This window comes from Loktanella sp. SALINAS62 (assembly GCF_018263905.1).
Lineage (GTDB): Bacteria > Pseudomonadota > Alphaproteobacteria > Rhodobacterales > Rhodobacteraceae > Loktanella.
Genome location: NZ_JAAFZU010000055.1, coordinates 429,818 through 485,787, shown reverse-complemented (window position 1 = coordinate 485,787; position 55,970 = coordinate 429,818). Strand labels below are relative to the sequence as shown.

Sequence of the window (55,970 nt, the reverse complement as noted above, 5' to 3'; positions counted from 1 at the left end):
AATGGTGGCCAGGATGCCGCCCCAGACGGCGGCGCGTGTAAGGCCCAGTCCTTCGACCTCTTGGATCAGGGCGGGCATGACCGGCAGGATCAACCCGATCCCCATCGCGTCGATCATGATGGTGATCAGGATGAACAGGACCGGCAGGCGCATGTCAAAGCGTGCCGGTGCGGGTCAGGAAATCGGTCAACAGTCTTGCGTAGTCTGCCGGCTGTTCCACACAGGGCAGATGGCCCGCACGGCGGATGACGTGGAAATCCGAACCGGGGATCAGACCCACGGTTTCGCGCACCAGATCGGCGGGTGTCGAGCCGTCATCGGATCCTGCAATCCCCAGTGTCGGCAGGCGCAGGCCGCTGGTGGGCGTCATGAAATCGGTGCCGGAAATGGCGGCGCAGACGCCTGCGTAGCCTTCGGGGTTTTGGTCCAGCAACATCTGCCGCCAAGGTGCGACGGCGGGAGAGTTGCAAAAGGCGGGCGCGAACCAACGCTGCATGATGCCATCGGCCAAGGCTGCCATACCCTGCGCCCGCACGGCGGCAATCCGGTCGTTCCACAGTTTTGGGGTGCCCAGTTTTGCGCCCGTGTTCGACAGCACCAGCGCGCGCACCACGTCCAGCCGCTTGACCGCAAGGCCTTGGGCGATCATCCCGCCGACGGACAGGCCGACGAACACGCAGTCCCGCACAGACAGCGCGTCACAGATGGCTTCGGCATCGCTGATCAAGGCACCCATGCTGTAGGGTGCTGGTGGCACGTCGGACTGACCGTGGCCGCGTTTATCCCACCGGATGTAGCGCGGGCCTTTGGGCAGCAGGTCCATGATCGGGTCCCACAGGTGCAGATCGGTGCCCAGCGAATTGGCAAAAACGATTGTCGGCGCGGATGCGTCCTGCCTGCCATCGACCTGAACGTGCAACTGCACACCATTGTTTTCAATGAACATCACATTTCCCCCAACGCGCGTGTGAACATGGTTTGATCGACATTGCCGCCGGTGGCGATGGCGATGACGGTGTCGGCCTGCGACTGGTAGAGTGCCGCGGCCAACGCGGCAGCGCCCCCCGGTTCGACCACGATCCGCAGCCGTTGAAACGCTTCTGCCATGGCGCGCAGGCAGTCGGTATCGCTGACCGTATAGCCTGAACCGCACAGCCTTTTCAGGATCGGAAAGGTCAGATCACCCGGTTGCGGTGTGACGATGGCGTCGCAGATCGACCCCGTCTGGCTGGGGTTCGATTGAATTTCGCCTGCGGCCAGACTGCGCGCCACATCGTCGAAACCTTCGGGTTCGCAGGGGTGGACACGCATGTCGGGTGCCTCTGCTTCCAGTGCGAGGGCGACGCCGGATGTCAGACCGCCCCCGCCGCAACACACCAGCACCTCTGCCTGTGTCACACCGATGGCGCGCGCCTGTGCCGCGATTTCCAGTCCTGTCGTGCCTTGGCCCGCGATGACTTGGCCGTCGTCATAGGGCCGGATCAGGGTCAGTCCGCGATCCTTTGCGAGTGTGGCGCCAATCTCTTCTCTGCTTTCAGTTTTGCGGTCATACAGCACCACCTCGCCACCCAAGGCGCGGGTGTTGGCGATTTTGATCGCAGGGGCGTTCGACGGCATGATGATGACCGCAGGTGCGCCGTGCATCCGGGCGGCCAGCGCCACGCCTTGCGCGTGATTGCCGGATGAAAACGCGATCACCCCGGATTTGCGTTGCTCATCGTCCAGCGCGGACACAGCCGACCATGCGCCGCGAAACTTGAAACTGCCAGTGTGTTGCAGGCATTCCGCCTTGACCAGAATACGGCGTCCGGTCAGTTCGTCCAGAAATGGCGAGCTGAGCAACGGGGTTTCACGCACATACCCGCGAAGCCGCGTTGCGGCGGCGCGGATCATGTCGATGTTCATCGCATATCCCCCAGCCAGCGGTGCAGGGCGTCCAGCGATTCCGGTTCATCCAGAAACGGCACATGGGCGCGGTCGGGCACCGTGGTGACGATGGCGTCGGGGCGGCGGCGCTGCATTTCGGCCAGCGTGTCGGGCGTCAGCAGATCGGAATTCGCACCCCGGATCACGGCCAGCGGCAGGCCGGCCATCGCATCGAATAGCGGCCAAAGATCTGGCGCGGGCGCTGATCCATCGCCCAACGTGCCTGCCAGCGCGGGATCATAGCGCAGGGTCAATCCATCGGGACCTTCGGCGTAGTGCTGCGCGACTTCTGCCAGCCATCGGTCCATTGGCACGCCCGCGAATCCCGGCAAATGGGCGGCGCGGGCGGCGGCGGCTTCGGCATAGGTTTTCTGCGCCGGGCGCTTGCCGACGTAGGCGCGGATCAGGTTCAGGCCGTCCTCTGCGATGTCGGGGCCGATGTCGTTCAGCGCGACGCCCAGCAAACGATCCTTGGCCGTGGCGGCCAGAAACATTGCGATCATGCCGCCGCGCGACGTGCCCAGCACGGCGGCCTGCGGCAGGTCCAGATGATCCATCAGGGCCAGCACATCGGCGGCTTCGACGGGCACGGTATAGGTGTCGGGTGCGGCCCAGTCGGACTGGCCGCGCCCGCGATAATCCACCCGGATCAGGCGGCAATTCAGATGCGGGGCAACGTGGTCAAAATCCGTTGTGTTGCGCGTCAGGCCGGGCAGGGCCAGCACAGGAAGGCCGGAACCTTCTTCGTGGAAATAGAGTTCGGTTCCATCGGCAGTGGCGAAACGGGGCATCCAGCGGTCCTTGAAAATACGTATGTCACAGGACTGTGCCACGGCGGCGGGGCCAAGGGAAAGCGGTTTGCATCCTATGGCCAGCTTCGATAACCACGATGAAATTTCAAACTGAAAGGCAAGACATGACACAAGCGAAACAAGGCGACACAGTCAAAATTCACTACACCGGCACCCTGTCCGACGGCACGGTCTTTGACAGCTCCGAAGGCCGCGATCCGCTGGAATTCGCTGTCGGTTCCGGTCAGATCATCCCCGGTCTGGACGCGGCCATCACAGGCATGACACCCGGCGACGAAAAGAAGGTCGAGATCCCAGCAGATCAGGCCTACGGCCAAGTCAACGAAGAAGCGCGTCAGGACGTGCCGCGCGCCGATATTCCGGCCGAAATCCCGCTGGAAGAAGGCCTGCAACTGCAAATGCAGACACCACAAGGTCAGGCCGTTCCTGTCACAGTCGTCGGTCTGACCGATGACACGGTGACGCTGGATGCCAACCACCCGCTGGCTGGCAAGGACCTGACATTCGACGTCAAACTGGTCGAAGTCAACGCCGCCTAAGCAGGCTGCGCGTCGACGGCCACGGGGTTCATCCAGAAGGGTTCGAACACGTGGCCGTCGGGGTCGCTGAAACTGCGGCCATACATGAAATCGGGCATATCCTGTGTGGTGCCGTTATCGGTGCCACCATGGGCGGTGGCTGCATTCGTCATTGCCTCAACCTCTGCCCGGCTGTCACACGACAGCGCCACCAGTGATGCGGTCTGCGCGTGGCTGTCAGCGATGGGGCGGGGCGAAAACGCCGCGAATTTTGCATGCGTCAGGATCATCAGGCAGATCGTGTCGGACACCACCACGCAATTTCCGGTTTTATCGGAAAACTGCGGGTTGATGGTGAACCCCAAAGCTTCGTAAAACGCGCGGCTGCGGTTCAGGTCGGTGACGGGCAGGTTCACGAAAATCTGGCGCATGGCGATGTCCCGTCTGGATGTGATCGAGCAGGATTAGCACGGTTTGCCATTCCGGCGATTGACAATCGTCGACTGCGTCCGCCTACAGATTTTCCGCCTGCGGCATCCCCAGCACGTGATACCCGCCATCCACGCGAATGATCTCTCCGGTTGTGCAGGCGCCAGCGTCGGACGCCAGATAGACTGCTGTGCCACCCACCGCTTCCAGTGTGGCGTTGTCGCGCAGGGGGGCGTTTTCGCCGGTATGCTTGAACGTCTTGCGCGCGCCTGCGATGGCGCTGCCCGCCAGCGTTTTCATCGGGCCGGGGCTGATCGCGTTGACCCGGATGCCCTGCGGCCCCAGATCATTCGCAAGATAGCGCACGGACGATTCCAGCGCCGCCTTGGCCACGCCCATGACGTTGTAGTTCGGCGTCACCGCATTGCTGCCCTGATAGGTCAGTGTCAGCAGGGTGCCGCCATCGGGCATCAATTCGGATGCGCGGCGCGCCACGTCGATAAACGAATAGCACGATATCGTCAGCGAGTTCTTGAAGTTGGCGCGGCTGGTGTTGATGATCCGGCCCGTCAGTTCGGATTTGTCCGAATAGGCGATCGCGTGCACCACGAAATCCAGATGGCCCCAGCGGTCGCGGATCATCTGGAATGCGGCGTCCATGCTGTCTTCGTTCGTGACGTCGACATCGACCATCAGATCCGACCCGACGCTGGCGGCCAATGGTTCCAGCCGCTTGCCGAACGCTTCGCCCTGATAGGTGAATGCCAGTTCCGCGCCTGCGTCGGCCATCGCCTTGGCGATGCCCCACGCGATGGACCGTTCATTGGCCACACCCATCACCAGCCCGCGTTTGCCCTGCATCGTGATCATGGCGTCAATCCTTCAACTTTGACAGCAGCATCGACCCGTTGGTGCCGCCGAACCCGAACGAGTTCGTCATCACCGTGTCCAGCGCCGCGTTGTCCACGCGGGTTGTCGCGATTTCTTCGGGCTTCAGCGCAGGGTCCAGATTTTCGACATTGATCGACGGCGCGATAAAGTCGTTTTTCAGCATCAGCAAGCAATAGACGGCTTCCTGAGCGCCGGTCGCGCCCTGGCTGTGGCCGGTCATGGATTTGGTAGAGCTGACGGGCGGTGTCGATCCGTCACCGAACACGCGGCGCACGGCCTCGATCTCTCCGACGTCACCGACGGGTGTGCTGGTGCCATGGGCATTGATATAGCTGATCTTGCGACCGTCTGGCAGGGTTTTCAGCGCACCGCGCATGGCACGTTCGCCGCCTTCGCCGGATGGTGCGACCATGTCGGCACCGTCGGATGTTGCGGCGAAACCGGTGACTTCGGCGTAGATATGCGCGCCGCGCGCCTGTGCGGATTCCAGCGTTTCCAGCACGACCATGGCCCCGCCACCGGCGATGACGAACCCGTCGCGGCCAGCGTCAAAGGCGCGGGATGCCTTGGTCGGGGTGTCGTTATATTTGGACGACATCGCCCCCATGGCGTCGAACAGGCAGGACAGCGTCCAGTCCAGTTCTTCGCCGCCGCCCGCGAACATGATGTCCTGCGTGCCCAGTGCGACCTGCTGGGCCGCCATGCCGATGCAATGCAGCGACGTGGAACACGCACTGGTGATGGAAAAGTTCATGCCCTTGATCTGGTAGGCCGTCGCAAGGTTGGCGCTGACGGTCGAGGACATGGTTTTCGGCACCGCGAACGGCCCGATCCGTTTGGTCGCACCGGTGTTCAGCACGGTCTGGTGGGCGGTCAGCATCGCGGATGTGGACGGACCGCCAGACCCCGCGATCACGCCGGTCATCGGGTTGACGATCTGGTCGTCGGTCAGACCCGCGTCCTTTATCGCCTGTGACATTGCGATGTGGGCATAGGCGGCACCCGGTCCCATGAACCGCAGGGTGCGTTTGTCCACATGGTCGGCCACGTCGAGTTTCAGCGTCCCCGCGATCTGGCTGCGAAACCCGTGTTCGGCCATGTCGGGGCTGGCTTCGATGCCGGACCGTCCGGCCATCAGGCTGTCCAGCACTTCGTCCGCATTGTTTCCGATCGGTGAGACGATGCCCAACCCTGTAATGACGACACGACGCATGGACGTTCCTTCCGGTGATATCGGTTCTGTTTAGAAGACGGGCGGTCACAGGGGCAACCCTGAACCCGCATCATTTAGCTTGCTGCACAACATGCCAAGGGGACGCAGGGGTGCCGCCGTCAGATCAGCTTTCGCTGAGTGCGACCTTCATGTCCTTGACGATGTAAATCACCTCGCCGTCGGCTTCGACGATCCCGTCAGCCACACCCATCGTCAGGCGACGGGTCTGGATCGCCTTGGTGAAATCGATCTTGTAGGTCAGCATCTTGCGATCCGGGCGGACCATGCCGGTCAGTTTGACCTCTCCGACGCCCAAGGCGTAGCCACGCCCCTGCCAGCCGCGCCAGCCCAGATTGAAGCCGGTCAGCTGCCACAAACCATCAAGCCCCAGACAGCCGGGCATGATCGGGTTGCCGGGAAAGTGGCAGTCAAAAAACCACAGGTCCGGTGTGATATCGAATTCCGCAACGACGTGACCTTTGCCATGCGCGCCGCCATCACCGGAGATATCCGTGATCCGGTCCATCATCAGCATCGGTGGCGCGGGCAATTGTGCGTTGCCGGGGCCGAACAGTTCGCCACGTGCACATTTCAGCAGCTCGTCGCGGTCGAAGGATGATGGAAAATCGGCCATGGGCGTCCTTTGCAGGGTGATGTTGTCAATTCTGCGCTATGCCTACCACTTGGTCGCCAGCCCGTGCAAGGCGACCGCGAGGTCGAAAAGTCATTGAACAGACCCGCCCGCATCCCATATGTTGATAATATGAAAGACGTTTCAACGATAACACCAACGCATGTCGACCGTGCAACCGAATGGTTGTCGCGGTCCAGTGTCCGTCCCACGCGCCAGCGTGTGACCTTGGCTGCGCTGTTGATGGGTGATGGCCGTGATCGTCATGTAACCGCTGAAAGCCTGTTCGACGCCGCCAGTGCATCCGACGGCAAGGTGTCGCTGGCCACGGTTTACAACACGCTGCGCGCGTTTTGCGATGCGGGTCTGCTCCGTGAAATCGTTGTGGACGGCGCGAAAAGCTATTTCGACACCGACCTGTGCGACCATCCCCATTTCTATTGGGAAGACACCGCAGAGCTGACGGACGCGCCGCGCGAATCGCTGGATATCCGCAATCTGCCCGCCGCACCCGCAGGCACGCAGGTCGTCGCGGTGGACGTGGTCCTGCGGCTGCGGCGCACCTGACAGACGGTATCAGTCGCGGATATCGCTTTCGTGGATGTACCAATCGTCGAATTTCGACAGTTCCGGCAGACGGCGCACGTAACCTTTTGCCGTCATCAGTTCGAGGATGTGGTCGCGCCGTTCTTCGTGGTTGTGTTCGATGGCGAACAGCCGCACGTGACGCGGGCCGAAATCGAATTTTGCCATGATGTCCATTTCCGACCCTTCGGTGTCGATGGAAATGAAATCGATGACATCGGGCGCGTCGAATTCATCCAGCAGGTCATTCAGGGTGATCGTGTCCACCTTGATCCGTTCCTCAACGCCGCCTTCTTCGAATTCCAGCCCGTCGGATGCGGCGGCAAGCCGGGAAAACATCGGGCGGGCCGCCATCAGGAATTCCATCGTATCCCCGGTCGACGAGTGGACGCATTTATGACTGATATGGCAATTGCGGGCGCGCGCCAAATTTTCGTGAAAACTGGGATTTGGTTCGGCCACGATGCCCGTCCAGTCAAAGTTTCGTTCTAGGATCAGCGAATTGCTCATCGTCGTGCCGTTGGTGGCGCCGAAATCGACAAAATAGCCTTCGCGTTTGCCGTCAAGTTCATACAGGCACCACAGGTCCTGCATCACCTGGCCCTGATAAATCGCGGTATAGGGCAGGGCGAAATCGCGGAAACGCTGCAACGTTTTTCCCGGCTTGCCGGCGTCGGTGCAGACGTAATATTCTAACCCGTCGTCAAATGTGACGGTTTCAGGATCCAGTCTTTCCTTGCGGATGGTGTCACGGCGGTTCTTGAACAGTTTCATCAGATGATTTGCATCGTGTCGTTGCGGCATTTTAAATGGATTGTCCGATTTGTAACGTGTCTTGCTGGGAAGCGTGCCGGGCTTTTGTGCGGTTGCTTCAGCTTCTTTCAATTTTGTTTCTGCCATGTTTGCCTCTGTAGCGTTATTAACAGACCTGCGGTTGCGGGACTCTTTTTTCAGAATCCTCGCAACTGTTGCTGATCAAATCAAGGCAAAACTGATTTCGTTTTGTGGACAATCAGCTTGTGCCGTCGATCCGTGCGGCCATGATGGCAATCGCCTTTTGATAAACGCCCGCAGCGTTCCACTGCTGGATCACCGCAAAGTTGCGCTGCCCTTCCTGATAGCCCTGACCGGCCTGCCAGCCCTTTTGGCGCAGGAAATTGCCCGTGGAATACAGGGCATCGGTCTGGTTGGTCAGATCGACCACGCCGTTGCCGTCGGCATCGACGCCGTAACGGATGACATTGGCGGGCAGGAACTGGGTATGCCCCAATTCCCCGTGCATCGCGCCGACGGTGTTGCCGCTGATCGCACCGCTATCGACCAGTTGCAGGGCTGCCAGCGCGTGCGGGGTAAAGAAATCCGAACGGCGGCAGTCATAGGCCAGCGTGGTGATCGCGCTAAGCACGTTGCTGTCGCCCATGAAATTACCGAACGCCGTTTCCATGCCGTGGATCGCCACAATGACGCTGGCGGGAACGCCGTATTGCGCTTCGAGGTTGGCATAGAATGTCGGGTTGTTCGCGATCTTCTGGCGACCCTGTGCGACGATGGTATCGGCCCCGCGAATCCGCATGAATTCATCCAGACTGTAGCTGAATGATTTCTGGTTGCGGTCGGCGTTGATGGTGCGCTGGGCATAGGATGTGTTGGCCAATGCCGCCAGTCCGCGTTGGCCGATACCAGCCGCTGCCGCTTCTTGGGCGAACTGCTGTTTCCAGGTATTAAATCCGCTGCCGTCGTTGCCGCAGGTGGCTGCGGCAACCGATGTGCCTGCCAGTGCAAAAGAGGTGATGAATGCGAATAGGCGCATGTGAAGGGTCCGATCTGATTAACGTTGTCGAAATACCTAGCACAAAGTCCCTGTTATCCAATATCGGTCCCTTTGACGGCCCTAAGTACGCGTGCCTACAAACTTTTCCGACCACTCCTGACGCTGTTCGTCGGTGATTTTCGTGAACAGGTTTTCGGGCACCGTGAACGCCTGACCGGCGGGCAGTGCGGTCAGTGCTGCGGCGGCATCTGCGGGCCAGTCGGTGTCGGTGACATTCATCGCCTCGGCCATGATCCGAGCCATGTCGGGAATGAACGGGGCGGACAGGATCGCATACAACCGGATCAGGTTCAGACCGTGGCGCACCTGACAGGCTGCCTGATCGGGATCGGTTTTGAACGTGGTCCAGGGCGCGGTGGATTGCAGATATTCATTGCCCGCGACCCAGATCGCGCGCAGCTCTGCCGCCGCCTTGCGGACCTCGATCGCATCCATGTGACGGACATAGGCGTCCATCCGGGTTTGTAATTCGCGGGTCAGCGCCACCTCTGCCGGGCCGGGGGTGCCGCCGGCAGGCACGCTTTCATCGAATTTCGATCGGCAGAATTTGGTGATACGGCTGACAAAGTTGCCTAGCACGTCGGCCAGATCCTTGTTCACGTCCTGCTGGAACGATTCCCACGTGAATTCCGCGTCAGACGATTCAGGCGCATGGGACAACAGCCACCAGCGCCAGACGTCGCCGGGCAGGATATCCAGCGCCTGATCCATGAACACGCCGCGCCCGCGGGAAGTGCTGAACTGGCCGCCGTCGTAATTCAGATAGTTGAACGATTTGATGTAATCGACCAGCTTCCAGTTGTCGTCCGCACCCATGATCGTGGCTGGAAAAGACAGGGTGTGGAACGGCACGTTGTCTTTGCCCATGAACTGGGTATAGCGCACGTCGTCAGCACCTTTGTCGGTGCGCCACCACGATTCCCAGTCGCTGCCTTTGCCTGCGTCGACCCATTCCTGCGCGCAGGCGATGTATTCGATGGGCGCATCGAACCAGACGTAGAACACCTTGCCTTCCATGCCGGGCCAGTCGTCGGCGCCGCGCCGCACGGGAATGCCCCAGTCCAGATCGCGGGTGATGCCCCGGTCCTGCAAGCCGTCGCCGTCGTTCAGCCATTTCTTGGCGATGGATGTCGTCAGCACAGGCCAGTCGGTCTTGCTGTCGATCCAGTCGGCCAGTTTGCCCTTCAGCTTGGATTGTTCCAGATACAGATGTTTTGTCGTCCGCACCTCTAGATCCGTGGCGCCGGAAATGGTTGATCGCGGATTGATCAGATCGGTCGGGTCCAATTGCTTTGTGCAATTATCGCACTGGTCGCCGCGCGCGTCTTCGAACCCGCAGTTGGGGCAGGTGCCTTCGATGTAGCGATCGGGCAGGAAACGCCCGTCGGTCACGGAATAAACCTGTTCTTCGGTGACTTCACGGATCAGGCCCTGATCCGCCAGCCGCCCGGCAAAGCCCTGCGTCAGCGCGTGGTTCTGGGGGCTGGACGACCGTCCGAAATGATCAAAGGACAGGCCAAAACCATCCGCGATCCGCGCCTGCACGTCGTGCATTTCGGCGCAATATTCTGCAACGGGCTTGCCCGCTTTTGCTGCGGCCAGTTCTGCCGGTGTGCCGTGTTCGTCGGTGGCGCATAAAAACAGCACCTCGTGACCGCGCGCGCGCTGGTAGCGGGCAAACAGGTCGGCGGGCAGCTGGCTGCCGACAAGGTTCCCCAGATGCTTGATCCCGTTGATATAGGGAATGGCAGAGGTAATCAGGTGGCGGGCCATGTCACGGGATCCTTGCTTGCGTGTTCCCGCGACTTACCCAGACGGCGGCCCGCTGGCAAGGCGTGGCGCTAGCGGCGTCGGTCCGGCAGCTTGCGGTCGCGGGCCCGGCGCAACAGCCGCCCGATCAGGAATGTGGTGCGTGGGGTGAAAACATACGGCGTGCGCGTGGACGGCGTCGTGCGCCGCCGCATCCGCGCCAGACCGAATACCACCAGCAACAGATGCGCTATGGCAATGGCGGCGAACAGGGCCGCCGGGCCAAATCCCGCGATCAGGGCCGACGCGGTATAGGGTGCGGCGATGGCCCCCACAGCGTAGAAAAACATCAATGCAGCCGACAATTCGACGCGTTGGTCGTCGGTTGCAAAATCATGGGCATGCGCGGCACTGACCGAATAGATCGGAAATGACGTCAGCCCGAACAGGAACGCGCTGGCCATCACGGCCTGCGTCCCGCTTGCTGCCGACAGCACCGTCACAAGACAAGACAGCGCAGACGCCACCGACAGGCCGATCAGCACCCAGCGCCGGTCGTAACGATCGGCCAGCCAACCTGCAGGCCATTGCGCCAGCGCACCACCTGCCACAAAGGCGGCAAGGAATACGCCGATCTGGCGCGCCTCCAACCCGACCTCTTGCCCATAGATCGGGCCGACCATGCGGAACGATGCGCTGGACACCGCCGCCGCCAGCACCCCCGCCACGGCGAGTGGAGAGCAAGCCCAAGCCATCATGGGCCGCAGGCGCGTCGCCTCTGGCGTGTCAGGCGCGCGGGCACGGGTCAGCGCCAGCGGCAACAGCGACGCACAACAGATGATCGTCAGCAGGTTATAGGCGACATAGGTTTCCAGATTGGCCAGTGCGCCGACCATGAACTGCGCAACCAGAGAGGATGAAATATCGACGACGCGGTAGCTGCCCATCGCGCGTCCGCGCGTTTCGTTCGTGACCTTGGCCTGCAACCACGCCTCGATCACCGTGTAGCAGCCCGCGATGCAAAGCCCGGACGCGACCCGAAACAATGCCCACCAATAGGGATTCGTGGTGACAACATGCGCCGCCAGTCCGATCGCCCCCAACGCGGTAAAGATAGCATAGGCGCGGTTGTGCCCGACGCCGCCCATCAGGCGCGGCGCCCACCAGCAGCCGATAAAGAACCCCGCGAAATGTGCTGACCCCAGAAAGCCCACCATTTCCTGTGAAAAGCCCAGCCGCAGGCCTGCCAGCGCATCCAGTGGCCCGACGCCGCCAGAAGAGAACTGCAACAGGCCTGCCGACAAAAACAGGGCCGCAAAGGAAATCAGCATTCGCATGGATCAAGTGATGACCCCGGCGTGGCGTCAGTGCCAGCGCTAATTCTGCCGCGCTTGCGGTCGCGGTGATGAAGGCTAGTGTGCCCGCAATCGCATGGGGAAAGACACGATGGAAAAACTGAACCTTGGCCGCAGTGGGATCACAGTCACCGACTGGTGTTTGGGCACCATGACCTTTGGCACGCACACGCCCGTTGCTGACGCGCACCGCCAGATGGACATGGCGCTGGACGCGGGCATCAACTTTTTGGATTGTGCGGAAATGTATCCGGTCAATCCCGTGGCCAAGGAAACGGTCGGCCAGTCCGAACAGGTGTTGGGCGAATGGTTCGCGCGCACCGGACGGCGCGACGACTGGATCGTTGCGACCAAGATTTCGGGACCCAACGGCGGTTTCGTGCGCGACGGTGCGGGCTATGCCCCCGACAACATCATGGACGGGATCGATGCGTCGTTGCGGCGGCTGCAAACGGATGTGATCGACCTGTATCAGCTGCACTGGCCCGATCGCGGGTCGTATATGTTCCGGCAGAACTGGACCTATGATCCGTCGGGGCAGGACCGCGCCCGGACGCTGGATCACATGCACGGCGTGCTGCGCGCGCTGGGCAACGCAGTGCAGGCGGGCAAGATTCGCGCCATCGGCATGAGCAACGAAAGCGCGTGGGGCATGACCAAATGGTGCGATCTGGCCGAACAGCACGGTTTGCCGCGTATGGCATCCGTGCAGAACGAATATTCCCTGCTGTGTCGCCTGTTCGATACCGACAGCGCCGAAATGGCCGTGAACGAGGACGTGACGCTTTTGTCATTCTCGCCGCTGGCCTGTGGGTTGCTGACAGGCAAATATCAGGGCGGTGCGCGACCGGATGGCAGCCGCATGGCGATCAACGGTGATCTGGGCGGGCGCGATACGCCGCGTGTCTATGACGCGACGCAGGCCTATCTGGACATCGCGGCCCGCCACGATCTGGACCCGGTTCATCTGGCGCTGGCGTGGCAGCGCACACGTCCCTTTGCGATCTCTGCCATCTTCGGTGCGACGACGGCGGACCAACTGGAACGCACGCTGGCGGGACGCGACGTGGTGCTGTCTGACGACGTGCTGGCCGAGATCGACACCGCACATCGCGCCCATCCGATGCCGTATTGATGCGCCCGCCCGTCACCCGCCGCAGCGGACCCCACAGGAGACCGCGATGAAAAGACTGGCCTTGCCACTTCTGGTGCTGGTGGCGTGCGGTGGGTCACCGGACGCGCCTGACGATGCACCGCCTTTGTCATTTCGTGATCGCACGGTGCCCATCGCGTCGGCGGCGCTGTTCCAGACCGAACGTTATCAGGGGACATGGTATGCGGTCGCGGGATTTCCCGGCGTGATCCCCGATGGCTGTCAGGGCCTGACGGCGACCTATGGCGCGGTGCCGGGCGGTGACGGTCTGTCGGTGCAGCACCGCTGCCGGGTGGCCGATGGCGCGGTCGAGGCCCGCGTCACGGGACGGGCGGATGTCGTCGGACCGGGGCGGCTGATTTTGGACGCAGAGGATCTGGGATTTGTGCGCGGCGACTATTGGGTGTTATGGGTTGACGAAGGCTATCGCACGGCGGTGGTCGGTGCGCCTGATGGCCGATCGGGTTGGATTCTGGATCGGTCGCCCGACATTCCCGCCGACCGGCTGGCCGCCGCGCGCGAAGTACTGGATTTCAATGGCTACGATCTGGCCAGACTGACGGAGATGCCGCAATGACGAAATTGATGACCTTGGGCGCGATGGCGCTGTTGGCTGGCTGTGCGGCTGGCGGGATGGGTGGCAGCGGGGCCGGTGGATCGGTGCCGCGCGAATTTCTAGTCATTGGATCGTCGATGTCGTTTGAACAATGTCGTGCGGCTGGTGGCCTGATTATCCGCGATGCAGGCAGCCCGATGACCGCCTGCGATCCATCGGTCAAACGCAATCCGGTCCCGGCAGAGGCATTGAACGATCCGATCAATGATACCGATATGAACGCCGCACTGGAAATGCAGGATCTGGCGCAGGCCCAGTGATGGCGCAACAGGCGGCCGTTCTGGGCGGCGACGCGATCAGCGATAGCTGGGTTGCGCGCTTTGTGCTGATGGGCTGGGATGTTGTGGTCTGTGATCCGGACCCGCAGGCGTCACGGCGTATCGCTGCTGTGATCGACCGCGCCGCGCGGGCGCTTCCCGCGCTCAGTGATGTGGCCATGCCGCGCACCGGGCGCCTGACTATCCATGCCGATCCCGACCGTGCGGTGAGAGGGGCCGATTGGATCGTGGACCAGACGGCAGGCGATCTGCCGACCCGACAGGCGATGCTGGCCCGTGTTCAGTCGCTTTGCCGGCCTGCGGCGATTATCGCGTGTGGCGTGCACGGTTGTACCCTGGCGCAGTTGCAAACGGGCGCGATGCGCCCCGGACAGATTGTGGTGGTGCGGGCCTGCGACCCTGTGTATCTGTTGGCGGTGGTGGAACTGTCCGGTTCTGCTGCGAACAGTTCCGCGACGCTGGACCGCGCGACCAACGATCTGATTGCGTTGGGCATGGCACCGATCCTGACGGCAGACGGGGCTGTGCCCATTGCCGACCACCTGCGCGCCGCCCTGTGGGACAGGGCGCAGGCGCTGGTGCGCGATGGCGCAGCAACCCCGGACCAAATCGACGCCGTCGTCCGCGATGGCCTTGGTCTGGGGTGGGCGCAGGCGGGTCCGTTCGCAGCGGCCCGGACCGCTGAAAATCAGGATGCCGCGCTGCTGCGATTGCGCGACGATGCGCTTGTGACGATGCTGCGCGGGCTCAAAGCGTGCGATCACGGGGCGGGTGTGGCGTTGAACGACCGGGACCGTAGGGTGGATGTGGTGCCGCGCAGCCTTGATCAGGTCGCGGATCTGGCGCAGCCGGTGTTGACGCAATCGCGGGCGGTGCCGCTCGACTGGACAGATTACAACGGCCATATGACCGAAGCGCGTTATCTGCATGCCTTTGGGGATGCGACCGACCGGATGATGCACCTTGTCGGTTGCGATGCCGATTACGTGGCCAGCGGTTACAGCTTTTTCACCGCCGAAACCCATATCCGCCATCTGGACGAGGTGGTCGCGGGCACCGCCATTCACATCGACACGCAAGTACTGGCGGGGGCAGGCAAAAAGATGCACCTGTTCCATCGTATGTGGGCGGGGTCACGTTTGCTGGCCACGGGCGAGCATCTGCTGATCCATGTCAGCCTGACGACGCGACGGGCCTGCGCCCCTGACGCCCGCGTGGCGGGGCCGTTGGACCGGATCGCGGTGGCCCATGCCGATCTGCCCCTGCCCGAAGGCGCTGGCCGGTCTGTCGGACGCAAATAATCCGTCAGTCTGGTTCGATTTAGGGGTCTGCTTTGTGCAGACGGCATCAGTTTTTGGTCGCACAGAACTTTTGGTCGCACAGAACAAAGCGGGGCAGCCGTAGCCGCCCCCGACTGCTTGTGAAAATCGGCGCCCCTGCGGGTGTCAGCGCAGATCAGGCGGCGTGGCGTCCGCGACGAGTGACGCGATGATATCGTCCAGCGCCACCACCTGTGTCTGTTTTTCACCCAGACGCCGCACGGTGACGGTGCGTTCTTCAACCTCGCGCGCGCCCAGGGCCAGAATGACCGGCACCTTGGCGACGGAATGTTCGCGCACCTTATAGTTGATCTTTTCGTTGCGGGTGTCGGCGCGGGCGCGGATGCCAGCCTTGCGCAATGCCGCCACAATGCCGTCGGCGTAATCGTCCGCATCCGACACGATGGTCGCCACGACCACCTGTTGTGGGGCCAGCCAGAACGGCAGTTTGCCCGCGTGGCTTTCGATCAGGATGCCGATGAACCGTTCAAACGATCCCAGCACAGCGCGGTGCAGCATGACGGGGCGATGTTTATCGCCGTCGGGCGCGACATAGGACGCATCCAACCGGTCGGGCAGGTTGGGGTCCACCTGTAGCGTGCCGCACTGCCATTCCCGACCAATCGCATCGGTCAGGGTGAATTCCAGCTTTGGCCCGTAAAACGCGCCTTCGCCCGGAAGGAGTTCGAAATCATAGCCAGCGGCTTTGCAGGCGTCGCCAAGTGCTGCTTCGACCCGGTCCCAGCTTTCGTCGCTGCCAATCCGCTTTTCAGGGCGGGTGGACAGTTTGATGGTCCAGTTGTCGAAACCGAGGTCGGCATAGACCGATGCGAGCAATTTGATGAATTTTTCCGTTTCCGCGATGATCTGGTCGTCGGTGCAGAAGATATGCGCGTCGTCCTGCGTGAACCCGCGTACCCGCATGATCCCGTGCAGCGCACCGGACGGTTCGTATCGGTTGCACGACCCGAATTCGGCCATCCGCAACGGCAGGTCGCGGTAGGATTTCAGCCCTTGGTTAAAAATCTGCACGTGGCAGGGGCAGTTCATCGGTTTCAGCGCATTGACCGTTTTTTCGCGGGCGTGTTCTTCGTCAACCTCGACGATGAACATATGGTCCTGATAATTGTCCCAGTGGCCGGAATCTTCCCACAGCTTGCGGTTCACGACCTGCGGGGTGTTCACTTCGACATAGCCGTCGGCGCGCTGCTTGCGGCGCATGTAATCCTGCAACGCGGTGTAGATCGTCCAGCCGTTGGGATGCCAGAAGATCTGTCCGGGCGCTTCTTCCTGCATGTGGAACAGGTCCATTTCGCGGCCCAGACGACGGTGGTCACGCTTGGCCGCTTCTTCCAGCATTGTCAGGTGGGATTTCAGGTCTTCCTTGTTGGTAAAGGCCACGCCGTAGATGCGTTGCAGCATCGCGCGGCTGCTGTCGCCGCGCCAATAGGCACCCGCGATGGACATCAACCGCCACGAATCGCCCGGCACCTGACCGGTGTTCTGCAGATGCGGCCCGCGGCACAGGTCCTGCCAGTCGCCGTGCCAATACATCCGCAGCGGTTCATCGCCGGGGATGCTTTCGATCAGTTCGACCTTATAGGGTTCGCCTTTGTCCTTGTAATGCTGGATCGCGCGGTCGCGGTCCCACACCTCTGTCCGGACATCGTCGCGGGCGTTGATGATCTGTTTCATCCGCGCTTCGATGGTGGCCAGATCGTCAGGGGTAAACGGTTCCGCGCGGTCGAAATCGTAATACCAGCCGTCCTTGATCACCGGACCGATGGTGACCTGCGTCTCCGGCCAGATTTCCTGCACGGCGCGGGCCATGATATGTGCAAGGTCGTGGCGCACCAGTTCCAGTGCGGGTGCGCGGTCCTTCGTTGTATGGATGTCGATGGTGGCATCACTGTCGATTGGCCACCGCAGATCGTAGTGCTGGCCGTTGACCGTGGCGCTGATCGCTTTTTTGCCCAGACTGCTGGAAATATCGGCGGCCACGTCGCCTGCGGTGATGCCGGCGTCGTACTGGCGTGCATTGCCGTCGGGAAGTGTCAGGGTGATCTGGGCCATGTGCGGCTCCTCGTCTGTTTGGCGCCCACGAGTGCGCCCGGTTGCGGGATATGTTCGCGCCTTGAATGGCCGTGCTGTGCGGGCGTGTCAACCAGCGCAACCGTGCTAGATCGCATGAAAACAGATCAAGAAAGACGCCGATGCCCCAAGACATGACAGACGAGTTGTTCGAATACCTAGTAGATGATCCCGACCGCCCCGGTGGCCTGTCAGAGACCGCGCAGGGTCACGAGCCAGGCAGTTTCCTGCGCCATGTGGTTTCGTTGTCCGGGTCCAAGATCGCGGACGGGTTGATCGATCCAAAACTGGTTTTGTCATGGCTGCTGACGTCCTTGGGGGCGGGGGCGTTCTGGACCGGGTTGCTGGTGCCGGTGCGTGAAAGTCTGGCGCTGCTGCCCCAGCTCTTTACCTCTCCGGTCATTACGGGACAGGCGGTGCGCAAATGGTTCTGGGCCGGTGGGGCCGTGATGCAGGGAATCTGCGCGATTCTGATCGGCATCGCGGGTCTGACGCTGGACGGGGCGACGGCAGGGGCGGTTATCGTCGGTCTGCTGGCAGTGCTGGCGCTGGCCCGGTCGGTCTGTTCGGCCAGTTACAAGGACATTCTGGGCAAGACGGTGGGATCGTCGCGGCGCGGCACGGCGACGGGCACAGCAAGTTCGGCGGCCAGCGTTGCGGTCATCGCTTTTGCGTTGTTGTTGCTGTTCGACATCGGCGACCGCATGACGCTGGTGATCGGCGCGCTTTTTCTGGCGGGCGGGTTCTGGATCGCATCGGGCGCGCTGTTCGCGACGTTGAAAGAGCAATCATCGACCGGCGATGGCAAACGCGCCATCGGCTTGGATCAGTTTGCACTGTTGCGGCAGGACCCGCAGCTAGTGCGCTTTATCGCGGTGCGCAGCTTGCTGGTGGGCACGGCACTTGCGCCGCCGTACTTTGTGGTGCTGGCCCCCGATAGCGGTTTCAGCACGCTGGGCGCGCTGGTGCTGGCAAGCGCTGTGGCAGCTTTGCTGTCATCCTACGTCTGGGGGCGGTTGTCGGACCGGTCGTCGCGCCGGGTGTTGATCTATGCGGGCGTGGCGGGGGGGGCCGTGCTGTCGGTCGTGGCGGTGCTGGGCTCGATCGGCGGGATCGGCGTGCCGCTGGTTTTGCCTGCGGTGTTGTTCGTGCTGATGATCGCCTATCACGGGGTCCGTCAGGGGCGGTCTACCCATCTGGTGGATATGGCCGATGAACATGACCGGACGCCCTATACCGCCCTGTCCAATACGATTGTCGGGGTGGTCCTGTTCGTGGCGGGTGCTGTGTTTGCCGCGATTGCGGCGTGGTCGGTCACGCTTGTCATTGCCCTGTTTGCCGTGATGTGTTGGGCGGCGGCGGCCCTCGCATTGGGTCTGAAAGAGGTGCAGAATGACGCATAAGACACTGACAACGCCACAAGGCCGGACGCTGGCCTATCACCTGACGGACGGCAGCGGGCCGACCGTGGTGTTTCTGGGCGGGTTCAAATCCGACATGGGCGGGACCAAGGCGGTCCATTTAGAAGACTGGTGCAAATCGCAGGGACGCGCGTTCTTGCGGTTCGATTATTCCGGTCATGGCGACAGTTCTGGCGCGTTTACGGATGGCAGCATCGGCGACTGGTTTGACGACGCACAGGCCGCTGTTGCAATGATCGACGGGCCGCTGGTGCTGGTGGGGTCATCCATGGGGGGATGGATATCGCTGTTGCTGGCGCGTGCGATCCCTGACCGCATCGCAGGACTGGTGACAATCGCGGCGGCCCCGGATTTTACCGAAGACAGCATGTGGGCCAATGCGACGACCGCGCAGCGCATGGCACTGGATACCGATGGGCAGATCGCATTGCCGTCGGACTACGGCGATCCCTATATCATCACCCAGCGTCTGATTACGGATGGCCGCACCCGGCTGGTGCTGCGCGACCCGCTGCATCTGCCGTTTCCGACGCGGTTCCTGCAAGGCACCGCCGACCGCGACGTCGATCAATCCGTGGCGCTGCGCCTGTTGGGACACGCGACCGGCGACGACATGCACCTGACGCTGGTCAAAGGCGCGGATCACCGATTTTCAGACCCGCAGTGTCTGTCACTGATCGAAACAGCGATCCTGCAGGTGCTGGACGCCGCAACGTCACGTCCCATCTAGGCTGATGCACCGATTGCGCCTAGCGTCACCCCAGCTTGGGAGGGCGCGCAATGGGGTTGAGCATCGGGCAAAAGGCAGGCTGGGGGCTTGCCGACATGGGCGTGAACGTCTTTGTCGTGGTCAAGCAACTGCTGGTGTTCACCTTTCTGACGACCTTGCTGGGGGTGCCGCCGGGCATCGCCGGGGTCGTGACCTTTGCCGTGCTGGGGTTCGATGTGCTGACCGATCCCGTGGTCGGTTACCTGTCGGACCGCAGCACATCGCGCTGGGGCAGGCGGGTGCCGTGGATCGCTGTGGGCGCGCTGGTGCTGGGTGCCGGGATCGTCGCCATGTTTGCGGTGCCGCAGGGCATGAGCTGGCAGGCGAACGCGCTGTGGGTCACGGTGTTTTTCGCCATCGCGTCGATCGGATTCACCTGTGTCACGATCCCCTACGGTGCCATGGCCGGAGAGATGACGCAGGACCCGCGCGAACGGTCCGCGATGATGGCGTTCCGCATGACATTCGCCTCGCTGGGGTTGCTGACGGCGGGGGCGCTGGTGCCTGCTATCGCGGGGAATACGCGCGACGGCTATGCCTTTGCCGCCATGCTGATGGCCCCGGTGATCGTGCTGACGATCTGGGGAATGCTGGTCGCGGCCCGCCGTGCGCCCACCATTGACCGGCCCGCGACCGAAGGGTTTGGCACCGTGCTGCGGCTGGTGCTGTCCAATCGGCCCTTTGCCATTCTGACCCTGATTTACGGTGTGCTGACGCTGGGTGTCGCACTGATTGCCGCCGGGTTGCAGTTGTCGGCGCTGTATCTGGTGATGGACGATGGCGGCAGTCTGCTGTCAGGGGCCGCCCGCGCGCTGGGCATCTTTGCGACGCTGTTTGCGCTGTTCATCGTGGGGTCCGTGCTGTCGCAGCCGATCTGGGTGCTGTTGTCGGCCCGACTGGGCAAGACCAGCGCGTTGGTCTTGGGGATGGTGGCGTATATCATCGTGCTGATGGGGATCGGTGCGCTGCTGCCTGCCGCATCGCTGTGGCCACTTGGTGGTTTGTTCTTGTTGGCTGGGATGACCAACGGGGCTTATCAGCAGATCCCCTGGGCGATGTATCCCGACCTGATGGATGTGACCCGACGCGCATCGGGCCACGCAATAGAGGGCGCATTCAGCGCCGTCTGGCTGTTTGGGCAAAAGGTCGCCAACGCGCTGGCGCCGTTGCTTTTGGGGCTGATCCTACAGACCGCGGGCTGGCGCGCATCCGACAGCGGCGTGGTCGACCAGACGCCGGGCGCACTTGCGACGTTGGAAACCGCGCTGACACTTGCACCCGGCGTGATCTTTGCGATCGGGATGTGGCACTTTGGACTCTGTATCGGCCCTGCGTGCGTGAACTGGGGTCGCATCGTTAGGCCGGGGTTGCGAAAGCCTGTCGCGCTTTGACATGGTAGGAAAAAAGAACAGGCCACCAACCAATGCCGGACCCGATTGTTTTTCTGCCACCGATGTTATGCGATGCGCGCGTGTTCCGCCCGCAGATTGCCGCGTTTTCCGCGACGTCCCCGATTATCTGCATCCCGACCGGCACAGCCGACAGCATGGAACAGATCGCACGCCATGTGCTGGCCATCGCGCCGCCGCGGTTCGCGTTGGTGGGTCTTTCGATGGGTGGCTTTGTAGCACTGGAGGTCGTGCGGCAGGACCCGGCCCGCGTGACGCGGCTGGCCCTGATCAACAGCTCTGCCCAGTCGGAACTGCCGGAAATCGCCGCCGGACGTGAACCGCGTATCGTGGCCGCGCGGTCGGGCCGGTTTTGTGATGTGGCGCTGGATGAACTGCCCGCCACGTCGATCGCACAGGGACCACATCGGTCCGACGTCCTGTCGTTGCTGGCCGATATGGCCCGCGATGTCGGGCCGGATGCCTATGTCGCGCAGGCCCGTGCGATGCAGCGCAGGCCGGATCAGACGCCGATCATCCGCAAGATGCGCCAGCCAACGCTGATCCTGAGTGGCGAACATGACACCGTTTATCCGCTGCGGCGCCAACAATTCATGGCCGACCTCATCCCCTATGCGCAGCACAAGATCATCGAAGATGCAGGCCACCTGCCAACGCTCGAACAGCCCGTGCAGACCAACGCAGCGTTGCGCACATGGATGGATCAGCCGCTGGTTTTGCGCTGACGTCAGACGTCAGAACCAAGACGTCTGACTAGCACATTAGACCGGCACATTCGCGGGTTCAGTATCTTCGGACTTGGATGTTTGACTGGATTTGCGGCTGGTTTTTTTGCGGCTGGTAGCAGCCTTTTCGGAATGTGCGTCGATGAATTCCAGCACCAGCGGGCGGATGTTCTTGCGCCATTTGCCACCGGCGAAAATACCGTAGTGCCCCGCACCGGGTTCAAGGTGCGCGAACTTCTTGTCATCGGGCAGGCCCGTCAGCAGATCAAGCGCCGCAAGGCATTGACCGGGCGCTGAAATGTCGTCTTTTTCGCCTTCGACAATATTGACGGCAACGGTCGAGATCTTGCCGATATCCACCATTTTACCTGCCACGCTGAAATCGTTGCGCGCGATATCGCGGTTCTTGAACACGCGTTCCACCGTCGACAGATAGAATTCGGCGGGCATGTCCATGACGGCCAAATATTCGTCGTAAAATTCGTTGTGCTTGTCGTGATCGGACGCTTCGCCCTTGGCCGTGGCGATAATCTGATCGCGGAACGCCGCGGCGTGCAATTCGCCGTTCATCGAAATAAACGATGATAGCTGCAGCAGGCCCGGATACACCTTGCGGCCGACGCCCTTGTACTTGAACCCGACCCGCTGGATCATGGATTCTTCCAACTGGCCCATCGTGACCGAATGACCGAAATCGGTGACGGCTGTGGGGTTGGCGTCAGGGTCGATCGGCCCGCCGATCAGTGTCATTGTGCGGGGCTGCGCGCTGGGGTCTTCTTCGGCCAGATAGGCGACGGCGGCCAGGGTCAGCGGGGCAGGCTGACAGACCGCGATCACATGCAGGTCGCTGCCCAGTTCACGCATGAAATCGACCAGATACAGCGTCGAATCTTCGATATCGAATTTCCCGGCGCTGACAGGAATCTCGCGCGCATTGTGCCAGTCTGTCACATAGACGTCGCAATCGGGCAGCAGGCTGACAACTGTCTTGCGCACCAATGTTGCGTAATGACCCGACATCGGCGCGACCAGAAGAACGCGTCGGGTGCGATCGGGGCGGTTGCCGACGCGAAAGCGGATCAGGTCGGCGAATGGCTTTTCGACCACGATTTCCGTGGTTACGACCATATCGGTGCCGTCGTCGTTGGGCAGGGCTGGAATGTTCCAGTCGGGTTTGACCACCATGCGTTCGAATGTGCGCTCGGTAACTTCGCCCCATGCGCGCAGCCAATCCATCGCGGGGTTGGCTGTCATCGCCATGGCCGGGTAGCTTGCGAATGCGCGGGCAGTCGCCCCCATCCACTGGTTTGTGTTTCGCATGCTTTCCATCATGTCGTAGGTCATCATATACTTCATGCGAAGACTCCTTGCAGTGGCAGCTTAATGCTGCACCTGCAAAGCTATGTCGGGGGGGCAGCTATGACAACCAAAGATACGCCGGACGGTGAACACAGCGGTGCGAGTCTGGAAAACCTGCAACAGAATCTTGCGCGCGTGGACGATCTGACGAAACGTTTGATGGCGGCCATGCAATCTGCCAGACCTGTGCCGCCTGCCTTGCAAGGGCCGTCCCATGATCTGTACCTCAAGGCTGCGGGTGCCTACTGGACCGAGATGGTCAACAATCCTGCCAAGCTGATCGAACACCAGCTGTCATTCTGGAGCAAATCCGTCACGCATTTCGTCGAGGCGCAGCACCTTTTGGCCGAAGGCAGGATCGAAGCACCGCAGGACGATGGCCCCGATGATCGCAGGTTCAGCCATGCCCTGTGGAAAACAAACCCGTACTTTAACTTCGTCAAACGGCAGTACCAGCACAACGCCGAAGCGATCACCCAAGCTGTAGAAGACATCACTGACCTTGATCCGCAGGAAAAGAAGCGACTGCGCTTCTTTTCCGACCAGATCGTCAACCTGTTTTCGCCCACCAACTTTCTGGCAACCAACCCCGAAGCGCTGTCGCTGGCGGTCGAGACCGAAGGTGAAAGCCTTGTGCGTGGATTGGAAAACCTTGTCCGCGATCTGGAAGCAAATAACGGCGATCTGGTCATCACACTGGCCGACAAGGACGCGTTCAGGGTCGGTGAAAATCTGGCGACAACACCGGGAGAAGTGGTGTTCCGCAACCCGATGTTCGAATTGATCCAATATGCGCCGACGACGGATGATGTTCACGACATCCCGCTGATCATCTTTCCGCCGTGGATCAACAAATTCTATATTTTGGACCTGAAGCCGGAAAACAGCTTTATCAAATGGGCGGTGGCGCAGGGGTATACGGTGTTCGTCGTGTCCTGGGTCAATCCCGATGCATCCTATGCGTCGACGCGGATGGCCGATTACATCACCGACGGGTTCTTGCGTGCCATTCAGGCCGTGCAGGAAATCTGCGCCGTGCCAAAGGTCAACACGATCGGTTACTGTATCGCGGGCACTACCTTGTCGCTGACATTGTCGATCCTGAAACAGCGCGGGCTGGATTACGTCAATTCCGCCACGCTGTTCACCGCGTTGACCGATTTTTCCGACCGAGGCGAAGTCGGTGTTTTCCTTGAAGACGACTTTGTCGACGGTCTCGAAAAAGAGGCAGCCGCCCGTGGCGTGCTTGATTCCTACTATATGTCGCGGACGTTTTCCTACCTGCGGTCCAATGATCTGATCTACGGTCCGGCGATCAAAAGTTACATGATGGGACAGGCGCCACCCGCGTTCGATCTGCTTTACTGGAACGGCGATGCAACGAATCTGCCCGGCGCAATGGCCACTGAATACCTGCGCGGGCTGTGTCAGGGCGACAGTTTCGCGACCCACGGATTCGATGTGGCGGGGCACACCGCGCGTATTTCCGATGTGGATGTGCCGCTGTGCGCGATCGCCTGCGAAACCGACCACATCGCCGCATGGAAAAGCAGTTATCGCGGCGTGCAGAAAATGGGATCGACGGACAGGACGTTCATCCTGTCGGGGTCCGGTCACATTGCAGGGATCGTCAATCCACCGCACAAAAACAAATACGGATATTGGACCAACGCAGACCTTTCGCTGTCACCCGATGACTGGAAAGATCAGGCCCAGCAGCACAGTGGAAGTTGGTGGCAATCATGGTCTGACTGGCTGGCGCCCCGGTCTGGTCAAAAGGTGCCGCAACGGCAACCTGGATCAAAAGATTACCCCCCTTTGTCACCCGCGCCTGGCACTTATGTCACGTCATGATGGCGGAAAATCGTTTAATGACAACGCAATAAGCCAATTTGCGTGCGCGTATAAATTTTTACGCTGCACTGCAGAAACATCTTGAAATGCTGCAGTGCAGCATCTAACTAGGGTGCACAGACAGACGCCACGGCAGCAGCCCTGGCTTTAACCGGAAGGACGCACCAATGGCTAACAATCAAGATTTCACCGCAGTGTTCAAAGACATGATGAACGCATTCCCCGTCGACACCAAAGCGATGGAAGACGCCTACAAATCCCAGACATCGCTGGCCGAAAAGCTGTCGACCGTGTCGCTTTCCGCAGCACAGGAATCCGCGCAGCTGTCCGCCAAGTGGGCAGAAGAAACGCTGAAGAAAATGCAGGACCTGACCAAAGCCAAGGCAGAACCCGCAGATTACGCCAAGTCGATGACTGACTTTGCATCCGCCAACGCCGAATCCGCAGCAGAGCATATGGCCGCTTTTGCAGAGATCGCGAAAAAGGTGCAGACCCAGACGCTGGAACTGATGATGGCAGCTGGCAAGGACATGTCCGAGGACATGACCAAAGCCGCGAAAAAAGCATCGTCAGAGATGACCGACGCCACGAAAAAAGCGACCGCTGCTTCAAAGTAAGCAAAGCCGCCTGAAGTATTCAAAGACGCGTCCTGTTCCGGGGCGCGTCTTTTTCGTTGGGTCATGCGGCCAATGCTTTCTTTTTATGCAGATGCGGCATAGCATCATCGAACCGCCCCCAGCCCCAGAGGTTCGATTGTGGCCAATACTGATAAACCACTGCTTATCAAACGCTACGCCAGCCGCCGTTTATACAACACCGAAACCAGCGATTACGTGACACTGGACGACATCGCGTCGTTTATTCGCGATGGCCGCGAAGTGCAGATTGTCGACCTGAAATCGGGTGACGACCTGACCCGGCAATACCTGCTGCAAATTATCGCGGAACACGAAAGCCACGGCGAAGCCGTGCTGGGTGTCGATTTGCTGACCGATCTGGTGCGGGGTTACACAACACAGGCCACGTCTGTGGTCCCGCAATTTCTGACCGCCAGTTTTGAAATGCTGCGCAACGGGCAAAGCAAGGCGATGGAAAACATGACCAGTATGAACCCGATGGCCAACATGCCGGGGTTCGATGCCATGCGCGCGCAGCAAGAGGCGTTTTTCAAGGCGATGTCAGGCGGCATTGCCGGAGCTTCATCGCGAAGCGAAACGGAAACACCCCCGAAAAAAGATACTGCCAGCAACGATGATCTGGACGTGATCAAGGCTCAACTGGCCGAAATGCAAGAAAAGCTGTCTAAGCTCAGCAAGTGACGCCTATTTCAGTTGGCTGTCCTTTGATCCGCGGCGGTTGATCCCGCCGCTGCGCATCCGGTTGCGCCCGTCCCGGTCTTGCTGGCATTCCACACACAGGGTCACCCCGGGGATCGCGTCGCGTCGCCGTTCGGGAATCGGTTCTTCGCAATCCACGCAATGCGTGCGGCTTTCACCGCGCGCACCCTGACGCGCCTTCAGGCGTGCCAGTTCATCTTGGATCGACGCTTCGATCTGTTCGTTTACCGCGCCGTCGCGGGTCCATCCACCGGCCATGGGCTTACTCCTGTCTGGTCACCCTGACATAGGAATGATCGGTCAGATTCCCAACCGGTCGCGTAGACCATACCACGTCATCGCCAGCCCCAGCAGGGGGGCGCGCAGCGCTGTGCCGCCCGGAAAGTTCGGGACAGGCAGTTTGGCCATCACATCGAAACGGTCGGTCTGGCCGATAACCGCCTCTGCCATGACGCGGCCTGCGAAACCGGACAAGGCGACGCCGTGGCCGGAAAATCCGGCACCGGACAGGACGTTCGGTGCGACCCGCTGCAACGCGGGCAGGCGGGTCATGGTGATCCCCAGTGTGCCGCCCCAGACGTAATCCATTGCCACGCCGTCCAGTTGCGGGAACAACGACAACATGCGTGCGACCAGCGCCGACTTGATGTCGCGCGGGTACCCGATGGAATAACTTTCGCGCCCACCAAACAGCAGGCGGCGGTCTTCTGACAGGCGGAAATAATTCACGACGAACTTTTCATCCGCCACGGCGATGTCGCGGGTCAGGATGTCGTCCGCAAGATCGCCAAGCGGTGCGGTGGCCCCGATGAACGAATTGATCGGCATGACCTTGGCTGCGACCGCGGGCGAAATCCCCGGCAGATAACCGTTGCCCGCCAATATGACATGATCGGCAAGCACATGCCCGCGTCCGGTCTGCACCTTTGCCGGTGTCCCTTGAACGACGCGGTGCACTTCGGATGCTTCGTAGATGATGACGCCAGCCGATTCTGCCGCACGGGCAAGGCCAAGGACATAGCGCAGTGGATGCACGTGGCCCGCGCCCATATCCAACACGCCACCGGCATAGGGTTTTGCCCGCACGATGGCCTGAAAAGCGTCGCGGTCCAGATGTTCGGTCTGATAGCCGTAGGTCTGGGCCAGATAATCCGCCTCTGCGTGGACCTTGGCTCGGGCGCGGTCCGAATAGACGCCATAGGCGACGCCGGGGATGTAGCGGGCATCGGGCGCATGGGTCGCCACAGCGTCGCGCAGATCGGATTTCGCCTGTTCGGACGCGTCCCACAGCGCGCGCGCGGGGCCGTCGCCCAGTTTGGCGGCCAGTTCTTTTTGCCCCCAGTTGAACCCGGACGACACTTGCCCGCCATTGCGCCCGGATGCACCAAATCCCGCACGATGCGCGTCCAGCACCACGACCTTGCGCCCGGCTTGTGCCAGCCGCAATGCCGCCGTCAGCCCGGTATAGCCGGCGCCCACAATCGCCACGTCGGCGCGCACGGTGCCGTGCAGCGCAGGTCGTTGTGGCGGGATGTCGGACGTGGCGGCATACCAGCTTTCGGGAAAGACCCCCGGACTGTCGTTGCGATAAAGCGGGTTCATGGCATCATTCCCAGTGTCTTGGCCGCAGCCATGGCAAGCGCGAACAGGCAAAACGCAAAGCCCAGCAGCATCAGTGCATTGCGTTTCATACGTTCAGCAGCAGATGTTCGCGTTCCCACGGGCTGATGACCTGCAGGAATTCGGAATATTCCGCGTGTTTGACGATGGAATAGACGCGCGCGAATTCTTCGCCCAGCACAGCCTGGATCTGCGGCGCGCCATCGAACAGTTCCAGTGCTGCATACAGACCCTGTGGTATTTCGTCTTCGGATTTATAGGCGTCCCCGGCAAAGCGTTTATCGGGCCAGATTTCGTTTTTCATACCCAGATAGCCACAAGCAAGCGATGCTGCGATGCACAGGTAGGGGTTGCAATCCATGCCTGCCAGCCGGTTTTCCACGCGCCGCGCCTCTGGCGGGCTGATCGGTACACGGATGCCCGTGGTGCGGTTGTCGCGGCCCCATTCCAGATTGATCGGTGCGGCGTGGTCGCGGACATAGCGCCGGAAAGAATTCACATAAGGGGCCATGACCGCGATGACCGATGGCATATGTTCCTGCAATCCGCCGATGAAGTGGAAAAAGTCATCGGTTTCCCCACCCTGCGGGCCTGTAAATAGGTTGCGGCCCTTGGCATCCAGCACCGAATGATGGACGTGCATGGCGCTGCCCGGCTCGCCTTCGATCGGTTTGGCCATGAAGGTGGCAAAACAATCATGCTTCAACGCGGCTTCGCGCAACAGGCGCTTGAAGAAAAACACCTCATCCGCGAGCTTGACCGGATCGCCGTGACGCAGGTTGATTTCCAGCTGACCCGATCCGCCTTCTTGCGTGATGCCGTCGATTTCGATGCCCTGAATTTCGGCATATTCATAAATGTCGTCGATCACCGGGCCGTAATCGTCCACCGCCGTCATCGAATAGGCTTGCCGCCCTGCGGCGGGACGCCCCGTGCGGCCCATCATCGGTTCGATCGCCTTGGCGGGGTCGATGTTGCGACCGACAAGGTAGAATTCCATTTCCGGCGCCACGACGGGCGTCCAGCCTTCGGCGTGGTACAGATCGCAGACCCGTTTCAGCACATTGCGCGGGGCGCAGGGCACAGGTCTGCCCTTTTGGTCATAGGCGTCGTGGATCACTTGCAGCGTTCCGTCCTTGGCCCAGGGGGCGGCGGTCGCGGTGCTCATGTCGGGGCGCAGGATCATGTCGGGTTCCAGAAAGCCGTCCGGCCCCGCCGCTTCGCCCCATTCGCCCGTGATCGTCTGAAAGAAGATGCTGTTGGGCAGGTGGAAATGAACCTGCTTTTCCCATTTGGTCGCCGGCACCGCCTTGCCCCGCGCGATGCCGGGCAGATCCGCGATGATACATTCGACCTCGTCCAGCCGGTTGGTTTCCAGATACAGGCGTGCCGCTTCCGGGATTTGGTCCATCCAGCTCATGTGGGGTTCCTTTTTAGAAAATCGGCCATCTGCTGCGCGACCGCTTTGTTGTCGATCGGATGGGCCGCCGCAGTGCGTGCCCCCGCGATCAACGGGTCCGGCACGACGCCTTCGCCGCGGACCTCTGCCAATTTCAGAGTGAAATCGGTTTCAAATTCTGGGTGGGCCTGCACGGTCAGGATGCGATCGTCGTAAACCAGTGCGGCGTTGGCGCAAAAATCGTTGCTGGCCACCACCCGCGCACCTTCGGGACGGGTGATGACCTGATCCTGATGCCATGCGTTCAGCGCGACGGTCTTGCCCTGCCAGTCATAGGTCTGCCGCCCGACAGCCCAGCCACCTGCATATTTTTCGACCGTGCCACCCAGCGCCTGCGCGATGATCTGATGGCCGAAACAGATGCCCACCATCGGCACCCGTGCCGCGTAGGCGTCGCGGATAAAGGTTTCCAGCGGCGCGATAAACGCGTGGTCTTCATAGGCGCCATGCTTGCTGCCGGTCAGCAGCCAGCCGTCACAATCGCGCACGCTGTCCGGAAACCGCATGTCCACGACGTCATAGGTAACAAAGTCAAACCCCTGTCCGTCCAGCAAGCGCTGGAACAGATCGGCATAATCGCCAGTGTCTGGGCGCATCGCATCGGGCGCATGGCCGGTTTGCAGGATACCGATTTTCATGAAAACTGCCTTGTCCGTATTTTGGCCGACTCTATCAGCGCGCTATACGGTGTCCAGATACAGCTCTAATTGTTCTTCGGCTGTCAGTTCCGCGAAATAGCGGGCTTCCTGACGTTTGGTCAGCACCAGATTATCCACCAGAAGATCGGGAAAGATCCGCCGCGCGATGGGCGATGTATCAAACCGGTCGATCGCGGCTTCCCATGTGTCGGGGATCTGCGGCAGGTCCAGATCATAGGCATTGCCGCTGATCGGCGGTCCGGGGTTCAGGTCGTCCTCGATCCCGATCAAGGCAGAACCTAGCACGGCCGCAAGAAACAGATACGGGTTCACATCACCGCCCGCGACCCGGTGTTCGACACGCCGCGCGTTGTAGCTGCCGCCGGGCACTCGGATCGATGCGGTGCGGTTGTCATAGGCCCAGCACACGCCGGTCGGCGCATGGCTGTCGGGCACCAGCCGGTCATAGCTGTTGCCATGCGGCGCAAAGACGAGCGCCAGATCGGGGATTGCTTTCATGCAGCCCGCGATGGCGTTGTGCAGCAGCGGTGTGCCTTCGAACGTGTCGTTGGCCATAAGGTTCTGACCGTCCTTGTCGATCACACTGAAATGGGTATGCAGCCCGCTGCCGGCGTATTCTTCGTAGGGACGCGCCATGAAACTGGCGGCCATGCCGTGATTACGGGCAAGCCCGCGCACCAGCATCTTGAACAGCCATGCATTGTCGGCGGCCTTCAGCGCGTCGGGAACGTGTTCGATATTGATTTCGAACTGACCCATCCCGACTTCGGAAATTGCGGCCTCTGCCGGAATGTCCATTTCGTCGCAGGCATCATACAGATCATTGAAAAAGTTGTCGAAAGCATCCAGCGCCCGCAGGCTCAGGATTTCGGCACCGGGACGCCGCTTGCCGGATCGCGGGCTTTTGGGCTGGCGGATGCCGTCGCCGCTGTCGTCGACCAGATAAAATTCCATTTCCGTGGCGACCACGGGGGTCAGGCCACGGGCGGTATAGCGTTCCAGCACGGCGCGCAGCGCGTGGCGCGGGTCACCGGGGAACGGGGTGCCGTCCTCATAGCTCATCCACAGGGGCAGCAGGGCGCTGGGGGTCTGCAACCACGGCATCGGCACATAGCCACGTTCGGTCGGCAGCAGCACGCCGTCGGGATCGCCGGTTTCGAAAACCAACGGGCTGTCTTCGACGTCTTCGCCCCAGATATCCAGGTTCAGCACCGACAATGGAAACCGGGTGCCTTCGACTTCAAGTTTCTTTGCGAAACGGATGGGCACCCGTTTGCCGCGCGCCTGACCGTTCAGGTCAGCGGCGCCGCACCGCACGTTGCGGACTTCGGGGTGGTCGTCAAGCCAACTCATGGCGCATGCTCCTTGGGCGATCGTGTAGCCTTACGCTGCGCGGGGTGAACTGACAATCTGTGTCAACGCAGAACCTGCGGGCGGTATCTGACCCGCGTGCGCCGGTCGGATGGCAGGTGCCGGTTCAGCCGCCCGTTGAACCAGCCGAACAGACCGATGATGCACAGGGTCAGGATGATGAAATAACCTGCAAGGATCGGGTAGGGGACAAAGGGGTTGAACGTCTTGTCCGCGAAATAGCTGGCGTAATACAGCGCGTCGCCGCGCTGCTGAATCGCCGGAAATCCGCTGAAGAACACCAGCGTGGTGGCGTGGAACAGGAAAATGGCCTCGTTCGTGTAGGCAGGCCAGGCCAGTCGCAGCATCGTCGGCCAGATCACCCGCCTGAACCGCGTCCAGCCCGACAGGCCGTACGCGTCCGCGGCTTCGGTATCGCCCTTGGGAATGGACTGCAGCGCGCCAAAGAAAATCTCTGCCGAATAGGCCGAGGTGTTGAAAAACAGCACAACCAACGCCCCCAGCCAGGCAGAGGTGAAGCCTGAAAAGAACGGGTATTGTGACGACAGCGACTGAAACAAAAAGTAGGCAAAAAAGAACTGGATAAACAAAGGCGAGCCGCGAAACAGAAAGATGAACCATTCCGACGGTTTGCGCAGTGCCTTGACGGTCGATGCCTTGCCCAGTGCCAGTGCGGTCGCCAGCACGAACCCACATCCAAGGGCAATGATGCCGAAATAGATGTTCCAGATCATGCCCGACCCGATCAGCGTGAACTGTTGGCACAGGGTAAAATCGGTCCGGGGTAACAGACGTTCGCCATATCCCAACGACCGGAATGCGTAATCTGTGACCGTCTGCCAGCAGCTCATGCGGCTTTCCTTTGCGCTTCGCCGCCTGATGTGGCCTGCCCGCGTGTCAGGCGGGCCATCACGCGCGACAGCACAACCTCTGACACCTTGGTAAAGGCCAGATAGAACACCAGCAGAAAGGCAAAGTAATAGACCCGCCAATCACCGTGCGGGTAATCTGTGAAACGGGCCGTTTTCGTGCCACCCAATTCCCGCGCCCAATAGACGATATCTTCGACGCCAAGCAGGAACAGCAGCGGCGTGGCCTTGATCAGGACCATCCACAGGTTCGACAAACCGGGCAAGGCGTAGACCCACATCTGTGGCACCAGCACGCGGCGCGTCACCTGCCGCCGGGTCATGCCGTAGGCTTCTGCCGTTTCCAGCTGCGCGCGCGGCACGGCACGCATGGCGCCGAACAGCACGTTTGCGGCAAATGCACCGAATACGATGGCGAATGTCAGGACAGCCAGACCTGCGCCATAGACCTCGTGCAGCCATTGCGGCGCATTGCCCAGCGGCATCTTGGCGGCCGTACAGACCACGAAATCGTTGCCCTGCCGGACAGATTGGCCCCAGTCGGGGCAAAGCGTGACGTGACGCAGGTATTCGATGCCCTGATCCAGCGCGATGACGAAGAACAGGAAAAACGCGATGTCCGGCACGCCCCGCACAATCGCCATATAAGTTTTGCCGAACCAGCGGATCGGGGCGACCCGGCTGCGCGCCGCGCTGGCCCCGCCATAGCCAAACAGCAACGCTGTCGGCGCTGTGATCGCCAGTAGCAACAGCACCGTGCCGAACGACCAGTAAAAACCGATATGTTTGCCAGTCGTCAGATAGCACGACAGCCACGCCAGCCCGTCCAAGGTGTCGGGATCGGTGCAGTAACTGAAAATGGCACCGTCCCCCTATTGTGCGGCTGGCGGCAGCATAGCTGGTTTAAGTGGCTTTGCCAGTATTGCGAAACGACCGTTGATGCCGTTGTGGCGCGGGGTGTGCCTGCGATGCAACCGATCATCGGTCACATGGCACAACGAAAAAGCCGCGCCCCGGTGTGGGGGCGCGGCTGATTGTCGGTCTGTCAAAGCTTGACTTAGAACGTCGCCGAACCGGGCAGCCATTCTTCGATCAGAGTATTCAGCGTGCCGTCATCTTTCATCGACTGGATCGCGGTATCGAACTTTGCCTTCAGTTCGCCGTCGCTTTCGCGGATGCCCAGACCGATGCCGCCACCGATCAGGATATCTTCACCGGTAAAGGACAGCTCGCCTTCTTCCGCGATGGGTTCCAGAAACGCCTTGTCGGCCAGCACGGCGTCGGCTTCACCGTTACGGACGGCGGACACGGCTTCTTCTGGCGTGGCGAATTCCAGCAGTGTCGCGTCGGGCATTTCAGATGCGACATAAGCTGCCTGAATGGTCCCGGATTGTGCCGCGATCACGCCATCGGCCAGATCAACATCCGTCTGCGCGATAAAGGCAGAGGGGTCGGGCTGCGTGTAGGGATCGGAAAAGTCGATAACCTCGTCGCGTTCGTCCGTGATCGACATGCCTGCCATGATGACATCATAGTTGCCGGACACGAGGTTCGGAATGATGCTGTCCCAATCGTTCGTAACCCATTCGCAGGTCAGTTCAGCACGCGTGCACAGTTCATCCCCCAAAGCGCGCTCAAAGCCGTCGACTTCGCCCGCGTCATTCAAAAAGTTGTACGGAGGGTAGGCGCCTTCGGTGCCCAGACGCACGGTGTCGGAATGGGCTTCGGCAAACGACATGGTGCCGGTCAGCGCCAGTGCGCCAGCGGCGAGGATAATGGATTTCATGGGTAACTCCTGTTGATGGCGACTCTGATGGTCGCATGACGAAACGAAGGTATGCAAAACAGGCGCAAACGCAAGAGGTGCGCTGCGTCAGGCGGGCATGGTCGCTGACAGGAACCCGCGCAGCCGGTCGGTCTGCGGATTGCTGAACAGCTCTGCGGGGGCGCCTTGTTCTTCGATCCGGCCCTGATGCAGGAACACGACATGGTCGCTGACGTCGTGGGCCATGCGCATATCGTGGGTTACGATGATCATGGTGCGGCCTTCTTCGGCCAGCGCCTTGATGACCTTGACGACCTCTTGTTCCAGTTCGGGGTCCAGTGCGCTGGTCGGTTCGTCGAACAGCAGGGCGCGCGGTTCCATGCACAGCGCGCGCGCGATGGCGGCACGCTGCTGCTGGCCACCGGACAATTGCGCGGGATAGGCGTCCGCCTTGTCAGCGATGCCGACCTTGTCCAGATAACCGCGTGCCGCGTCTTCGACCTGCGCGCGGTCGCGTTTCAGGACGGTCAGGGGTGCTTCCATCACGTTTTGCAGAATCGTCATGTGCGCCCACAGGTTGAACTGTTGGAACACCATCGACAGGTTGGTGCGGATGCGGATGATCTGTTTGTGGTCCGCAGGCTTGCGCCGTGCGCCACTGCCTTTCCACAGCACGGGTTCGCCGTTGAACACGATGTCACCCTGCTGGCTGTCTTCCAGCAGGTTGGCACAGCGAAGCAACGTCGATTTACCCGACCCGGACGACCCGATCAGCGATACCACATGCCCTGCGTGTGCGGTGATATCGACGCCTTTGAGCACTTCGAGCGTGCCATAGGATTTGTGCAGGTCGCGGATCGCGATGACGGGGGGCGTTTGTTCTGTCATGGGCGGTATTAAGCGCGGAATGGCTGCGCAAATGCAAGCCTGTCAGGGCCTTGACGTCAGGCCGCTGCACAAACCGCATAGGCTTGCGACGCAAGTGTCACAATTCCGCGCAAACCCAACGTGTCGCGGTGCGCGTCAGGCAAGGCTGCGATGGCCTGCGTGATGGCAGCAAGGTAAGGTGCCGGATCGCGCCCTGCGCCTGTCACGAATGTCTGGCCGGGGGCGGCGGGACTGTATCCCGCGACCCTGACGGTGCTGGCTTGGGGCATGTCACGTTGCTGCATCGTCCATGTCTGCTGGTCGATGGCAGCCAGATCCGCGCGCCCCTCGGCCACGGCGATCAGGCTGGCGTCATGGCTGCCGGTAAAAAGCGTGGACGTGCCGACCCGGCCCAACGCCGTCAGCGCACCAAAGCCGGAGTGCGAATCAGGGGAATTGGCAGCCAGCCGCAGCGTCGGTGCGGGCTGGCGGGTGTCATCGGCGCGCATGATGTAGGCAGACCGGTAATAGCCCGGCGCGCAACCGGCCAGACCGTAATCCGACGCGCCAATCACCGTGACACTGCGATGAAAGTACAGATTGAACGGGCGGACGCAAATATGTGAAAGCACCAGATCGTCGTGCGACCATGCGGCATGATAGGCGATGCCACGGCTGAGATGGTCAGGGGCCGCGATCCCTGTGTCGCGCAGCGCGTCACGGATCAGCGCCCACACTGCATCATGCGCGGCCCGGTTCGCGGGCCGTTCATACATCGGCAGCGTCGCGATCATTGGCGTGCTTCGATCCTGCGACGTGCGGCATTGCTGTCCTGATCGGCAACACCCAGCATCGGTGCGACCATCCGCATCAGGCTGTTTTCGTCGTCATCGCGGTGGCCGTCGGCTAGCACGATATCCCACATCGCTTCGATCACGGACAAACGGTCCTCGTAGGGAACGGCATCCTTGATTGCGCGGGTGAACCGGACCGTGTCGGGGGCTTCTTGTTCCAATGCTTCACATTCGGCCAGCAGGGCCGTGCCGTCCGACAGGCCGTAACGGCGTTCAAGGATCGTTTTGATCCGGACCTGTTCGATGGCGGCGTAATCGTCATCGGCCCGCGCCAGGCGCACAAGCAACGCCCCCAGCGCAAGCCGGGCATCGGCGTCAGAGGCGGGGGCCGGGTCAGTGGCGGTGAGGCGGGCAATCAAATCAGCAAACATGGGCGTGATATAGCGCGCCGGGACCGGGTCGGAAAGTCACGGTTGCGCGCAAAGCGTCGCAAAACGGTCCGAAAGCCAGTTCGCCTGATCCACGAAACCGTAGGGCGGGTTGATCACGAACAGTCCTGATCCTGTCATGCCATGGCCGGGGCGGGCAGGGGGAAACGCCACGGTATGCGACAGCGCATCGGGGAACATTCGGTGCAGACGCCGTACCATCGGGCGATGCGGCGCGGTGTCCAGCACCGGATACCACAGGGCCAACACGCCGACGGGCCATTTGCGGTGCAGCTTTGCCAGCACGTCGGGCACGGTGTCATAGTCGGTTTTCACCTCCCACGACGGGTCGCACAGCAACAGGCCACGGCGCGGATCGGGGGGGCAGCGCGACAGGGCGGCTGCAAATCCGTCGGTCTGCGTCACGCTCACGCCGGGCAGGGCCGCGCGCAGGGCGGCTGCTTCTGCGGGGTGCAGTTCCGACAGGATCAGCGTATCTTCGAACCGCAAAAGATCCATCGCGATCTGCGGACTGCCGGGATAGGCCTGCGGCCCATGGCGGTCGCGGGTCGCGGCCAGCGCGCGGGCATAGGGATGATCGGGGGTGAACCAATCGGCGGCGATGGCGATGCCGCGGGCGGCTTCGCCGGTCTTGGCGGCCTCCGGCCCCGTCAGATCATAAAGCGCGCGGCCTGCGTGGGTTTCCAGATAGCTGATCGGTTTGGGCTTTTGGGTCATGTAGTCCAGCATCCACGCCAGCAGCGCATGTTTGTGGACGTCGGCCATGTTCCCGGCGTGATAACTATGTTGATAGGACAGCATCGAACCCTCGCTTTTGGCCGCCTAAGCGCTGTGTTGGACATTTGCAAGGCTGTCGCCGTGCGCTAGACTGTAACACAATCCGTTTCCCTGTTTTCAAAGGCCTGTCCCCATGTCCCATTGCACGCGTATCACAGCCGGTCTTGCGCTGGCCGTTTTAGCGACCGCCGCCACGGCACAAAACACCGTGACCGTCGGTATCGGTCCGCAAAGCGCGCCAGCCTATTTTGGCAGCGACGAAACCGAAATCGGCGTGACTGGCAGCTTTTCGGTGCAAGAGCTGAATTTCGGCCCGCTGCGGTCCGGTGGCAGCACGGGTGGCACGGCCGAAGGGTTCGGCTATGGCGGTTCGTTCCGCTATATCGGAGAACGCAGCGCTGACGACTACAGCGAATTGACCGGCTTGACTGATTTGGACGCCGTGTTGGAACTGGGTGCGCAGGTCAGCTATACGACCGCTTTTGCAGAAGCTTTTGCGCAATTGCGATACGGCGTGGTCGGCCATTCATCGCTGGTTGGTGAACTGGGCGCAGATCTGATCGCGCGGCCGACCGACCGGATCACGCTTAAGGCTGGGCCGCGCCTGTTCTTTGCCGATAGTGATTATGCCGACCGCTATTTCGGCGTGTCCGCGTCAGAAGCTGCGGCAAACGCCGCCGCTGGTGGCACGCTTGACGCCTATGCCGCCGATGGTGGCCTGTTGTCGCGCGGGATCGAGGCAAGTGCCGCCTATGCCTTTAGCCGGGATTGGGGCGTGACCGGTACGGTGCGCTACGACGAATATGTCGGGGACGCAGGTGACAGCCCGATTGTGCTGCAGGGCAGCGATACGGCGACGACGGCCAGCGTCGTGCTGACACGGCGCATCAGTTTCTAGGATTGTTGTGGGTGGGGCGGTGTCGGCCAAAGCGGTTGATGCGCCCCGCCCGCTGCCATGTGGGCGGCCCCCTGCGGTCTACAAAGGCGTAATTGCAGAATCTCAGGTCGCCGGTGAAGGAAAGCCCGCATACCAATCGGCATGGCTGCCATCGTGGTTATCCATGCCGGGTTTGGTCAGGCATCCTTTTGGTGAAATATAGCTGTCGATCCGGCGTGTGGGCCGTTCGTGCCACGTCAGATTGAAGGCCGCATATTTGGGAAAGAAAAACATCTCTGAATATGGCAGGTGGTCATGTATCCACCACGCCAACGACCGCCAATCGGCCCCGTTTTCGAACCGATCCGCAAACCACGGGATCACGATGCTGGCCGTAGCCCCGGCGTGACCATTCGCATCGCGTCTGTCCCAGATATGGCCCGCATAATTTGCTTCGTTCGCAGCACAACTATAGCCTGATTTTCCTGCCTTTTGCTGCGCGTTGCAGAACGCGTTGACCGCGCAGGACCGAAATGCGGACCGGACGATAACCCTGCCAAAGGTGCGGTGCAAAGGTTCCAGCAGGTCATGGCACAGGCGCGTGCCGACCATGATGGCAAGGTCTGGATCATCGGGAATATTCGACATTCCATGGAAATTCGCCACTTCGGAATACAGAAATTCCCGCATCATGAAATGCGGTGAAAGACGCACGCGGCCCAGTGTATCAAGTGCCGATACGGTCGCGGGCGTTTTCATCCCCTAGACCAAGCGCGAGTTTTCGACGGCGGCGCGGACAAAATCCTTGAACAGTGGATGCGGCGCAAACGGTTTCGATTTCAGTTCCGGATGGAATTGCACGCCGATAAACCACGGGTGATCGGTCCATTCGACGATTTCAGGCAGCTTGCCATCGGGTGACATGCCAGAAAAGCACAGACCGTGGTCTTCCAGTTGCTGCCGATACTTGGTGTCGACTTCATAGCGGTGACGGTGGCGTTCTTCGATCGCGGTGGTGCCGTACACGTTTGCCACGCGGCTGCCGGGTTTCAGCGTCGCGTCATAGGCGCCCAGACGCATGGTGCCGCCTTTGTCGTCGTCGGCCTTGCGGGCGACGGTGTGGTTGCCCTGCACCCATTCTTTCAGATGATAGACGACGGGTTCAAAGCGGCGCACGCCGGCTTCGTGATCGAATTCTTCGGACCCGGCGGTCGTCAGGCCCGCCACGTTGCGCGCGGCTTCGATCACGGCCATCTGCATCCCCAGACAGATGCCCAGATAGGGCACGCCTTTTTCACGGGCGAACTGGGCCGCCTTGATCTTGCCTTCGGTGCCGCGTTCGCCAAATCCGCCGGGAACAAGAATGGCGTTGTAATGTTCCAGATGCGGCGCCGCGTCTTCACGGTCGAACAGTTCCGCGTCGACCCATTCCACGTTGACCTTGACCCGATTGGCCATGCCGCCATGAGTCAGTGCCTCTTTGATGGATTTGTAGGCGTCTTCAAGCTGCACGTATTTGCCGACGATGGCGATTGTCACTTCGCCTTCGGGGTTGTGGATGCGGTCCTGCACGTCGTGCCAGATATCCAGTTTCGGCTGCGGCGCGGGGCTGATGCCAAAGGCGTCCAGCACGGCCTGATCCAGACCCTGCGCGTGATATGCAAGCGGCGCTTCGTAGATGGATTTCAGGTCATAGGCGGCGACCACGGAATCCTTTCGCACGTTGCAGAAAAGCGCGATTTTCTCACGCTCTCGCTCGGGGATCGGGTGTTCTGACCGACAGACCAGCACGTCGGGGGCGATGCCGATGGATTGCAATTCCTTGACGCTGTGCTGGGTCGGTTTGGTCTTTAGCTCGCCGCTGGCGGCCAGATAGGGCAGCAGCGTCAGGTGCATGAAAATACATTCGCCGCGCGGCTTGTCGTGGGAAAACTGGCGGATCGCTTCGAAAAACGGCAGGCCTTCGATGTCACCGACGGTTCCGCCAATCTCGCAGAGCATGAAATCGACCTCGTCGTCACCGACTTTCAGGAAATCCTTAATTTCGTTGGTGACGTGGGGCACGACCTGTATCGTCTTGCCCAGATAATCGCCCCTGCGCTCTTTTTCCAGCACAGTCGAATAGACCCGACCGGAAGAGACAGAATCGCTCATGCGGGCGGGCACACCGGTGAAGCGTTCATAATGGCCAAGGTCGAGGTCGGTTTCCGCGCCATCGTCGGTAACGAACACCTCTCCGTGTTCGAAGGGCGACATCGTACCGGGGTCGACGTTCAGATAGGGATCAAGCTTGCGCAGCCGCACCGTGTAGCCGCGTGCCTGCAACAGCGCGCCCAATGCGGCTGACGCCAGACCTTTGCCCAAAGAGGACACTACACCACCGGTGATGAAAATATAACGTGCCAAATCAAGGGCCCCCGTGCGTCGCGTTTCAGGTTCGACGGCGTGCAAAGTACGCCCTGTCACGGGATTTAACGATAGCCCAATTCAGGCCATGGCCGCAACCCGTGACGCAAGATGATGGTGACACGCCCGGTGGCCGCGCCAAGATCCTGTGATGTCAGGTGTTAGTCGCCCGAAGGCACCAGCGCGTCGTCACCGACCGGTGGTGGCAACAGGCCGTTGGCATCGCCCGGCAGGGCAGGTGCGCTTTGGACCGGGTCCGGTGCGTCGATCAACCGGTCGATCACGGACGACCCCGCAGCATTTTCGGCTGCGATGATTGTCAGCGCAATGGACGTGCCAATGAAAGCCAGCGCCAGAAACCATGTGACCTTGCCCATCGGGGTCGCGGCCGGACGGCTGCCGGTGCTACCGCCGCCACCGCCACCAATGCCCAGACCGCCGCCTTCGGACCGCTGCAACAGGACCGTGCCGATCAATGTCAGTGCAAGGATCAGGTGAATGACAAGGACGACGTTTTCCATGAAGTGCTGGCCTGGCTGTAAATTGGTTCCGGGGCTATCTATGCGGTTGGGGTATCGCTCGCAACCCTGAAAGCCGTGCACGTTTTAAGGTTTCAGACCGGCGTTCGGAACGATATAGCGGTCATCGGACATCAGATTGGGACACAACGCATGGCAAATGTAGTAGTCGTCGGCGCGCAATGGGGCGACGAAGGCAAAGGCAAGATCGTCGATTGGCTAAGCGAACGGGCCGATGTCATCGCCCGGTTTCAGGGCGGTCATAACGCGGGTCATACCTTGGTTATCGACGGTGCCGTCTATAAATTGCACGCGCTGCCCAGCGGCGTGGTGCGCGGCGGCAAGCTGTCGGTGATCGGTAATGGCGTCGTGCTGGACCCGTGGCATCTGCTGGGCGAAATTGACGGCCTGCGTGGGCAGGGCGTTGAAATCACGCCGGAAACGCTGATGATTGCGGAAAACACGCCGCTGATCCTGCCGTTCCATGGCGAATTGGACCGGGCCCGCGAAAATCAGGCAAGCGTGGCAAAGATCGGCACGACGGGCCGGGGGATCGGCCCGGCTTACGAAGACAAGGTTGGACGTCGCGCGATCCGCGTCGCGGATCTTGCGGATGCGGCGACACTGGAATTGCGGGTCGACCGCGCACTGGTGCATCACGACGCATTGCGCCGTGGTCTGGGCATGGACCCGATCGACCGCGATGCGCTGCTGGCGCAATTACGCGATGTGGCGGACGCCATTCTGGAATACGCTGCACCGGTCTGGAAAGTGCTGTCCGAAAAGAAGAAAGCGGGCAAGCGGATCTTGTTCGAGGGCGCGCAGGGCGCGTTGCTGGATATCGACTTTGGCACCTATCCTTATGTGACATCGTCGAATGTCATCGCAGGGCAGGCCGCAACGGGCACCGGGGTGGGCCCGAACGCGATTGATTTCGTGCTGGGGATCGTCAAGGCCTATACGACCCGCGTCGGTGAAGGCCCGTTCCCGACCGAACTGCACGATGCCGACGGCGAAAAGCTGGGCCAGCGCGGTCATGAATTTGGCACCACAACAGGGCGCAAACGCCGGTGCGGCTGGTTTGACGCAGCGCTTGTGCGGCAAACCTGTGCTACTTCCGGTGTGTCGGGGATTTCACTGACGAAACTGGATGTGCTGGACGGGTTCGAGACATTGAAGATCTGCACAGGCTACGATCTGGACGGCAAGACGCTGGATTATCTGCCGACGGCGGCGGACCAGCAGGCGCGCTGCGTCCCGATTTATGAAGAAATGCCCGGCTGGTCCGAATCGACCGAAGGCGCGCGGTCGTGGAACGATCTGCCCGCGCAGGCGATCAAATATGTCCGCCGGATCGAAGAGCTGATCGATTGCCCGGTCGCATTGGTATCCACCTCGCCAGAGCGTGAAGATACGATCTTGGTCACCGATCCGTTTGCCGGGCGATGAATAACTGGTTTGCATCCCTAAGCTACAAGGCGCGCAAGCGTCTTGCGCTTTTCATTCTGGTGCTGGGTCTGCCGGGATATATCATCGTGGCCGTCAGCATCGTATCGGTTTTGGATCGGCCGTCGATCCTGTTGGAACTGGCCGTCTACGTCGGTCTTGGTATCTTGTGGGTTGTGCCGTTCCGCGCGGTGTTCCGCGGGATCGGCCAGCCTGATCCTGACGACGATCAGTAACCGTTCGTTCCGATTAATGACGCCCCATAACGCGAAAAGGCGAAGGATCATCCTTCGCCTTTTTGCTGTGGTGATGTGGCACTGTCAGCCGTTCGCGGCGTGCGGTTCCGGGCGGAACCGGGTGCGTTCCGAAATCTGGAAACGTCCGGCGCGGGCCTTTTCGATCCGCCCCTGCCGCAGCAGTGTGCCAAAGGATCGCAGCCCGTCTTCGCGGCTGAATTCCTCTGTCGTTGTCGACTGCACCTTTTTCATGATCTGCGGACGAGAGAAGTCTTCGGACCCTTCCACGATGGCGATATAGGCGGCGGCGGCTTCCAACAAATCCTGCAGTGACGATGCGCCGACCGTTTCGGCATATTCGGCGAAATTGTCGCTGGCGGGTGCAGCTTCGACTTTTGCCACGCGGCGCGGTTGGACCGGTGCGCTGGGCGCTGCCGGGGTGTCATCGACACGCTGGCTAGCGACCAGTTTCAGCGGCGCCGGGCGTGGCCGTTCGGTGCGGGAACTGGCGGCATCGGCTACCGGGCGGCGTGGCTGCACAACCTGTTGCAGATCGTCGCGGAACGCGCCTTCTTCGAGGGGCTTGGCCTTGCGCGGCTCACCCAACTGACGCGCGGCTTCGGTCGCGGCAACCGCCGCCTTGAGATGTGCAATCGCCTCACGGCGGCGGCTGCTTTCGGGATTTGCCATTTCGTGTTCGGTCTGCGCGGTGATGCGCGACATTTCCGCTTCCGAAGCGTTGGGCAAGGGCGCGCGTGGCGCGGTGGTTTCGGCGGGTGCTTTGGCGACCGCCTTGGACGGTTTCACATCGTCCTGTTCGGACGCGTCCGGCACCAGATCGTCGTACTGCATCGCAGCGTCATCGCTGTCGTCGACCGCTTGTTCGCCCTGCAATTCGTTTTGCGCAGCCTGTTCGGCGGCAGCCAAATCGCGTTGCAGGTCGGCTTCTGCCTCTGCGGACAGCGTCGATTGGATCGCAGACCGTGTGTCAGTGTCGCCAGTGTCCGTGCTGCGTGCTGTATCCAGCCGGGCCTGTGCGGCTTCGGCAGCTGGCTGCGGGTCGGCAACGGTTTCGGTTGCTTCGGCGGGCACCGCATCGGGGCGTGTCCTGCGTGTGACGCGCAGGATTCGCCCGCGTCGCGGTGTCACGGCAGGCGCCGGATCGTCGTCGTCAGGGCTGGTTTCTGACGTATCCTGCGCGGCAGCGGGTGAAGTCGACTCATCGTCCTTGGATTCAGAGGGGCCGTTTTCGGCCATCAAGGATTGGATCAACGTGGCCTGGTTATCGTCATTGTCGTCCTGTGCCGTGTCCGTCGCACCATCCGCATCGTCTGGGCCAGCTTCGTCGGCCATGTTCGCGGCGGCGTCTGCCTTTTCAACTACTTCCGGGTCAGGCGCTGCGGTGTCTTCGGCCATGTCGGATGTCTGCTGCACCGGTGCACGCAGACCTGCGCGTTCCAGATTGCGCAAAACCGCCTTGATCTGGTCATCGGTATCGTCGTCCAGATCATCGTCCAGCGCGGCATAGGCGTCGGGCAATCCGGCGTCGACGTCATCGATTTCTTCCGGGTCGATGGCGGAAACCTTTGCAGGGGCGACCTGTTGATCCTCGTCCGGGCTTTCGACGTCATCGCTTGGCGCGGCGGCAGTGCGCGCCATGTCATCGGCTTTGCGATCCGTCACGACTGGTTCAATATCGGCCCGGTCATCATCAGCCGGTTCAAGGTCGCCCTCGCCCTGTGCATCATCGTCCTGCGGCGCGGCAGCGTCCGACAGGTTCGGCATCGGCGCGTCATCGTCCAGATCTTCGGCATAGCTGCTGTCCGCCGCGTTGCCGACGACGGACCTGATCCGTTTGAGCTTGTCCGCGACGGTTTCTGATGCGGTGGCACGTTCGCCAGTACTGGATGCGTCCGCGACGAACGCGTTCACGTCCGCAGTTTCCGGTTCTTTGGCGGGGGCCTGTTCGGGGCGCACGACTGCCGCGTCCGCAGGCGGTGTCTGTGCCGGTGGCATCGCCGGTGCAGGATCGGCGGCCAGCGCCCGTGATGTCGGATCGGACGCACGCAGCACGATCCCGGCATCAGATGTGCGGGCTTCGACTCGGCGCGAGATTTCGCGTTCCGCGATGCGGGTCAGCATTTCAGCATCGGGCGTCGGTGGTTCCGCCCCGAAATACCTGTCCCCTGCGGCCAGATCACGGAAATATTCCGCAATCGCCTTCATCGTGGAAAAGGAATCATCGAATCCTTCCAGCGTACAAGAGAAGGTGCCGTAGGAGACGGTAAGAATCTTGCTCGACTCAACCATGATGTCCCTCGCTTTTTGTCAAACTCAATATGCCTTGTTTACCTTGAATTGGTTCGTAAAGCGGAACAAACCCACGGTGCCGCGTGGTTGATTTTGGGGCGCTTTTAAGGAATGTCCCGAAATATGAAACAATCAACGACACATTATCCGATTGTTGAACATTGCGACGCAATCACCCTTGTTGGCGGGTCAGAGCTTGGCCTGAATGATCTTAACATATGTCTTACATTTGCGCCAAGTGTGGTTGCGGCCGATGGTGGCGCGGATTGGCTTCTGGATGCCGGGATGACGCCGCTGGCGGTGATCGGGGACATGGACAGCCTGTCTGACAGGGCGCGCGATACTTTTGCCGATCTGATTCAAACCGTGACGGATCAGGACACAACGGATTTCGAAAAATGCCTTGCGGCGTTGCGCGCCCCGCTGATCCTGGCTGTGGGGTTTCTGGGGGCACGGCTGGATCATACGCTGGCGACGCTGGCCGCAGTCGCCCGCAGCCGCGCCTATCATGTCGTGCTGGTGTCCGCGTCAGAGGTGTGCGTGCTGGCCCGCCCTGGTCACAGTCAGATCGCAGCCCCGCACAACACACGGGTCGCGCTGATGCCTTTGGGTGACGCGGTGGTCACGACGGCGGGGCTGGTCTGGGATATGGATGTGATGGATTTGGCACCTGACGGTCGCGTCAGCAGTTCGAACCGGGCAGCGCGTGACCGGATCGACCTGACAATCGACGGCCCGGTGCTGATCACGCTGGAGCCGCAGGGGTTGCGCGGCGCGATAGATTACGCTCTCGGACAATGACATAAAGCCCGGCAGCAACGGTCACGACGATCCCGGCGGCGGCAAGACCGTTGGGCAGATCACCGAACATTGCCCAGCCAATCGCGGTGCCGAACGGGATTTCAAGATATTGCATCGGCGCAAGCGTGGACGCGGGCGCGCAGCGCAGGCTCCATGTGATCAGCAGATGCGCGAAGGTGCCGACAAGGCCCATCAGCAGCACCAGCAACAGGGTCGGGCCGTCGGGCACGGTCAGCGTCGTCATCGGTCCGGGGATCACGATCAGCAGCGGCAGGACCACGACGCTGGCCTGCAATCCGCCGATGGCCTGCAACCGGACCGGGTCGATTTCGCCCGACAGATGGCGCGTGACCAGCATGAACAGGGCAAAGGTCACGGCAACCCCCAGCGGCAGCAGCGCGGGCGCGCCGACTTCGGCAAAATTGGGCTGGATGACCAGCAGTGTGCCTGCAAAGCCCACCGCGCAGGCGATCAGCCGCTGCGGGCCGACCTGTTCATTCATCACGAACCGGCCCAGCAAAAGCAGGATGAACGGCATGACAAAGGCGATGGCAAGCGCGTCGGCCAGCGGCAAAAAGCGAAGCGCGCCAAACATCAGGCCCATGCCCGCGATATGAAGAATGCTGCGCGCCCAGACGAGGTGTCGCAATTCCTGTGGTGCGCGCAGTGACCCACCGCGCGCCATGACCAGCGGCACCAGAACGACGGCCTGTATCGCAAAACGCGCAAAGACCAGCAGGCCCAGTGCGACCGCGCCGCCCAGCAGCTTGGCCAGCCCGTCCCCCAACGGGGCCAACACGCAAAAGCCCAGCATCAGCAGGATACCGGCAAAGGGACGGTCGGTGTTTTTCACGTTGCGGTGCCTTCGGGCGGTTGTGCGTGTCGCGGCGCGCTGAACGGGGTGGGGCCCAGACCTTCTGCCATGGCGGCGCGCTGGGCGGCGGGCGATGCTTCGAATACCGTGGCTAGGGTCTGCAGGGCTGGAAAATCCCGGATCGAAAACCAATCGCCGTTGTCACCATACAGTGCCGTCCAGCGCAGCATCGGCGCAAGATAGCAGTGATGCAGGGGCGACAACGCGTCTGTATGCGCGTCGATCAACGCCAGATGCGCGCTGACCTGCGCCTGCATTGCGGCGCGGATCATGCCGGCCGGGGCAGGGGTATAGGTATCGGGATAAAACGTGCCGCGCAGGGCGGGATGCAGCGTGTTCGACAGCCAGAACAGCCACGACAGCGCCCGCCCGCGTGCTTTCCCGTCCGGCAACAGATTGCCGGGATGGCGATCTGACAGCCACAGCAGGATCGCTGCGGTTTCAAACACCGGGCCATCGGGGGTTTCCAGCACAGGGATCAGCCCGGCAGGATTCAGCGCCCGGTATGCGGGCGATCTTTGCGCGCGGGTCGCGCGGTCGACCAATGTGGTGCGATAGGGCACGCCCAGTGTTTCAAGTGCGAGGCGTACGCACAGCGATGCGTTGTCGGGGGCATAATGCAGGGTCAGGTCCATGCGCCGATCCTAGAACGGCACGACCGGACCGTCACGGACCAAAAGCGGTATGCTTCGCCAATATCGATGATGCATGAAGCGCTGACATGACATGATAATGGCGTGCGCGGATTCTTCTGTCGTGGCGAAAAAACACGCAGCGGCGCTGAAACGTTTTGCGTCCGCAATTTGGGTAATCTGCCTGTGCATTCAAGCGATGCCCACACTATAAAGCATCGAGTCGCCACAGGAGCCGCACCATGTCCGCCAATCTGTCCCCCATCGACAAAGCCAAATTCGTCGCAGCCAAACGCGCCTGCGACTTTGTTCAGGACGGCATGAAGCTGGGTCTGGGCACGGGATCGACCGCGGCGTGGTTGGTGCGCTGTCTGGGTGAAATGGTGCGCGACCAGAATCTGCGGATCAAGGGTGTGCCGACATCCAGCCGCACGGCGGAACTGGCGCGGCAGGTCGGGATCGAAGTGATTTCGCTGGACGAAGCAAAGTGGCTTGATCTGACAATCGACGGGGCGGACGAATACGACCACGACCTGAACATGATTAAGGGCGGCGGTGGCGCCTTGCTGATGGAAAAGATCGTGGCCACCGCATCCGATCAGATGATCGTCATCACCGACGGGTCGAAACGCGTTGAAACACTGGGAAATTTCCCGCTTCCGGTCGAGGTGATCCCGTTTGGCTGGCAAACGTCCAAAGCGCTGATCGAAGAAGTCCTTGTCGGCATGGACGTGCTGGGAACCACGACCAGCCTGCGCATGAACGGCGATGCGGCCTATGTGACGGACGAGGGGAACCACATTCTTGATCTGCATCTGAACCGGATTGGCAACGCACGCCAGCTAAGCCTTGTGCTGAACCAGATCCCCGGTGTGGTGGAAAACGGGCTGTTCATCGATATCTGCGACATCGTCGTGACGGGATATGGTGATGGCCGGGTCGAGGTGCAGGACATCAACAAGGGTGAACGTGACGAAACCCGTTACGATTTTCTGGATGATGACAATCTGTTCGCTGATCTGGGCGACTGATCCGGCGCGCTGACCCGTTTGCTATTCGGGCGGCATCGTTGCGGGCAAGATGAACAAGCTGTCGATAGTGTCGCGGGCAGGGCTGGGGCGTTGTCCTTGCGGCGCCTTCAGCTTAGGCTGCGGCCGGAATGCGATAAAAGGATCAATGCACGATGGCTGATTATGATTTCGACCTGTTTGTCATCGGTGGTGGTTCGGGCGGTGTCCGCGCGGCACGCATGGCAGCACAAACAGGTGCCACCGTCGCATTGGCCGAAGAAAGCCGTCTGGGCGGCACCTGCGTTATCCGGGGCTGCGTGCCGAAAAAGCTGATGGTGTTCGCGTCCAAAGGGGCTGCCGCTGTGGCTGATGCCCGCAAGTTCGGCTGGGACGCCCAGTGCGGCGCGTTCGACTGGCAGCAATTCCACCCCAAGCTGATGGCAGAGCTGGAACGCCTTGAAGGCGTGTATCGCAAGCTGCTGGATGGCTCTGGTGTCAAGATTTTCGACAGCCGCGCGACCATCGTTGATCCGCATACGGTCAAACTGGCGAACAACCAGACGGTGTCGGCCAAACATATTCTTGTCGCCGTGGGTGGTCACCCGGTCCGGCCACCGTTGGAAAACGCGGAACTTGGGCTGGTCAGCAATGATCTGTTCCTGATGGAAGAATTGCCCAAATCCGTGCTGATCGTCGGTGGTGGCTATATCGCGTGCGAATTCGCCTGCATCCTGCGGAATTTCGGCGTGGACGTGACGATGTATGCCCGCGGTGCACAGATCCTGAAAGGATTTGACGACGAAGCACGCGGTCTTTTGTCTGAATCGATGCGCCAATGCGGCGTCGATATCCACATGGGCACCAGCATTCAGGAAATGTGCGGTGCGGCAGATGCGCCCAGCGGGCCGCGCCCGACAGGTTCGGATGCCACGATGGGCGGACCCGTGGGTGAACGAGAATCGCTATCACACAATGACAAAAGCATCACCGATCCCAAAGCCGCAGGTCCGGTCTGGACCAAGGCGACCACCGGCGTCGAAAAGGTGTTCGATCACGTGATCTTTGCCACGGGCCGCGCACCCTCGACCGACGGTCTGGGGCTTAAAGAGGCGGGCGTGACACTGGAACGCAGCGGCGCGATTGCTGTCGATGAATACAGTCAGACCAATGTGCCGTCGATCTATGCCATCGGTGATGTGACCGACCGGGTTCCGCTGACACCCGTGGCGATCCGCGAAGGTATGGCCTTTGTCGAAACGGTATTCAAAGGCAACCCGACCCCTGTCGATCATGACCTGATCGCGTCGGCGGTGTTTACCCAGCCCGAATTGGGATCGGTCGGCCTGACAGAGGACGACGCGGCCCGCAACGGCCCGATCGAAGTGTATTCGACCAGCTTTCGCCCCATGAATCAGGCGTTTATCGATGGCACCGCGCGGGTTTTGATGAAACTGATCGTCTGCGTCGATACCCGCCGCGTTCTGGGCTGTCACATTGTCGCGCCGGACGCCGGAGAATTGATCCAGATGATCGGTGTCGCAATCAAGATGGGCGCTACAAAAGAGGATTTTGACCGCACCTGTGCGGTGCATCCGACGATTTCCGAAGAGCTGATGACAATGCGGGAACCAAGCCGCAGAACTTGAACCGGGGCACGTAAACGCCCACCTATTATTCGAAGGCCCAAGGCGCGGGCAAAAGCAAAGGAAGACTGACACACGATGGCAGGCAATACCGGAGGCCCCTGGGGGGGTGGCGGCAATGACGGAAACCGGGGCAATGGTGCGAACGGCGGTGATAACCGACCACCCAAGCCACCCCGAAAGTCGGGCGAAGGCCCGCAGATCCCCGAAATCGACGATTTGATGAACAAGGGCCGTGAACAACTGCGCGTTCTAATGGGCGGTCGCGGTGGCGGCAATGGCAACGGGTCCGGCGGTTCGGGCGGCGGCGGTCCGATGCTGACACGCGGCACGGTCGGTCTAGGCGTGCTGGGTGCAGTCGTGCTGTGGGGGATGGCGTCGTTCTATACAGTCAGCCCTGACGAGCAATCTGTCGAGCTGCTGCTGGGCGACTACCTGTCGACCAACGGGCCCGGCCTGAACTTTGCACCGTGGCCGGTCGTTTCGGCCGAAGTGTTGCAGGTGACGACCGAACGCAGCGTCGACATCGGCACCAGCCAGTCCGGTATGGATGCGGGCCTGATGCTGACCGGCGACGAAAACATCGTCGACATCGATTTTCAGGTTGTCTGGAACATCACTGACCCGCAGCAATATCTGTTCAACCTGGCCGATCCGCCCCAAACGATCGAAGCCGTGGCAGAATCCGTGATGCGTGAAATCATCGCACAAAGCCAGTTGGCACCGATCCTGAACCGGGACCGGGGCGCGATTGCCGACCGTGTGCGCAGCGAAATCCAGTCCACGCTCGATTCCTATGAATCAGGTGTGAACATCGTGCGTGTCAACCTTGACAAGGCAGACCCGCCCCAACCCGTCATCGCATCGTTCAGGCAGGTGCAGGACGCCGAACAGGAACGTGACCGGTTGACCAACGTGGCTGACGCCTATGCCAACCGCGTCGTCGCCGAAGCCCGCGGTGAAGCAGCGCAAGCGCTGGAACAGGCCGAAGGCTATCGCGCACGGGTCGTCAACGAAGCGTCTGGTGAGGCATCGCGCTTTACCGCAGTTCTGGATGAATACGCAAAGGCGCCAGAGGTCACACGCAAGCGGATCTACCTGGAAACGATGGAAGACGTGCTGGGCGGTGTCGATATCATCCTGCTGGACGAAAACAGCGGCAATGGCGTCGTGCCGTATCTGCCCCTGAATGAACTGGGTGCAAACAGCCGCAACGCACGCGGCAACACGAATACGGGGGCGCTGAATTCGTCCTCATCCAACGTCGGAGGGTCGAACTAATGCGTAAGTCCATTTTTCTGCTACCCATCTTCGTGCTTATCCTCGTGGCCGCGCTGAGCTCTGTGTTCATTGTGGACGAACGCGAACGGGCGCTTGTGCTGCAGTTCGGTCAGATCGTGAAGGTCAAAAGCGAACCCGGCGTCGGTTTCAAGGTGCCGCTGATTCAGGACGTGGTGAAATACGACGACCGTATTCTGTCACGTGATCTGGACCCGCTCGAAGTGACCCCGTCGGATGACCGTCGTCTGGTTGTCGACGCCTTTGCGCGCTACCGCATCGCGGATGTCGTGCAGTTCCGTCAGGCCGTCGGCGCGGGCGGTCTGGAAGTCGCATCGCGGCGTCTGGACGGCATTCTGCGTGACACCACGCGGAACGTGCTGGGTACGGTGTCGTCCAACGACATCCTGTCCACCGACCGGGCCGCGCTGATGCTGCGCATCCGCAACAACGCCATCGCAGAAGCCCAAAGCCTGGGCCTGGAAGTGATCGATGTGCGGCTGAAGCGTACCGATCTTCCGCCCGAAAACCTGAACGCAACCTACGAGCGGATGAAGGCTGAACGTGAACGCGAAGCCGCAGACGAAGTGGCGCGCGGTAACGAAGCCGCATTGCGCATCCGCGCACAGGCTGACCGGACGGTTGTGGAACTGACATCTGACGCGAACCGTCAGGCCGAAATCACACGCGGTGAAGCCGACGCCGCACGGAACGCAGTTTATGCAGAGGCCTTTGGCGCGGACCCGGAATTCTTTGAATTCTATCGTTCGATGACAGCCTATCTGCGGTTCGCAGAACAGGGGCGGTCTTCGATGGTGCTGAGCCCGGATTCGGAATTCTTCAACTACCTGCAATCCGATCAGGGCAGTGCCGAGAATACGGCGCAAGCACAGTCCAGTGCTTCGGGTCAGGCGACGGGCACGACGGCGCCCGCCGATCAGTAATCAGGCCCAAGGCATGTAATAGAACGGCGTGATCGTTGACTGACGCAGTCCGCGTGACCTGACCGAACTGAACCAGACCTGCCGCGTTCATCGCGGCAGGTCATTCTTTTTGCAGCATTGTCCAAAGCTTATGCCCGCCGTCGACATTTCAGGTTCTGCCTTGGGTCCTGTGGCGTGGACTGCGCCAATGATGGATTGGCTTTTGGCGTGGACTGTCACGCCCGCGTGACAAAACATCACGTGCATTGCGCCACAGATGCCGCAGTCTATGTTAAGGGCATATCGGACATGGCGCCGACCGGGCGCGCCAATCAGGGAGCACAAGTTGACACAGGCCATCGCACAGAACCAAACGCTTCAGACGCAATCGGCCCGGGCAGGGCTGATCAACGGTCTTGCTCTTGTTGCAGCATTGTTTGCCGCACAGACCATGCCCGGCTATGCGCAATCCACCGATTCGACGGTGATGACGCCCGTGGACCGGCCCGCAACATTTGCCGATCTGGCCAGTCAGGTCAGCCCGGCGGTGGTCAACATCACAACATCCACCAGCGTGGCCGAACGCACCGGACCGCAGGGACTGGTGCCCGATGGTTCCCCGTTCGAGGATTTTTTCAACGAAATGCCCGGCGGGCCAGATGGTCAGCCGCGCCGGTCAAGCGCGCTGGGATCCGGATTTGTGATCAGTGCTGACGGTTTCATTGTAACCAATAACCACGTGATCGAAGGCGCGGACGAGATCGAGATTGAGTTTTTCCCGGGCGACGGACAGCCGACGGAATTTCTGCCCGCCGAACTGGTCGGCACTGACCCGAACACGGATATCGCTGTGCTCAAGGTCTCGTTCGACGCGCCGCTGCCCTTCGTGGAATTTGGCGATAGCGATGACGTCGGCGCGCGCGTCGGGGATTGGGTCATGGCCATGGGCAACCCGTTGGGACAGGGATTTTCAGTGTCTGCCGGTATCGTGTCGGCGCGCAACAGATCGCTGCAAGGCACCTATGACGACTACATCCAGACGGACGCCGCGATCAATCGCGGCAATTCCGGCGGGCCGCTGTTCAACATGGCGGGTGAAGTCATCGGCGTGAACACTGCAATTCTATCGCCCAATGGCGGCAGCATCGGCATCGGTTTCGCGATGTCGGCAGCCGTTGTGACGGATGTGGTCGATCAGCTGCGCGAATTCGGGGAAACCCGGCGTGGCTGGCTGGGTGTGCGCATTCAGGATGTCACACCCGACATGGTGGACGCCATCGAAGGGCTGGACAGTGCGCGCGGTGCAATGGTGACTGACGTGCCGCCGGGCCCGGCTGCGGATGCCGGATTGGAATCCGGCGACGTCATTCTGACCTTTGACGGAACACAGGTGTCGGACACCCGCGAATTGGTCCGCATGGTCGGCAATGCGGCCGTCGGCAAGGAAGCCGCGATGACGATTCTACGCGCGGGCGAAGAAATCGAACGGACCGTAACCTTGGGCCGTCGTGAAACGGACGAAGCGGTGGCCTTTCCAACCAATGCACCCGATGGGGGTCCGGACCCCGATGCGCCGGTTGAACTGATGGGGCTGACGGTTGCGCCGATTGATGATGCGCTGACCGAACAATTCGATCTGACCGTCACCGAAGGGTTGGTCATCACAGCCATCGATCCCGATTCCAGCGCCGCTACGAAAGGCCTGATCGAAGGCGACGTGATCACCGAAGCCGGACAGGAGGCCGTAGCGACGCCCGAAGATCTGCAAGCCCAGATTGATGCTGCGACTGAAGCAGGGCGCACGTCGGTCCTGCTTTTGGTGCGGCGGGGCGGCGATCCCCGGTTCGTGGCGCTGTCAATCGAAGACTGACAGGACCATCAGGTCATGATGCGCGCCACGGTTATCCGTGGCGCGTTTTTGCATTCAGTTGCGCGCGACGGCGAAAATCCCCAGATCCTGCGCCGACACCACCGACAGCACGGCACTGTCAGTGCCGCGATCACGCTGGAATTGCTGCACGGCGGCCCGCGTGTCCGCGTCATAAAGCCCTGAAATCGGACCGTTATACAGACGGCGTATCAACAGGGCGCGCTGCAGGCTTTGGACGAATGGCTCTGTCAGGGCGGGGGGGCAGACGGCCTGAAACCGGGTGCCGGGACCAACGACGACAGATCTGGGTTCCATCACCGTGCGGAAGACTGGCGGGTCTGTCACGTTGCCGATTGCATCGCGCCGTTCGGGGGCCACTTGTTCCAGTCGTTCTACCACATCGACGCGGGTGCGTGGTTCGGTGCGCGCGAAACACCGGCCCAGGGTGTCGGTTTGGATTTCGCCCATGCTGATCACATCCGAATCCGTGAACGGATCGGGGGATGATGCAGGGACCGCACAGGCGGCGAGAACGGCAAGCACAGGCAAAATACGATACATGCGTCTTGATACCTGCGCCAACACGATTGCGAAAGTGCCCTGATCGGCGTCTTTTCGCGCTGGCAGGACCGCGCCCGACCACCTAAACTGCCGTGAAATTGCGACACTGAAATGAATCAGGGAAATTCAATGGCCAAAATTACTTACGTGGAACATGGCGGCAAGGAACACGTCGTCGACGTTGCGAATGGCATGACGGTGATGGAAGGTGCCCGCGACAACGGCATTCCGGGCATCGAAGCTGATTGCGGCGGGGCCTGCGCCTGTTCGACCTGTCACGTTTACGTGGCTGAAGATTGGGTCGAAAAGCTGCCCGCCAAGGACGGCATGGAAGAAGACATGCTGGATTTTGCCTATGAACCCGATACCGTTCGGTCACGTCTGACCTGCCAGCTCAAGGTGTCCGACGCGCTGGACGGTCTGCGCGTGCAGATGCCGGAAAAGCAGATCTGATGAAATGGGCCGCTGTCCTGTGCGCTTTGGGTGCGCCGGTTGCGGCCCAGCAGATCATGGGTGCTGAATTTACAGACCCGACGACACGGTATGATCACGCCATTCTGGGCGATGCTGTCGAATGGGGTGACCTGCGGATCACCACGACTGACGGGCAGTACCGCATGCCACTGCCCGATACACAGGTTTACGAAGATCTGAACCCGCGTCTGTGGGACGTCACTGGCGATGGCCAGCCAGAGGTCGTGGTCGTGCAGACCGATATCGCCCGTGGCGCGCGGCTGCTGGTGATCGGGATGCGCGATGGCCAGCCGCAACCGCTGCCAGCGACGCCATTCATCGGGCGTACTTATCGCTGGCTGGCCCCGCTTGGGGCCGCCGATTTTGACGGCGATGGCCGGATCGAGGTGGCGCTGGTGGACCGCCCGCATCTGGCGCGCACACTGCAATTCTGGCGGCTGGATAACGGCAGTATGCAACTGGTCGCGGCACTGGACGGCGTGACCAATCACCGGATCGGGGATGACACGATTCCGGGTGGTGTCAGTTGCGACGGGACCGCCGCGATCCTGATGTCGGCGGATTGGTCACGGATCGTGTCGGTCGCGCTGGATGGGGGCACTGCCATCCCGCGCGATCTGGGTCCAAACGTCGATGGGGCGCTTGCGGCGGCGCTGGCCTGCTAGGGCAGGATCAGCGCGACCAGGATCAGCAGGCCTGCCAGCTCCGAAAATTGCTGTACCGCACCCAGAATGTCGCCGGTCTGGCCGCCGATCTTGGCGCGTGCGATGCGGCCCCATGCAACCAGCGTCAGGCCAATCGCCAGTAAAAGCGCAAACAGGGCGCCGGGCCAGAAAACCAAGGTCATAAGACCCGCCACCGCGCAGGCCGCCGCAGCTGTCACCGGATCGGGTTGCCCGACGCCTTGGCTTAACCCCGACGCGCGGGCCGGTGGTAACCACGCCATCAGCACTGCCATAGGTGCGCGGCTGGTGGTGGCAAGGACCATGGCCGATGCCCATAGCACATCGGCCGCGATCAAAAGCGACCATAGCTGCCAGCGCATCAACAAGGTTACGATCAGCCCGATGACACCGTATGCACCGATACGGCTGTCTTTCATGATTTCCAGTCGTCTGTCGCGGGTCCAGCCGCCCCACAGGCCGTCCAGACTGTCAGCCAAACCATCTTCGTGCAGGGCACCTGTCAGCACAATCTGCACGGTGATCAG

The 55,970-nt window shown here is 61.2% G+C and carries 58 protein-coding genes (1 of these 58 cut by a window edge); 24 read left to right on the top strand and 34 right to left on the bottom strand.

The window, feature by feature from the left end; genetic code table 11:
- The 4 genes in view from GZH79_RS16885 to GZH79_RS16870 are tightly spaced (at most 1 nt apart) and all read right to left on the bottom strand, a layout consistent with a single transcriptional unit that may run on beyond the window.
- Positions 1–153: the 5' portion of a TCR/Tet family MFS transporter gene (locus GZH79_RS16885; protein WP_211644912.1), read on the bottom strand. It extends 1,053 nt beyond the left edge of the window; 153 of the gene's 1,206 nt are visible here — the first part of the coding sequence; its start codon is at positions 151–153; the stop codon falls past the left edge of the window.
- Between the two features lies 1 nt (position 154).
- The gene (pcaD, locus tag GZH79_RS16880) at positions 155–946 is read right to left on the bottom strand and encodes a 3-oxoadipate enol-lactonase (RefSeq protein WP_211644911.1); all 792 of its coding nucleotides are present in this window, start codon (positions 944–946) and stop codon (positions 155–157) included.
- On the bottom strand, positions 946–1,905 hold the full coding sequence (locus GZH79_RS16875; protein ID WP_211644910.1) for a threonine/serine dehydratase: 960 nt from the start codon (positions 1,903–1,905) through the stop codon (positions 946–948). The genes pcaD and GZH79_RS16875 overlap by 1 nt, the downstream gene beginning before the upstream one ends.
- Positions 1,902–2,717 carry an alpha/beta fold hydrolase gene (locus GZH79_RS16870; protein ID WP_211644909.1) on the bottom strand — a complete coding sequence of 272 codons (816 nt, stop codon included), beginning with the start codon at positions 2,715–2,717 and terminating at the stop codon, positions 1,902–1,904. The genes GZH79_RS16875 and GZH79_RS16870 overlap by 4 nt, the downstream gene beginning before the upstream one ends.
- Positions 2,718–2,842: 125 nt before the next feature.
- On the opposite strand from GZH79_RS16870, the gene GZH79_RS16865 reads away from it, so the two are divergent.
- The gene (locus GZH79_RS16865) at positions 2,843–3,277 is read left to right on the top strand and encodes a peptidylprolyl isomerase (RefSeq protein ID WP_211644908.1); all 435 of its coding nucleotides are present in this window, start codon (positions 2,843–2,845) and stop codon (positions 3,275–3,277) included.
- Here GZH79_RS16865 and GZH79_RS16860 read toward each other — a convergent pair.
- From GZH79_RS16860 to fabA, 4 genes are all read right to left on the bottom strand, one after another.
- Positions 3,274–3,687: a VOC family protein gene (locus tag GZH79_RS16860; RefSeq protein WP_211644907.1), complete on the bottom strand. Its 414-nt coding sequence runs from the start codon at positions 3,685–3,687 to the stop codon at positions 3,274–3,276. The two genes, GZH79_RS16865 and GZH79_RS16860, sit on opposite strands and share 4 nt — an antisense overlap.
- 82 nt (positions 3,688–3,769) lie before the next feature.
- Positions 3,770–4,555 (bottom strand): enoyl-ACP reductase, encoded by a 786-nt coding sequence (locus GZH79_RS16855; RefSeq protein WP_211644906.1) that lies wholly within the window; start codon positions 4,553–4,555, stop codon positions 3,770–3,772.
- A gap of 4 nt (positions 4,556–4,559) precedes the next feature.
- Positions 4,560–5,789 (bottom strand): beta-ketoacyl synthase N-terminal-like domain-containing protein, encoded by a 1,230-nt coding sequence (locus GZH79_RS16850; RefSeq protein ID WP_211644905.1) that lies wholly within the window; start codon positions 5,787–5,789, stop codon positions 4,560–4,562.
- A gap of 124 nt (positions 5,790–5,913) precedes the next feature.
- The gene (gene fabA / locus GZH79_RS16845; protein ID WP_211644904.1) at positions 5,914–6,423 is read right to left on the bottom strand and encodes a bifunctional 3-hydroxydecanoyl-ACP dehydratase/trans-2-decenoyl-ACP isomerase; all 510 of its coding nucleotides are present in this window, start codon (positions 6,421–6,423) and stop codon (positions 5,914–5,916) included.
- A gap of 129 nt (positions 6,424–6,552) precedes the next feature.
- Here fabA and irrA point away from each other — a divergent pair, with 129 nt between their 5' ends.
- Positions 6,553–6,987, top strand: a complete 435-nt coding sequence (gene irrA / locus GZH79_RS16840; RefSeq protein ID WP_211644903.1) for an iron response transcriptional regulator IrrA — start codon at positions 6,553–6,555, stop codon at positions 6,985–6,987.
- A gap of 9 nt (positions 6,988–6,996) precedes the next feature.
- Here irrA and GZH79_RS16835 read toward each other — a convergent pair whose 3' ends face one another.
- From GZH79_RS16835 to GZH79_RS16820, 4 genes are all read right to left on the bottom strand, one after another.
- The gene (locus tag GZH79_RS16835) at positions 6,997–7,905 is read right to left on the bottom strand and encodes an FkbM family methyltransferase (protein WP_211644902.1); all 909 of its coding nucleotides are present in this window, start codon (positions 7,903–7,905) and stop codon (positions 6,997–6,999) included.
- A gap of 112 nt (positions 7,906–8,017) precedes the next feature.
- The gene (locus tag GZH79_RS16830; protein ID WP_211644901.1) at positions 8,018–8,815 is read right to left on the bottom strand and encodes a lytic murein transglycosylase; all 798 of its coding nucleotides are present in this window, start codon (positions 8,813–8,815) and stop codon (positions 8,018–8,020) included.
- A gap of 81 nt (positions 8,816–8,896) precedes the next feature.
- Positions 8,897–10,609 (bottom strand): methionine--tRNA ligase, encoded by a 1,713-nt coding sequence (gene metG / locus GZH79_RS16825; protein ID WP_211644900.1) that lies wholly within the window; start codon positions 10,607–10,609, stop codon positions 8,897–8,899.
- Between the two features lie 68 nt (positions 10,610–10,677).
- Positions 10,678–11,922 carry an MFS transporter gene (locus GZH79_RS16820; RefSeq protein WP_211644899.1) on the bottom strand — a complete coding sequence of 415 codons (1,245 nt, stop codon included), beginning with the start codon at positions 11,920–11,922 and terminating at the stop codon, positions 10,678–10,680.
- A 109-nt stretch (positions 11,923–12,031) separates the two neighbouring features.
- Between GZH79_RS16820 and GZH79_RS16815 the strand changes: the two genes are divergently transcribed.
- From GZH79_RS16815 to GZH79_RS16800, 4 genes are read left to right on the top strand one after another with little or no spacing between them, the layout of a single operon-like run.
- Positions 12,032–13,075 carry an aldo/keto reductase gene (locus tag GZH79_RS16815; RefSeq protein WP_211644898.1) on the top strand — a complete coding sequence of 348 codons (1,044 nt, stop codon included), beginning with the start codon at positions 12,032–12,034 and terminating at the stop codon, positions 13,073–13,075.
- A 46-nt stretch (positions 13,076–13,121) separates the two neighbouring features.
- Positions 13,122–13,670, top strand: coding sequence for a lipocalin family protein (locus tag GZH79_RS16810; RefSeq protein ID WP_211644897.1), 549 nt, complete (start codon positions 13,122–13,124; stop codon positions 13,668–13,670).
- Positions 13,667–13,969, top strand: a complete 303-nt coding sequence (locus tag GZH79_RS16805; protein ID WP_211644896.1) for a hypothetical protein — start codon at positions 13,667–13,669, stop codon at positions 13,967–13,969. The genes GZH79_RS16810 and GZH79_RS16805 overlap by 4 nt, the downstream gene beginning before the upstream one ends.
- On the top strand, positions 13,969–15,288 hold the full coding sequence (locus GZH79_RS16800; RefSeq protein ID WP_211644895.1) for a thioesterase family protein: 1,320 nt from the start codon (positions 13,969–13,971) through the stop codon (positions 15,286–15,288). Before GZH79_RS16805 ends, GZH79_RS16800 begins: the two co-directional genes overlap by 1 nt.
- Before the next feature lie 144 nt (positions 15,289–15,432).
- Here the strand turns inward: GZH79_RS16800 and thrS are convergent, their stop codons facing one another.
- Entirely contained in the window at positions 15,433–17,379 is a 1,947-nt protein-coding gene (gene thrS / locus GZH79_RS16795; RefSeq protein WP_211644894.1) for a threonine--tRNA ligase, read from the bottom strand.
- Positions 17,380–17,519: 140 nt separating this feature from the next.
- Between thrS and GZH79_RS16790 the strand changes: the two genes are divergently transcribed.
- Genes GZH79_RS16790 through GZH79_RS16775 form a run of 4 tightly spaced genes read left to right on the top strand, consistent with a single transcriptional unit; the run spans position 17,520 to position 21,721 of the window.
- The gene (locus tag GZH79_RS16790) at positions 17,520–18,800 is read left to right on the top strand and encodes an MFS transporter (RefSeq protein ID WP_211644893.1); all 1,281 of its coding nucleotides are present in this window, start codon (positions 17,520–17,522) and stop codon (positions 18,798–18,800) included.
- On the top strand, positions 18,790–19,548 hold the full coding sequence (locus GZH79_RS16785; RefSeq protein ID WP_211644892.1) for an alpha/beta hydrolase: 759 nt from the start codon (positions 18,790–18,792) through the stop codon (positions 19,546–19,548). Before GZH79_RS16790 ends, GZH79_RS16785 begins: the two co-directional genes overlap by 11 nt.
- A gap of 50 nt (positions 19,549–19,598) precedes the next feature.
- Entirely contained in the window at positions 19,599–20,978 is a 1,380-nt protein-coding gene (locus GZH79_RS16780; RefSeq protein ID WP_211644891.1) for an MFS transporter, read from the top strand.
- Positions 20,979–21,010: 32 nt separating this feature from the next.
- The gene (locus tag GZH79_RS16775) at positions 21,011–21,721 is read left to right on the top strand and encodes an alpha/beta fold hydrolase (RefSeq protein WP_211644890.1); all 711 of its coding nucleotides are present in this window, start codon (positions 21,011–21,013) and stop codon (positions 21,719–21,721) included.
- A 36-nt stretch (positions 21,722–21,757) separates the two neighbouring features.
- Here the strand turns inward: GZH79_RS16775 and phaZ are convergent, their stop codons facing one another.
- Entirely contained in the window at positions 21,758–23,077 is a 1,320-nt protein-coding gene (gene phaZ / locus GZH79_RS16770) for a polyhydroxyalkanoate depolymerase (protein WP_211644889.1), read from the bottom strand.
- Positions 23,078–23,140: 63 nt separating this feature from the next.
- Between phaZ and phaC the strand changes: the two genes are divergently transcribed.
- From phaC to phaR, 3 genes are all read left to right on the top strand, one after another.
- Positions 23,141–24,934, top strand: a complete 1,794-nt coding sequence (gene phaC / locus GZH79_RS16765; RefSeq protein ID WP_211644888.1) for a class I poly(R)-hydroxyalkanoic acid synthase — start codon at positions 23,141–23,143, stop codon at positions 24,932–24,934.
- Between the two features lie 167 nt (positions 24,935–25,101).
- On the top strand, positions 25,102–25,551 hold the full coding sequence (locus tag GZH79_RS16760) for a Phasin (RefSeq protein ID WP_211644887.1): 450 nt from the start codon (positions 25,102–25,104) through the stop codon (positions 25,549–25,551).
- Positions 25,552–25,689: 138 nt separating this feature from the next.
- Positions 25,690–26,253 carry a polyhydroxyalkanoate synthesis repressor PhaR gene (gene phaR / locus GZH79_RS16755; protein ID WP_211644886.1) on the top strand — a complete coding sequence of 188 codons (564 nt, stop codon included), beginning with the start codon at positions 25,690–25,692 and terminating at the stop codon, positions 26,251–26,253.
- A 3-nt stretch (positions 26,254–26,256) separates the two neighbouring features.
- Here the strand turns inward: phaR and GZH79_RS16750 are convergent, their stop codons facing one another.
- From GZH79_RS16750 to rlmJ, 12 genes are all read right to left on the bottom strand, one after another.
- Complete coding sequence (locus GZH79_RS16750; RefSeq protein ID WP_211644885.1) at positions 26,257–26,529, bottom strand: DksA/TraR family C4-type zinc finger protein; 273 nt, start codon at positions 26,527–26,529, stop codon at positions 26,257–26,259.
- 42 nt (positions 26,530–26,571) lie between these two features.
- Positions 26,572–27,873, bottom strand: coding sequence for an FAD-binding oxidoreductase (locus GZH79_RS16745; protein WP_211644884.1), 1,302 nt, complete (start codon positions 27,871–27,873; stop codon positions 26,572–26,574).
- A gap of 85 nt (positions 27,874–27,958) precedes the next feature.
- Positions 27,959–29,311, bottom strand: coding sequence for a glutamine synthetase family protein (locus tag GZH79_RS16740; RefSeq protein WP_211644883.1), 1,353 nt, complete (start codon positions 29,309–29,311; stop codon positions 27,959–27,961).
- A complete protein-coding gene (locus GZH79_RS16735; protein ID WP_211644882.1) occupies positions 29,308–29,988 on the bottom strand; it encodes a type 1 glutamine amidotransferase in 681 nt (226 codons plus the stop codon). The genes GZH79_RS16740 and GZH79_RS16735 overlap by 4 nt, the downstream gene beginning before the upstream one ends.
- Before the next feature lie 42 nt (positions 29,989–30,030).
- Entirely contained in the window at positions 30,031–31,362 is a 1,332-nt protein-coding gene (locus GZH79_RS16730) for a glutamine synthetase family protein (protein ID WP_211644881.1), read from the bottom strand.
- 62 nt (positions 31,363–31,424) lie between these two features.
- Positions 31,425–32,231 carry an amino acid ABC transporter permease gene (locus GZH79_RS16725; protein ID WP_211644880.1) on the bottom strand — a complete coding sequence of 269 codons (807 nt, stop codon included), beginning with the start codon at positions 32,229–32,231 and terminating at the stop codon, positions 31,425–31,427.
- Positions 32,228–33,109: an ABC transporter permease subunit gene (locus GZH79_RS16720; protein ID WP_211645057.1), complete on the bottom strand. Its 882-nt coding sequence runs from the start codon at positions 33,107–33,109 to the stop codon at positions 32,228–32,230. Before GZH79_RS16720 ends, GZH79_RS16725 begins: the two co-directional genes overlap by 4 nt.
- Before the next feature lie 197 nt (positions 33,110–33,306).
- A complete protein-coding gene (locus GZH79_RS16715) occupies positions 33,307–34,035 on the bottom strand; it encodes a transporter substrate-binding domain-containing protein (protein WP_211644879.1) in 729 nt (242 codons plus the stop codon).
- An 87-nt stretch (positions 34,036–34,122) separates the two neighbouring features.
- A complete protein-coding gene (locus tag GZH79_RS16710; RefSeq protein ID WP_211644878.1) occupies positions 34,123–34,902 on the bottom strand; it encodes an amino acid ABC transporter ATP-binding protein in 780 nt (259 codons plus the stop codon).
- Positions 34,903–34,958: 56 nt separating this feature from the next.
- Entirely contained in the window at positions 34,959–35,675 is a 717-nt protein-coding gene (locus tag GZH79_RS16705; protein WP_211644877.1) for a PhnD/SsuA/transferrin family substrate-binding protein, read from the bottom strand.
- Positions 35,672–36,106, bottom strand: a complete 435-nt coding sequence (locus GZH79_RS16700; protein WP_211644876.1) for a TerB family tellurite resistance protein — start codon at positions 36,104–36,106, stop codon at positions 35,672–35,674. The genes GZH79_RS16705 and GZH79_RS16700 overlap by 4 nt, the downstream gene beginning before the upstream one ends.
- 36 nt (positions 36,107–36,142) lie before the next feature.
- Positions 36,143–36,925, bottom strand: a complete 783-nt coding sequence (gene rlmJ / locus GZH79_RS16695) for a 23S rRNA (adenine(2030)-N(6))-methyltransferase RlmJ (RefSeq protein WP_211644875.1) — start codon at positions 36,923–36,925, stop codon at positions 36,143–36,145.
- Between the two features lie 109 nt (positions 36,926–37,034).
- Between rlmJ and GZH79_RS16690 the strand changes: the two genes are divergently transcribed.
- Complete coding sequence (locus GZH79_RS16690) at positions 37,035–37,799, top strand: MipA/OmpV family protein (protein ID WP_211644874.1); 765 nt, start codon at positions 37,035–37,037, stop codon at positions 37,797–37,799.
- A gap of 102 nt (positions 37,800–37,901) precedes the next feature.
- On the opposite strand, the gene GZH79_RS16685 is transcribed toward GZH79_RS16690, so the two are convergent.
- The 3 genes from GZH79_RS16685 to secG form a co-directional block, all read right to left on the bottom strand.
- Positions 37,902–38,537 carry a hypothetical protein gene (locus GZH79_RS16685; RefSeq protein ID WP_211644873.1) on the bottom strand — a complete coding sequence of 212 codons (636 nt, stop codon included), beginning with the start codon at positions 38,535–38,537 and terminating at the stop codon, positions 37,902–37,904.
- A 3-nt stretch (positions 38,538–38,540) separates the two neighbouring features.
- Positions 38,541–40,184: a CTP synthase gene (locus tag GZH79_RS16680; protein WP_211644872.1), complete on the bottom strand. Its 1,644-nt coding sequence runs from the start codon at positions 40,182–40,184 to the stop codon at positions 38,541–38,543.
- Positions 40,185–40,345: 161 nt separating this feature from the next.
- Entirely contained in the window at positions 40,346–40,705 is a 360-nt protein-coding gene (secG, locus tag GZH79_RS16675) for a preprotein translocase subunit SecG (protein WP_211644871.1), read from the bottom strand.
- Between the two features lie 150 nt (positions 40,706–40,855).
- Between secG and GZH79_RS16670 the strand changes: the two genes are divergently transcribed.
- Together GZH79_RS16670 and GZH79_RS16665 are read left to right on the top strand one after the other, a co-directional pair.
- Positions 40,856–42,151: an adenylosuccinate synthase gene (locus GZH79_RS16670; protein WP_211644870.1), complete on the top strand. Its 1,296-nt coding sequence runs from the start codon at positions 40,856–40,858 to the stop codon at positions 42,149–42,151.
- Positions 42,148–42,384: a DUF2842 domain-containing protein gene (locus GZH79_RS16665; RefSeq protein ID WP_211644869.1), complete on the top strand. Its 237-nt coding sequence runs from the start codon at positions 42,148–42,150 to the stop codon at positions 42,382–42,384. The genes GZH79_RS16670 and GZH79_RS16665 overlap by 4 nt, the downstream gene beginning before the upstream one ends.
- A gap of 84 nt (positions 42,385–42,468) precedes the next feature.
- Here the strand turns inward: GZH79_RS16665 and GZH79_RS16660 are convergent, their stop codons facing one another.
- Positions 42,469–44,694, bottom strand: a complete 2,226-nt coding sequence (locus tag GZH79_RS16660) for a hypothetical protein (RefSeq protein ID WP_211644868.1) — start codon at positions 44,692–44,694, stop codon at positions 42,469–42,471.
- A gap of 123 nt (positions 44,695–44,817) precedes the next feature.
- Here GZH79_RS16660 and GZH79_RS16655 point away from each other — a divergent pair, with 123 nt between their 5' ends.
- A complete protein-coding gene (locus GZH79_RS16655) occupies positions 44,818–45,495 on the top strand; it encodes a thiamine diphosphokinase (protein ID WP_211644867.1) in 678 nt (225 codons plus the stop codon).
- Here the strand turns inward: GZH79_RS16655 and GZH79_RS16650 are convergent.
- The gene (locus GZH79_RS16650) at positions 45,440–46,309 is read right to left on the bottom strand and encodes a DMT family transporter (RefSeq protein ID WP_211645056.1); all 870 of its coding nucleotides are present in this window, start codon (positions 46,307–46,309) and stop codon (positions 45,440–45,442) included. The genes GZH79_RS16655 and GZH79_RS16650 overlap by 56 nt on opposite strands.
- 35 nt (positions 46,310–46,344) lie before the next feature.
- On the bottom strand, positions 46,345–47,004 hold the full coding sequence (locus GZH79_RS16645) for a glutathione S-transferase family protein (RefSeq protein WP_211644866.1): 660 nt from the start codon (positions 47,002–47,004) through the stop codon (positions 46,345–46,347).
- 239 nt (positions 47,005–47,243) lie between these two features.
- Here GZH79_RS16645 and rpiA point away from each other — a divergent pair, with 239 nt between their 5' ends.
- The 5 genes from rpiA (at position 47,244) to GZH79_RS16620 (ending at position 53,725) form a co-directional block, all read left to right on the top strand.
- Positions 47,244–48,032 (top strand): ribose-5-phosphate isomerase RpiA, encoded by a 789-nt coding sequence (gene rpiA / locus GZH79_RS16640; protein ID WP_211644865.1) that lies wholly within the window; start codon positions 47,244–47,246, stop codon positions 48,030–48,032.
- Positions 48,033–48,184: 152 nt separating this feature from the next.
- Complete coding sequence (locus GZH79_RS16635) at positions 48,185–49,657, top strand: FAD-dependent oxidoreductase (RefSeq protein ID WP_211644864.1); 1,473 nt, start codon at positions 48,185–48,187, stop codon at positions 49,655–49,657.
- A 75-nt stretch (positions 49,658–49,732) separates the two neighbouring features.
- Complete coding sequence (gene hflK / locus GZH79_RS16630) at positions 49,733–50,935, top strand: FtsH protease activity modulator HflK (RefSeq protein ID WP_211644863.1); 1,203 nt, start codon at positions 49,733–49,735, stop codon at positions 50,933–50,935.
- Positions 50,935–51,876 carry a protease modulator HflC gene (locus GZH79_RS16625; protein ID WP_211644862.1) on the top strand — a complete coding sequence of 314 codons (942 nt, stop codon included), beginning with the start codon at positions 50,935–50,937 and terminating at the stop codon, positions 51,874–51,876. Before hflK ends, GZH79_RS16625 begins: the two co-directional genes overlap by 1 nt.
- A 430-nt stretch (positions 51,877–52,306) precedes the next feature.
- Complete coding sequence (locus GZH79_RS16620; protein WP_249219268.1) at positions 52,307–53,725, top strand: Do family serine endopeptidase; 1,419 nt, start codon at positions 52,307–52,309, stop codon at positions 53,723–53,725.
- A 54-nt stretch (positions 53,726–53,779) separates the two neighbouring features.
- On the opposite strand, the gene GZH79_RS16615 is transcribed toward GZH79_RS16620, so the two are convergent.
- Entirely contained in the window at positions 53,780–54,286 is a 507-nt protein-coding gene (locus GZH79_RS16615; RefSeq protein ID WP_211644860.1) for a peptidoglycan-binding domain-containing protein, read from the bottom strand.
- 129 nt (positions 54,287–54,415) lie between these two features.
- Between GZH79_RS16615 and GZH79_RS16610 the strand changes: the two genes are divergently transcribed.
- Both GZH79_RS16610 and GZH79_RS16605 read left to right on the top strand, forming a co-directional pair.
- Positions 54,416–54,739 carry a 2Fe-2S iron-sulfur cluster-binding protein gene (locus GZH79_RS16610; protein WP_211644859.1) on the top strand — a complete coding sequence of 108 codons (324 nt, stop codon included), beginning with the start codon at positions 54,416–54,418 and terminating at the stop codon, positions 54,737–54,739.
- Entirely contained in the window at positions 54,739–55,425 is a 687-nt protein-coding gene (locus GZH79_RS16605) for a VCBS repeat-containing protein (RefSeq protein WP_211644858.1), read from the top strand. The genes GZH79_RS16610 and GZH79_RS16605 overlap by 1 nt, the downstream gene beginning before the upstream one ends.
- Here GZH79_RS16605 and GZH79_RS16600 read toward each other — a convergent pair.
- Positions 55,422–55,970, bottom strand: a 549-nt coding sequence (locus GZH79_RS16600; RefSeq protein ID WP_249219243.1) for an adenosylcobinamide-GDP ribazoletransferase, incomplete at its 5' end; no start/stop codon positions are given. The genes GZH79_RS16605 and GZH79_RS16600 overlap by 4 nt on opposite strands.

Coding starts and splice junctions, on each gene's coding strand:
- GZH79_RS16865 (WP_211644908.1), top strand. CDS start 2,843: ATGACACAAGCGAAACAAGGCGACACAGTCAAAATTCACTACACCGGC.
- GZH79_RS16730 (WP_211644881.1), bottom strand. CDS start 31,362: ATGAGTTGGCTTGACGACCACCCCGAAGTCCGCAACGTGCGGTGCGGC.
- GZH79_RS16645 (WP_211644866.1), bottom strand. CDS start 47,004: ATGGACCTGACCCTGCATTATGCCCCCGACAACGCATCGCTGTGCGTA.
- GZH79_RS16780 (WP_211644891.1), top strand. CDS start 19,599: ATGGGGTTGAGCATCGGGCAAAAGGCAGGCTGGGGGCTTGCCGACATG.
- rpiA (WP_211644865.1), top strand. CDS start 47,244: ATGTCCGCCAATCTGTCCCCCATCGACAAAGCCAAATTCGTCGCAGCC.
- GZH79_RS16620 (WP_249219268.1), top strand. CDS start 52,307: ATGCCCGGCTATGCGCAATCCACCGATTCGACGGTGATGACGCCCGTG.
- GZH79_RS16820 (WP_211644899.1), bottom strand. CDS start 11,922: ATGCGAATGCTGATTTCCTTTGCGGCCCTGTTTTTGTCGGCAGGCCTG.
- GZH79_RS16750 (WP_211644885.1), bottom strand. CDS start 26,529: ATGGCCGGTGGATGGACCCGCGACGGCGCGGTAAACGAACAGATCGAA.
- GZH79_RS16670 (WP_211644870.1), top strand. CDS start 40,856: ATGGCAAATGTAGTAGTCGTCGGCGCGCAATGGGGCGACGAAGGCAAA.
- pcaD (WP_211644911.1), bottom strand. CDS start 946: ATGTTCATTGAAAACAATGGTGTGCAGTTGCACGTTCAGGTCGATGGC.
- GZH79_RS16610 (WP_211644859.1), top strand. CDS start 54,416: ATGGCCAAAATTACTTACGTGGAACATGGCGGCAAGGAACACGTCGTC.
- irrA (WP_211644903.1), top strand. CDS start 6,553: ATGAAAGACGTTTCAACGATAACACCAACGCATGTCGACCGTGCAACC.
- GZH79_RS16635 (WP_211644864.1), top strand. CDS start 48,185: ATGGCTGATTATGATTTCGACCTGTTTGTCATCGGTGGTGGTTCGGGC.
- hflK (WP_211644863.1), top strand. CDS start 49,733: ATGGCAGGCAATACCGGAGGCCCCTGGGGGGGTGGCGGCAATGACGGA.
- GZH79_RS16775 (WP_211644890.1), top strand. CDS start 21,011: ATGCCGGACCCGATTGTTTTTCTGCCACCGATGTTATGCGATGCGCGC.
- GZH79_RS16735 (WP_211644882.1), bottom strand. CDS start 29,988: ATGAAAATCGGTATCCTGCAAACCGGCCATGCGCCCGATGCGATGCGC.
- thrS (WP_211644894.1), bottom strand. CDS start 17,379: ATGGCCCAGATCACCCTGACACTTCCCGACGGCAATGCACGCCAGTAC.
- GZH79_RS16790 (WP_211644893.1), top strand. CDS start 17,520: ATGCCCCAAGACATGACAGACGAGTTGTTCGAATACCTAGTAGATGAT.
- GZH79_RS16725 (WP_211644880.1), bottom strand. CDS start 32,231: ATGAGCTGCTGGCAGACGGTCACAGATTACGCATTCCGGTCGTTGGGA.
- GZH79_RS16700 (WP_211644876.1), bottom strand. CDS start 36,106: ATGTTTGCTGATTTGATTGCCCGCCTCACCGCCACTGACCCGGCCCCC.
- GZH79_RS16715 (WP_211644879.1), bottom strand. CDS start 34,035: ATGAAATCCATTATCCTCGCCGCTGGCGCACTGGCGCTGACCGGCACC.
- GZH79_RS16685 (WP_211644873.1), bottom strand. CDS start 38,537: ATGAAAACGCCCGCGACCGTATCGGCACTTGATACACTGGGCCGCGTG.
- GZH79_RS16810 (WP_211644897.1), top strand. CDS start 13,122: ATGAAAAGACTGGCCTTGCCACTTCTGGTGCTGGTGGCGTGCGGTGGG.
- GZH79_RS16855 (WP_211644906.1), bottom strand. CDS start 4,555: ATGATCACGATGCAGGGCAAACGCGGGCTGGTGATGGGTGTGGCCAAT.
- GZH79_RS16815 (WP_211644898.1), top strand. CDS start 12,032: ATGGAAAAACTGAACCTTGGCCGCAGTGGGATCACAGTCACCGACTGG.
- GZH79_RS16745 (WP_211644884.1), bottom strand. CDS start 27,873: ATGAACCCGCTTTATCGCAACGACAGTCCGGGGGTCTTTCCCGAAAGC.
- GZH79_RS16625 (WP_211644862.1), top strand. CDS start 50,935: ATGCGTAAGTCCATTTTTCTGCTACCCATCTTCGTGCTTATCCTCGTG.
- GZH79_RS16785 (WP_211644892.1), top strand. CDS start 18,790: ATGACGCATAAGACACTGACAACGCCACAAGGCCGGACGCTGGCCTAT.
- GZH79_RS16850 (WP_211644905.1), bottom strand. CDS start 5,789: ATGCGTCGTGTCGTCATTACAGGGTTGGGCATCGTCTCACCGATCGGA.
- GZH79_RS16860 (WP_211644907.1), bottom strand. CDS start 3,687: ATGCGCCAGATTTTCGTGAACCTGCCCGTCACCGACCTGAACCGCAGC.
- GZH79_RS16615 (WP_211644860.1), bottom strand. CDS start 54,286: ATGTATCGTATTTTGCCTGTGCTTGCCGTTCTCGCCGCCTGTGCGGTC.
- GZH79_RS16740 (WP_211644883.1), bottom strand. CDS start 29,311: ATGAGCTGGATGGACCAAATCCCGGAAGCGGCACGCCTGTATCTGGAA.
- GZH79_RS16710 (WP_211644878.1), bottom strand. CDS start 34,902: ATGACAGAACAAACGCCCCCCGTCATCGCGATCCGCGACCTGCACAAA.
- secG (WP_211644871.1), bottom strand. CDS start 40,705: ATGGAAAACGTCGTCCTTGTCATTCACCTGATCCTTGCACTGACATTG.
- phaZ (WP_211644889.1), bottom strand. CDS start 23,077: ATGAAGTATATGATGACCTACGACATGATGGAAAGCATGCGAAACACA.
- GZH79_RS16870 (WP_211644909.1), bottom strand. CDS start 2,717: ATGCCCCGTTTCGCCACTGCCGATGGAACCGAACTCTATTTCCACGAA.
- GZH79_RS16650 (WP_211645056.1), bottom strand. CDS start 46,309: ATGCTGGGCTTTTGCGTGTTGGCCCCGTTGGGGGACGGGCTGGCCAAG.
- rlmJ (WP_211644875.1), bottom strand. CDS start 36,925: ATGCTGTCCTATCAACATAGTTATCACGCCGGGAACATGGCCGACGTC.
- GZH79_RS16875 (WP_211644910.1), bottom strand. CDS start 1,905: ATGAACATCGACATGATCCGCGCCGCCGCAACGCGGCTTCGCGGGTAT.
- GZH79_RS16830 (WP_211644901.1), bottom strand. CDS start 8,815: ATGCGCCTATTCGCATTCATCACCTCTTTTGCACTGGCAGGCACATCG.
- GZH79_RS16760 (WP_211644887.1), top strand. CDS start 25,102: ATGGCTAACAATCAAGATTTCACCGCAGTGTTCAAAGACATGATGAAC.
- GZH79_RS16835 (WP_211644902.1), bottom strand. CDS start 7,905: ATGGCAGAAACAAAATTGAAAGAAGCTGAAGCAACCGCACAAAAGCCC.
- GZH79_RS16690 (WP_211644874.1), top strand. CDS start 37,035: ATGTCCCATTGCACGCGTATCACAGCCGGTCTTGCGCTGGCCGTTTTA.
- GZH79_RS16805 (WP_211644896.1), top strand. CDS start 13,667: ATGACGAAATTGATGACCTTGGGCGCGATGGCGCTGTTGGCTGGCTGT.
- phaC (WP_211644888.1), top strand. CDS start 23,141: ATGACAACCAAAGATACGCCGGACGGTGAACACAGCGGTGCGAGTCTG.
- GZH79_RS16800 (WP_211644895.1), top strand. CDS start 13,969: ATGGCGCAACAGGCGGCCGTTCTGGGCGGCGACGCGATCAGCGATAGC.
- GZH79_RS16660 (WP_211644868.1), bottom strand. CDS start 44,694: ATGGTTGAGTCGAGCAAGATTCTTACCGTCTCCTACGGCACCTTCTCT.
- fabA (WP_211644904.1), bottom strand. CDS start 6,423: ATGGCCGATTTTCCATCATCCTTCGACCGCGACGAGCTGCTGAAATGT.
- GZH79_RS16665 (WP_211644869.1), top strand. CDS start 42,148: ATGAATAACTGGTTTGCATCCCTAAGCTACAAGGCGCGCAAGCGTCTT.
- metG (WP_211644900.1), bottom strand. CDS start 10,609: ATGGCCCGCCACCTGATTACCTCTGCCATTCCCTATATCAACGGGATC.
- GZH79_RS16705 (WP_211644877.1), bottom strand. CDS start 35,675: ATGATCGCGACGCTGCCGATGTATGAACGGCCCGCGAACCGGGCCGCG.
- GZH79_RS16605 (WP_211644858.1), top strand. CDS start 54,739: ATGAAATGGGCCGCTGTCCTGTGCGCTTTGGGTGCGCCGGTTGCGGCC.
- GZH79_RS16655 (WP_211644867.1), top strand. CDS start 44,818: ATGAAACAATCAACGACACATTATCCGATTGTTGAACATTGCGACGCA.